Origin of the sequence: Nocardia beijingensis NBRC 16342 (assembly GCF_001612785.1) — a bacterium.
Lineage (GTDB): Bacteria > Actinomycetota > Actinomycetes > Mycobacteriales > Mycobacteriaceae > Nocardia > Nocardia beijingensis.
This window is the reverse complement of the sequence record NZ_BDBC01000016.1, coordinates 1-55263: the sequence shown is the minus strand read 5'-3', so window position 1 is coordinate 55263 and position 55263 is coordinate 1. Positions and strand designations below refer to the sequence as shown.

At 70.9% G+C, this 55263-nt stretch carries 48 protein-coding genes and 1 riboswitch; of the genes, 21 read left to right on the top strand and 27 right to left on the bottom strand.

Translation table 11 applies throughout. The features are described from left to right. Positions 1-353 precede the first annotated feature (353 nt). The 3 genes from NB3_RS11135 to NB3_RS11125 all read right to left on the bottom strand — a co-directional run bounded on the left by NB3_RS11135 (position 354) and on the right by NB3_RS11125 (position 3320). Positions 354-1355 carry a hypothetical protein gene (locus tag NB3_RS11135; protein WP_067800607.1) on the bottom strand — a complete coding sequence of 334 codons (1002 nt, stop codon included), beginning with the start codon at positions 1353-1355 and terminating at the stop codon, positions 354-356. Between the two features lie 141 nt (positions 1356-1496). Next, positions 1497-2522, bottom strand: a complete 1026-nt coding sequence (locus NB3_RS11130) for an NlpC/P60 family protein (protein ID WP_067800604.1) — start codon at positions 2520-2522, stop codon at positions 1497-1499. A gap of 228 nt (positions 2523-2750) precedes the next feature. After that, entirely contained in the window at positions 2751-3320 is a 570-nt protein-coding gene (locus NB3_RS11125) for a C40 family peptidase (protein ID WP_067800637.1), read from the bottom strand. A gap of 595 nt (positions 3321-3915) precedes the next feature. Between NB3_RS11125 and NB3_RS11120 the strand changes: the two genes are divergently transcribed. Both NB3_RS11120 and NB3_RS11115 read left to right on the top strand, forming a co-directional pair. Next, positions 3916-5724, top strand: a complete 1809-nt coding sequence (locus NB3_RS11120) for a DEDD exonuclease domain-containing protein (protein ID WP_067800634.1) — start codon at positions 3916-3918, stop codon at positions 5722-5724. 5 nt (positions 5725-5729) lie between these two features. Next, on the top strand, positions 5730-6005 hold the full coding sequence (locus NB3_RS11115) for an Lrp/AsnC family transcriptional regulator (RefSeq protein WP_067800602.1): 276 nt from the start codon (positions 5730-5732) through the stop codon (positions 6003-6005). Positions 6006-6030: 25 nt separating this feature from the next. On the opposite strand, the gene trpD is transcribed toward NB3_RS11115, so the two are convergent. Together trpD and NB3_RS11105 are read right to left on the bottom strand one after the other, a co-directional pair. Next, complete coding sequence (gene trpD, locus NB3_RS11110; RefSeq protein ID WP_067800599.1) at positions 6031-7092, bottom strand: anthranilate phosphoribosyltransferase; 1062 nt, start codon at positions 7090-7092, stop codon at positions 6031-6033. A 91-nt stretch (positions 7093-7183) separates the two neighbouring features. Next, complete coding sequence (locus NB3_RS11105) at positions 7184-7618, bottom strand: hypothetical protein (RefSeq protein WP_067800597.1); 435 nt, start codon at positions 7616-7618, stop codon at positions 7184-7186. 176 nt (positions 7619-7794) lie between these two features. Between NB3_RS11105 and ctaE the strand changes: the two genes are divergently transcribed. The 4 genes from ctaE to qcrB all read left to right on the top strand — a co-directional run bounded on the left by ctaE (position 7795) and on the right by qcrB (position 12173). Beyond that, entirely contained in the window at positions 7795-8406 is a 612-nt protein-coding gene (gene ctaE / locus NB3_RS11100) for an aa3-type cytochrome oxidase subunit III (RefSeq protein ID WP_067800594.1), read from the top strand. Positions 8407-8491: 85 nt separating this feature from the next. Further along, the gene (gene qcrC, locus NB3_RS11095; RefSeq protein ID WP_084486138.1) at positions 8492-9355 is read left to right on the top strand and encodes a cytochrome bc1 complex diheme cytochrome c subunit; all 864 of its coding nucleotides are present in this window, start codon (positions 8492-8494) and stop codon (positions 9353-9355) included. A gap of 26 nt (positions 9356-9381) precedes the next feature. After that, entirely contained in the window at positions 9382-10557 is a 1176-nt protein-coding gene (gene qcrA / locus NB3_RS11090; protein WP_067800633.1) for a cytochrome bc1 complex Rieske iron-sulfur subunit, read from the top strand. Continuing rightward, positions 10554-12173: a cytochrome bc1 complex cytochrome b subunit gene (gene qcrB, locus NB3_RS11085; protein WP_067800589.1), complete on the top strand. Its 1620-nt coding sequence runs from the start codon at positions 10554-10556 to the stop codon at positions 12171-12173. The genes qcrA and qcrB overlap by 4 nt, the downstream gene beginning before the upstream one ends. Positions 12174-12240: 67 nt before the next feature. Here the strand turns inward: qcrB and NB3_RS11080 are convergent, their stop codons facing one another. Next, on the bottom strand, positions 12241-12741 hold the full coding sequence (locus NB3_RS11080) for a polyadenylate-specific 3'-exoribonuclease AS (RefSeq protein ID WP_067800586.1): 501 nt from the start codon (positions 12739-12741) through the stop codon (positions 12241-12243). 203 nt (positions 12742-12944) lie between these two features. Between NB3_RS11080 and NB3_RS11075 the strand changes: the two genes are divergently transcribed. Continuing rightward, positions 12945-14330: a class II 3-deoxy-7-phosphoheptulonate synthase gene (locus NB3_RS11075; RefSeq protein ID WP_067800585.1), complete on the top strand. Its 1386-nt coding sequence runs from the start codon at positions 12945-12947 to the stop codon at positions 14328-14330. A 63-nt stretch (positions 14331-14393) separates the two neighbouring features. On the opposite strand, the gene pknB is transcribed toward NB3_RS11075, so the two are convergent. Then, positions 14394-16367 carry a Stk1 family PASTA domain-containing Ser/Thr kinase gene (gene pknB, locus NB3_RS11070; protein ID WP_067800584.1) on the bottom strand — a complete coding sequence of 658 codons (1974 nt, stop codon included), beginning with the start codon at positions 16365-16367 and terminating at the stop codon, positions 14394-14396. A 97-nt stretch (positions 16368-16464) separates the two neighbouring features. Between pknB and NB3_RS11065 the strand changes: the two genes are divergently transcribed. Beyond that, positions 16465-16833 carry an Rv2175c family DNA-binding protein gene (locus NB3_RS11065; protein ID WP_067800581.1) on the top strand — a complete coding sequence of 123 codons (369 nt, stop codon included), beginning with the start codon at positions 16465-16467 and terminating at the stop codon, positions 16831-16833. A gap of 565 nt (positions 16834-17398) precedes the next feature. Here the strand turns inward: NB3_RS11065 and NB3_RS11060 are convergent. From NB3_RS11060 to NB3_RS11045, 4 genes are all read right to left on the bottom strand, one after another. After that, positions 17399-18391 (bottom strand): phytoene/squalene synthase family protein, encoded by a 993-nt coding sequence (locus NB3_RS11060; protein ID WP_067800578.1) that lies wholly within the window; start codon positions 18389-18391, stop codon positions 17399-17401. Continuing rightward, entirely contained in the window at positions 18388-20106 is a 1719-nt protein-coding gene (locus tag NB3_RS11055) for an alpha-(1->6)-mannopyranosyltransferase A (protein WP_067800575.1), read from the bottom strand. Before NB3_RS11055 ends, NB3_RS11060 begins: the two co-directional genes overlap by 4 nt. 63 nt (positions 20107-20169) lie before the next feature. Further along, the gene (gene crtI / locus NB3_RS11050; RefSeq protein WP_067800571.1) at positions 20170-21753 is read right to left on the bottom strand and encodes a phytoene desaturase family protein; all 1584 of its coding nucleotides are present in this window, start codon (positions 21751-21753) and stop codon (positions 20170-20172) included. A gap of 14 nt (positions 21754-21767) precedes the next feature. After that, positions 21768-22901: a polyprenyl synthetase family protein gene (locus NB3_RS11045; RefSeq protein WP_067800627.1), complete on the bottom strand. Its 1134-nt coding sequence runs from the start codon at positions 22899-22901 to the stop codon at positions 21768-21770. 185 nt (positions 22902-23086) lie between these two features. Here NB3_RS11045 and NB3_RS11040 point away from each other — a divergent pair, with 185 nt between their 5' ends. Beyond that, positions 23087-24088, top strand: a complete 1002-nt coding sequence (locus NB3_RS11040; protein WP_067800569.1) for a methylenetetrahydrofolate reductase — start codon at positions 23087-23089, stop codon at positions 24086-24088. Between the two features lie 317 nt (positions 24089-24405). Here NB3_RS11040 and NB3_RS11035 read toward each other — a convergent pair whose 3' ends face one another. From NB3_RS11035 to NB3_RS10985, 11 genes are all read right to left on the bottom strand, one after another. After that, positions 24406-25563, bottom strand: coding sequence for an LLM class flavin-dependent oxidoreductase (locus tag NB3_RS11035; protein ID WP_067800567.1), 1158 nt, complete (start codon positions 25561-25563; stop codon positions 24406-24408). Beyond that, entirely contained in the window at positions 25560-26366 is an 807-nt protein-coding gene (locus tag NB3_RS11030; protein ID WP_067800564.1) for a DUF1684 domain-containing protein, read from the bottom strand. The genes NB3_RS11035 and NB3_RS11030 overlap by 4 nt, the downstream gene beginning before the upstream one ends. A 61-nt stretch (positions 26367-26427) precedes the next feature. Next, positions 26428-26760, bottom strand: coding sequence for a hypothetical protein (locus NB3_RS11025; RefSeq protein WP_067800561.1), 333 nt, complete (start codon positions 26758-26760; stop codon positions 26428-26430). A 173-nt stretch (positions 26761-26933) separates the two neighbouring features. Then, positions 26934-28556, bottom strand: a complete 1623-nt coding sequence (locus NB3_RS11020; RefSeq protein WP_067800558.1) for a dipeptide ABC transporter ATP-binding protein — start codon at positions 28554-28556, stop codon at positions 26934-26936. Then, positions 28553-29365 (bottom strand): ABC transporter permease, encoded by an 813-nt coding sequence (locus NB3_RS11015; protein WP_371855895.1) that lies wholly within the window; start codon positions 29363-29365, stop codon positions 28553-28555. Before NB3_RS11015 ends, NB3_RS11020 begins: the two co-directional genes overlap by 4 nt. 128 nt (positions 29366-29493) lie before the next feature. Then, on the bottom strand, positions 29494-30498 hold the full coding sequence (locus tag NB3_RS11010) for an ABC transporter permease (RefSeq protein ID WP_067800553.1): 1005 nt from the start codon (positions 30496-30498) through the stop codon (positions 29494-29496). A 2-nt stretch (positions 30499-30500) separates the two neighbouring features. After that, complete coding sequence (locus tag NB3_RS11005; protein ID WP_067800550.1) at positions 30501-32120, bottom strand: ABC transporter substrate-binding protein; 1620 nt, start codon at positions 32118-32120, stop codon at positions 30501-30503. Beyond that, positions 32117-32767 (bottom strand): GNAT family N-acetyltransferase, encoded by a 651-nt coding sequence (locus tag NB3_RS11000; protein ID WP_067800547.1) that lies wholly within the window; start codon positions 32765-32767, stop codon positions 32117-32119. Before NB3_RS11000 ends, NB3_RS11005 begins: the two co-directional genes overlap by 4 nt. 4 nt (positions 32768-32771) lie before the next feature. Next, complete coding sequence (locus NB3_RS10995) at positions 32772-33731, bottom strand: ABC transporter substrate-binding protein (RefSeq protein ID WP_067800542.1); 960 nt, start codon at positions 33729-33731, stop codon at positions 32772-32774. 14 nt (positions 33732-33745) lie between these two features. After that, positions 33746-34513: an amino acid ABC transporter ATP-binding protein gene (locus tag NB3_RS10990; RefSeq protein WP_067800539.1), complete on the bottom strand. Its 768-nt coding sequence runs from the start codon at positions 34511-34513 to the stop codon at positions 33746-33748. Beyond that, the gene (locus NB3_RS10985; RefSeq protein WP_084486137.1) at positions 34510-35517 is read right to left on the bottom strand and encodes an amino acid ABC transporter permease; all 1008 of its coding nucleotides are present in this window, start codon (positions 35515-35517) and stop codon (positions 34510-34512) included. The genes NB3_RS10990 and NB3_RS10985 overlap by 4 nt, the downstream gene beginning before the upstream one ends. Positions 35518-35544: 27 nt before the next feature. Further along, positions 35545-35638: riboswitch (SAM riboswitch) on the bottom strand. A 375-nt stretch (positions 35639-36013) separates the two neighbouring features. Between NB3_RS10985 and NB3_RS10980 the strand changes: the two genes are divergently transcribed. Continuing rightward, on the top strand, positions 36014-36721 hold the full coding sequence (locus tag NB3_RS10980; protein ID WP_067800536.1) for a hypothetical protein: 708 nt from the start codon (positions 36014-36016) through the stop codon (positions 36719-36721). 27 nt (positions 36722-36748) lie between these two features. On the opposite strand, the gene NB3_RS10975 is transcribed toward NB3_RS10980, so the two are convergent. The 5 genes from NB3_RS10975 to NB3_RS10955 form a co-directional block, all read right to left on the bottom strand. Continuing rightward, on the bottom strand, positions 36749-37882 hold the full coding sequence (locus tag NB3_RS10975) for a glycosyltransferase family 2 protein (RefSeq protein ID WP_067800533.1): 1134 nt from the start codon (positions 37880-37882) through the stop codon (positions 36749-36751). 35 nt (positions 37883-37917) lie between these two features. After that, on the bottom strand, positions 37918-38700 hold the full coding sequence (locus NB3_RS10970; RefSeq protein WP_157111718.1) for an LppM family (lipo)protein: 783 nt from the start codon (positions 38698-38700) through the stop codon (positions 37918-37920). Positions 38701-38761: 61 nt separating this feature from the next. Then, on the bottom strand, positions 38762-39601 hold the full coding sequence (locus tag NB3_RS10965; protein WP_084486140.1) for a carotenoid biosynthesis protein: 840 nt from the start codon (positions 39599-39601) through the stop codon (positions 38762-38764). Next, positions 39598-41163, bottom strand: coding sequence for a phytoene desaturase family protein (locus NB3_RS10960; protein WP_067800528.1), 1566 nt, complete (start codon positions 41161-41163; stop codon positions 39598-39600). Before NB3_RS10960 ends, NB3_RS10965 begins: the two co-directional genes overlap by 4 nt. Before the next feature lie 7 nt (positions 41164-41170). Then, positions 41171-41782, bottom strand: a complete 612-nt coding sequence (locus tag NB3_RS10955) for a GNAT family N-acetyltransferase (protein WP_067800527.1) — start codon at positions 41780-41782, stop codon at positions 41171-41173. Positions 41783-41950: 168 nt separating this feature from the next. On the opposite strand from NB3_RS10955, the gene NB3_RS10950 reads away from it, so the two are divergent. The 11 genes from NB3_RS10950 to ftsW all read left to right on the top strand — a co-directional run. Next, the gene (locus NB3_RS10950) at positions 41951-42391 is read left to right on the top strand and encodes an SAV_6107 family HEPN domain-containing protein (RefSeq protein ID WP_067800524.1); all 441 of its coding nucleotides are present in this window, start codon (positions 41951-41953) and stop codon (positions 42389-42391) included. A 247-nt stretch (positions 42392-42638) separates the two neighbouring features. Continuing rightward, entirely contained in the window at positions 42639-43046 is a 408-nt protein-coding gene (locus NB3_RS10945) for an SCO2097 family morphological protein (protein ID WP_067800521.1), read from the top strand. A gap of 403 nt (positions 43047-43449) precedes the next feature. Beyond that, positions 43450-43881, top strand: coding sequence for a division/cell wall cluster transcriptional repressor MraZ (gene mraZ / locus NB3_RS10940; RefSeq protein WP_039797118.1), 432 nt, complete (start codon positions 43450-43452; stop codon positions 43879-43881). Positions 43882-44064: 183 nt separating this feature from the next. Further along, positions 44065-45039 (top strand): 16S rRNA (cytosine(1402)-N(4))-methyltransferase RsmH, encoded by a 975-nt coding sequence (gene rsmH / locus NB3_RS10935; RefSeq protein WP_067800518.1) that lies wholly within the window; start codon positions 44065-44067, stop codon positions 45037-45039. 121 nt (positions 45040-45160) lie between these two features. Continuing rightward, positions 45161-45940, top strand: a complete 780-nt coding sequence (ftsL, locus tag NB3_RS10930) for a cell division protein FtsL (RefSeq protein ID WP_084486136.1) — start codon at positions 45161-45163, stop codon at positions 45938-45940. Next, positions 45937-47832: a peptidoglycan D,D-transpeptidase FtsI family protein gene (locus NB3_RS10925; RefSeq protein ID WP_067800512.1), complete on the top strand. Its 1896-nt coding sequence runs from the start codon at positions 45937-45939 to the stop codon at positions 47830-47832. Before ftsL ends, NB3_RS10925 begins: the two co-directional genes overlap by 4 nt. A 293-nt stretch (positions 47833-48125) precedes the next feature. Then, the gene (locus tag NB3_RS10920; RefSeq protein WP_157111716.1) at positions 48126-49709 is read left to right on the top strand and encodes a UDP-N-acetylmuramoyl-L-alanyl-D-glutamate--2,6-diaminopimelate ligase; all 1584 of its coding nucleotides are present in this window, start codon (positions 48126-48128) and stop codon (positions 49707-49709) included. After that, the gene (locus tag NB3_RS10915; RefSeq protein WP_067800510.1) at positions 49706-51244 is read left to right on the top strand and encodes a UDP-N-acetylmuramoyl-tripeptide--D-alanyl-D-alanine ligase; all 1539 of its coding nucleotides are present in this window, start codon (positions 49706-49708) and stop codon (positions 51242-51244) included. Before NB3_RS10920 ends, NB3_RS10915 begins: the two co-directional genes overlap by 4 nt. Continuing rightward, entirely contained in the window at positions 51241-52317 is a 1077-nt protein-coding gene (gene mraY, locus NB3_RS10910; protein ID WP_039797126.1) for a phospho-N-acetylmuramoyl-pentapeptide-transferase, read from the top strand. Before NB3_RS10915 ends, mraY begins: the two co-directional genes overlap by 4 nt. Before the next feature lie 47 nt (positions 52318-52364). After that, positions 52365-53822, top strand: a complete 1458-nt coding sequence (gene murD / locus NB3_RS10905; protein WP_067800506.1) for a UDP-N-acetylmuramoyl-L-alanine--D-glutamate ligase — start codon at positions 52365-52367, stop codon at positions 53820-53822. A gap of 214 nt (positions 53823-54036) precedes the next feature. Then, a partial coding sequence (gene ftsW / locus NB3_RS10900) for a putative lipid II flippase FtsW (protein WP_067800505.1) occupies positions 54037-55263 on the top strand: 1227 nt, incomplete at its 3' end.

Here is a 55263-nt window from a genome sequence, read left to right as displayed (position 1 = left end):
GTGGCTCGCGTCCGAGTGGCCGCCGCTTGCTCCTTCGTCGCCTACGCGGCGGCCACTCGGACGCGAGCCGGGCCGCGAACGGCGGATGCTCGGTCTCGCTTCGCTCGAAAGTCGTGGTTGTGGTGCGCTGGGCGCGTCGCAAGCCGACAGCTCAGGCTGTGGTGCATGGCGAAAGCTCCGCCTGTGATGAGGAATGGTCGGGCCGATTCGGGGCGCCGGATCGCCGCGGGTGGTGTCTCGATTGTGTCAGGTGTCCCACTCGGTGTGCGGGCCGAGCAGCAGCGTCAGACCGAAGGATGGGCTCGCCGCTCGAGGGAGCAGGGCGGGGCCGCGCGCTGACGATCGGTGCGGGGTCAAGCGGTTCGGGTCCGCAACCATTCGCGCCAGTCGCCGACGAAGTCGGTGCGGGTGGCGCCGAGGACTTCGCGGAGGACGGCGTCTTCGGTGGCGGGGGTCTGTTTGCTCGCGGCGATGCGGCGGTAGAGCTCGACGAGATGCGTTCGGTCGTACTTCTCGGCGACGAAGGCGCAGATGGACCAGGCCTTCTCGTAGGTGAAGGCGGCGTCGGGGCCGGAGAAGTCGGTGTCGGGCGGCAGGTCGTCGGGGATGCGGCCGGCGTGGGCGTGCGCGGTGAGCGTGGGAGCGATGTCGGCGAACCGCTGGCCGTCGCGATGGTGCGCGGTGTAGTCGGCGAAGCCTTCCAGCATCCACAGCGGGGCGCCGTCGACGGTGTCGGCGCGAGCGGCGATGTGGGTGAGTTCGTGCCGCAGCAGCGTGGCCATGCCCTCGGGATCGAGGCGGCGCCCGGTGTCGGGACCGAAGACGACGCGCTGGCCGGTCGGCCTGCTGCCCGGCGTGAACGGGTCGGCGACCGAGGCGGCGGCGACCTCGGCGGGCAGCAGATCGGGCGCGCGCAGCAGGGCGGCGAATTCGGAGGGCGAGGAGGCGACGACGACGAGCGCGGATTGCGCCCAGCCCGGCCCCCAGACGTCGGTCACCGCGGCGGTGGCGTCGGCGAGTTCACGTTCCAGCACGTCGATCTCGATCCGCTGATCGGGGTGGCCGACGACCAGCGATCGCCGCCCGTCTCCGGTCGGCACCTGCCGAGCGACGATCGATCCGAACGGCTCGACGATGCGCCGCACCTCCGCCAGCCTGGGATCGGCGGCCGCCGCCTGGCCCACCGCCTCCGTCGCCCCCGGCTCCGCGGCGCGCAGGTCGGGAAGCACCGTGCTCGGCAACATGATCAGCCCGACGCACACGCCGGTGAGCGCCACCACCATCGCGACGGTGAGACAGAACTCGAATCGCCGCCGCGCCGACCACCACGCGCGCAATCGCCGCATGCCGGTCATCGGCGGGCCCCGGCCGGGGACACGGCGGCGCTGTTCGTCGCGGCGGTGCCGCGCGGACCGCGCGGGTGGCTCACCGTCGCCCGTCGCGGGTCGGTCGGGTGGTGGGTAACGCGGTGCCGCTGGTTGGCTCGCTCACGGCCTCTAGTATCGCCGAGCCGAATGGAACGGCGTCGAGCCCATGGGTGCGACCGCGACGGGCACGCCGAAGGTGGAGGCGTGCAGCATGAGCCCGTTGCCCGCGTAGATGCCGACGTGCGAGATGTCGGAGTAGAAGAACACCACGTCGCCGGGCTGCAGATCCTCCTTGGCCACGGGTGTGCCGTAGGTGGCCTGCTGCGAACTCGTCCTCGGCACGTTCTTGCCGACCTGCTTGAACGCCCACTGCACGAGACCGGAGCAGTCGAACTTGTCCGGACCGGTGGCGCCCCACACGTAGGGGTCGCCGACCCGCGTGAGCCCGGCCGCCAGCGCGCTGGTGCCGCTGCCGGGGACGAGGCCCTGTAAGAGGCTGTCGCGGTCGAAGCCGGGCGGGAACGGCGATCCGGCGAGGGCGGACTTGTCCTTGGCCGACAGCGTGCCCCAGGCCTGCACCACCTCGGCGATGGCGCCGCCGAGGTCGCTGCGCTTGTGTTCCAGATCGATGCGCACCGCATCGGCTTTCTGCGCGGCCGAACGGGCGGCGTCGGCGGCGGTGCGGGCCTCCGATTCGGCCGCGGTCGCGGCGTCGGTGGCCTTCTTGTAGTGCTCGAGTTGCGCCGAGGTCTGCGCGGACACCACGTCCAGCGTGGACATCTGATCGAGCAGCTGCTGCGGTGAATCGCTGACCAGCACGGCGAACAGGCGATTGGTGCGGGCGCCTTGATAGGCGGCGATCGCGGTGCGGTCGATGACCGGCTGATACCGGCGGACCTCGTCCTTGGCCTGGTTCACCAGGTCGGTGCTCGCGGCCAGCCGGGCGTCGGCGTCACGCTGGACGGCGAGTTTCGCCTCCAGCTCGGCTTCCGCGCCGAGTGCCTGCTGGTTGAGCTGCTCGGACTGACGAGACAGATCGATCATCCGCTGCACGGCTTCGCTCGCGGTCGAGGGAAGCGCCACCGGATCCGCTCCGGCCGGTCCGCCGCCGTAGAGACAAGCGGCGAGGAATCCGGCTGCTAGCGTCCCTGCCACCAGACGTTTGCTCTGCTGTCCCCGGTGATGTACAGCCACAGCCCGCGGTGCCCCGTTCTCCTCGTGAAGCTTTCGGCGAACCCCGAGGTTTGCTCCGGGCGAACCGGGGTAATCGGTCGAAGGTCTCGGTTAGGTTACGGAACGGCCCGCATCGATGTCCAGTAGAGAACGAATTGATCACAGGGCCGTGGTGCGGTCGGGCCGCGCTCGCGCGGCCCGACCAGCTGCTCAGAAGCGGCGAGCGCCCGCGATCGGCATGGAGGAGATCGGCGCCACCTTCACCGGCTGGCCCGAGGTGGACGCGTGCACGACGTTGCCGTCACCGGCGTAGAGGCCGGAGTGGCTGCCGCCGTAGAACGACACGAGGTCACCGGGCCGCAGGTCGTCCAGCGACACGGGGGTGCCCGCGGACAGCTGGGCGCCGCTGGTGCGGGGAAGTTCGACACCCGCCTGGCGGTAGGACCACTGGACCAGGCCGGAGCAGTCGAAGGCGTCCGGGCCCGCCGCGCCGTAGACGTACGGCGAACCGACCTTGCTGAGCGCCGCGTCCAGCGCGACGTCGCCGGAAGACTTGGGTGCCACGAAGGGCAGGGGGGCGGGGCCGGGCAGCTCGAGGCCGGGCACGCCCGGGGGAACCGGCAGCTCGTTCGGGACGTCGAAGGTGCCCACGCCGGGGATGGTCACCGGCTGGGCCGACGCGGGGGCTGCGGGCAGCAGGAACGCGCCGATGGTGGCAGCGCCGACGGCCCCGGCGGCAACAGCGCGCTTCGCCTGACGCTTGGCGGCGTTTGTCGTCATGATGCGGTACTCCCAATCTGCCTCACGACGCCGCACCCGGTGGTGCCGCGGACTTCGTCGGCGCCGCACCGATCGGCGCGGCGGACTCCGTGAGGTCTCGAGAAGGTTACGAACACATCACGGTCGTTTGTAAAGCGTCGGCGAAGCGAAAAGGGCTTGCTCAACAATTTCGGCGGCGAATGGGTGTGAGATACATCCCAGCGAATCACGAAAAGATAACGACGTGAAATACGCACGAGCGCGCACGTGCGCGAGGGGTGGTGGGACGAGGTGGGCCGGTCGGTCACCTCGGGGAGGTATGCCTGGTGTTTTCGCAGGTGGAAGCGCCTACTTCACCGTAGGAGCCGGTATGGTCCCGAGTTCGTACACCGTAGAGCCGGGTGTCGGCGACACGCCCGGCCTCGCCCACTCGCGTTCCACCGGACACGCGGCAATGTTTGATACAGTTTTCTACCTTTTGTGATCTGGGTCTCTTTTCCGAATTTCTAGATCATTTTCCGGGTATCGCCCCGGAATCCGCACGGTGTTATTCGGACAATGCGTGGCGTATCCGCGCGCCCGGTTCCTGTCGGACCGTGGCTCTACGCTGCTGGCCGTGTCCCGACCCGTGCCGCGCCCGGCCGCCGAGCAGCTGGCCTTCGACGAGCTCGACACCCCCTTGTACGACACGACTTTCGTCGTCGTGGATCTGGAGACCACCGGGACCAGTCCGGGAGCCGACGGCATCACCGAGATCGGAGCGGTGAAGGTGCGCGGCGGGGAGGTGCTCGGCGAGTTCGCGACGCTGGTCAACCCGGGACGGGCGATTCCGCCCGCGGTCGTGCACGTCACGGGCATCACCACCGCGATGGTGTACGCCGCGCCGCGCATCGAGGCGGTGCTGCCGGGCTTCCTGGAATTCGCCGCCGGCGCGGTGCTGGTCGCGCACAACGCCAGGTTCGACATGGCGTTCCTACGCGCCGCGGCGGCGCAGTGCGATACGCCGTGGCCGCCCGCGCAGGTGCTGTGCACCGTGAAGCTGGCGCGCCGGGTGCTCGGACGCGACGAGGCGCCCTCGGTGCGGCTGGCTTCGCTGGCCCGGCTGCTCGGCGCCACCACCCAGCCGACGCACCGGGCGCTGGAAGACGCCCGCGCGACTGTCGACGTGCTGCACGCCCTGATCGCCCGGGTCGGGAACCAAGGCGTCCACAGTCTCACCGAGCTGCTCGACTACCTGCCCGGCGTCACACCCCGGCAGCGCTCCAAACGCGTCCTGGCGGCCGATCTCCCCGCCGCTCCGGGTGTGTATCTGTTCCGAGGCCCTTCCGACGAAGTCCTCTATATAGGCACGGCCGTGAACTTGCGCCGCCGCGTCCGCAATTACTTCACCGGTTCGGAGACCCGGGGGCGGATGAAAGAGATGGTGTCACTGGCCCTTCGGGTCGACCATGTGGTGTGCGCGCACGCGCTCGAGGCAGGGGTGCGCGAACTGCGGCTGCTGGTGGCGCACACCCCGCCCTACAACCGCCGGTCGAAATTTCCCAAGCGCGCCTGGTGGCTCACCCTCACCGACGAGCCGTTCCCACGGTTCTCGGTGGTGCGCGAGCCCGGCCGCGCCGCGCTGGGACCGTTCCACTCCCGCAACGACGCCGCCGATCTGGGCGTGATCATCGCCGAATTCACCGGTTTGCGCACCTGCACGGCGCGGTTGTCCCGAAAGGCGGTGCACGAGTGCCCGCCCGCTCTGGTCGGCGGGTGTCCGGCGGGCTCCGGCGGGAAGCGGTTGGACATGACGCAGTACGCCGCGGCGCCCGCGCTGGTGCGCGCGTTGTTCGCCGGGCACAGCGACGCGCCGATCCGCCGCATGCTCGATCGCATCGAAAACCATGCGCGCGCCGAGCATTTCGAGGCGGCCGCGCGGCTGCGTGATCGCGCGGCGCGCGTGGTGCGCGCGCTGCGGCGCACCCAGCGCCTGGCCGCGGTGGCGCGCATCGCCGAGCTGATCGCCGCGCATCCCGACGGCGACGGCGGGTGGGAGTTCGCGGTCATCCGGTACGGCCGCCTCGCCGGTGCCGGCACCGCCGCGCGCGGTGTGCCGCCGATGCCCGTCGTGGAGCAGATCGTCGCCGCCGCCGAGACCGTGATTCCGGCCGCGGTGCCGAACTCCGCCGCGCTGCCGACCCTCGCGCCGGACTCCACGTGGACTCCGGTCGAGGACGCCCCGCCGTTGCGCGGCGCGTCCCCGGAAGAAGTGGCGCTGGTCGCCCGCTGGCTGGCCCGGCCGGGGGTGCGGATCGTGCGGACCACGGACGGCTACCACGAACCGATGTCCGGCGCGGCGCGCTGGCTGGGCTGGGCGGAACTGGCCGACGCCGCGGTCCGCGCTCAACCGACCGAGCAGGCCTATCTGGACCGCTTAGGCTGAGCGTCATGATTACCGCGATCGTCTTGATCCACGCCGACAACGGCCGCATCCCGGAGACCGCGCAGGCGGTCGCGGACACCGACGGCGTCGCCGAGGTCTATTCCTGCGCGGGCGACGTGGACCTGATCGCGATCGTGCGGGTACGCGACCACGAACAGATCGCCGATGTGGTGACCGGGCGGATCGACAAGACACCCGGTGTCCTGCGCACCACGACGCACATCGCGTTCAAGTCGTATTCCCGCGCCGAAGTGGAGGCCGCTTTCTCGCTCGGCGAGTAGTCCCGCTGCCTTCGCCGGGCCTGCGTCAGCGGTCGCCGAGCGTCTGCGTCAGCTTCGCCCAGCGTTCCAGTAGCGCGGTGGCGGCGCCCGTGTCGATCGCCTCGGCGGCGCGCTCGACGCCCGCCGCGAGCGCCGCGTGCAGATCCGCGTCCGGATCGCCCACGCCGCGCGACCAGTCGTAGGCGACGATGGCGGCCGCCGAATTCACCAGCACCGCGTCCCGCGCCGCGCCACCGCGACCGGCGAACACGTCACGGGCCACGCCCGCGTTCACCTCGGCGTCACCGCCGCGCAGCGCGTCCAGATCGACCCGGGGGATGCCGATGCGGGTCGGATCGATGGTGGTCCGGCGCGTTCGTCCGCCCGACACGATCCACGCCTCGGTGGTGTCGGAGGTGGTGATCTCGTCCAAGCCGTCGTTGCCGCGCACCACCAGTGCGCTCGCGCCGCGGTCGGCGAACACGCCCGCGATCACGGGCAGCAGGTCGGTGAAGGCGCAGCCGACCAGACCGGCGCGCGGCTGCGCGGGGTTGGTCAACGGACCCAGCACGTTGAAGACGGTGGGGATGCCGATCTGGCTGCGCGCCGCACCCGCGTACCTCAGGGCGGGATGGAACACGGCCGCGAAGCAGAAACCGATGCCCGCCTCCCGCACACAGCGCGCCACCGACTCGGGACCGAGCGCGAGCTTCACGCCGAGCGCCTCCAGCACATCGGCGCCGCCGCTCTTGGACGACGCGGCCCGATTGCCGTGCTTGACCACCGGCACCCCGGCCGCGGCCACCACGATCGAGGACATGGTGGAGATGTTCACCGAACCCGACCGGTCACCGCCGGTGCCGACGATGTCGACCGCGTCGCCATCGATCCGCACCAGCCGCGCGTGCTCCAGCATGCCGGTGGCCAGGCCGGTCAGTTCGGCGGGGGTGGGGCCCTTGATCTTCATGGCGACGCCGAAGGCGGCGATCTGCGCGGGGGTGGCGTTGTCGGACATGATCTCGCTCATCGCCCACGCCGTGTCGTCCGCTGCCAGGTCGCCACCGTCGGCGAGGGTTCCCAGCACCTGGGGCCAGCTGCGCACGCTCATTCCACACTTCTCCCGTCACACTGGTCGCGACTCGTCCCGGCACACCGGTCCGCGCACCAGTTCGTCCACCCGCAGCCTAATGCGCGACCGGTTATGCCGGAGTGTGCGGTGCGACGCCTGGTTGCAGGGCGTCCCAGCCGTCGGCGACGCCGTCGTGGCGCTGGGCCAGGCCGGCCATCCGGGAGCGCTCCTGGGAGCAGTGCAGGGCGTCGAGTACCTGGACGCGTTGCAGGATCACCGTCTCGAACTCGTCGGCGCCGGGGCCGCCGACCCGCGGCGCGGGGGAGTAGCCGTCCTGTGCGGCTATCGCGCAGACGGCCTGCACGTGCCCGGGCGGGATACGCAGGTGATGCCGCAGCACCGCGGGCGCGTCCGGCGTCAGAGCGGTCGCGCGCGCCAGCGCGGCCGAACACGCCTCCGCGTCGTCGAAGCCGGACGCGACCACGACCAGATCCGCCCGGTCCGGGTCGAGCGCGGCAGGCCGGTCCCGCCGCAGCAGCCGCCGCAGTCGCGATGTCACCTTCATCTCAGCTTCTCCTTACCCTCGCCTGTCATGCTGGCCTCGCTCCCCGGGTCGCCTACTCGCTCGTAACCGCCCTCCGCCTGGTCGAGAGCCTGTCCTCGCCTGCGTTTTCCGACACGGAGGAACGAGTTTCGTACCCGGCTACTGCCGTCGTACTACGACGAGTCATACTTACCCCCGTGACGACCGCAGTAGGGACCCCAGGATCGGCCATTACCCAGCGTGTGCATTCGCTGAACCGGCCCAACATGGTCAGCGTCGGTACCATCATCTGGCTGTCGAGCGAGCTGATGTTCTTCGCCGGCCTGTTCGCGATGTACTTCGTCGCCCGCGCCCAGGCGCACGGTAACTGGCCGCCGGAGCCGACCGAGCTGAATCTGAAGCTCGCAGTACCGGTCACGACCGTGCTGGTCGCGTCGTCGTTCACCTGCCAGATGGGCGTGTTCGCCGCGGAGAAGGGCGACGTGTTCGGCCTGCGCCGCTGGTACGTCGTCACGCTGATCATGGGCGCCTTCTTCGTCGGCGGCCAGGGCTACGAGTACATGAACCTCGTGCACGAGGGCACCTCGATCTCCAGCAGCTCCTACGGCTCGGTGTTCTACATCACCACCGGCTTCCACGGTCTGCACGTCATCGGTGGTCTGATCGCGTTCGTGTTCCTGCTGGCGCGCACCAAGGTCAGCAAGTTCACCCCGGCGCAGGCCACCGCGGCGATCGTCGTCTCCTACTACTGGCACTTCGTCGACATCGTGTGGATCGGGTTGTTCGCCACGATCTACTTCGTCCGCTGATCGTGGACGCCGCGCCGCCCATCGGGCGCGGTGCGACCCGAGATCTTTCGCACAAGTCGGTTCCGTCTACTCCAAAGGGACACAGATGAGTTCATCGCCCCCGTCAGCGCCAGAGCCCGCCAGCCCCGGGAACGGCCAGGCCAGCAAGACGCGCAGGCAGCGCCGCGTTCGCCGTCGCATCGCGGGCGGGCTTGCGCTGCTGGTGGGCCTCGTCGGAGCAGGCTTCCTGGCATCGGCCCTCACGCCGGACCCGCAGCGCGCCACCGCGCACGAGGACCAGTCCGCGCTCATCCGCGAAGGCCAGCAGCTCTACGAAACCTCCTGCATCACCTGCCACGGCGCGAACCTGCAGGGTGTCGCCGACCGCGGTCCCAGCCTGATCGGCGTCGGTGAGGCCGCGGTCTATTTCCAGGTGTCCTCCGGCCGCATGCCGATGGCCCGCAACGAGGCCCAGGCGCAGCGCAAGCCGCCGAAGTTCGACGCCCACCAGACCGACGCGCTGAGCGCGTACGTCGCCGCCAACGGCGGCGGTCCGACCGTCGTGCGCGACGCCAACGGCGAGGTCGCCCAGGAGTCGATGCGCGGCGACGACATCGCCCGCGGCTCGGAGCTGTTCCGGATGAACTGCGCCTCCTGCCACAACTTCACCGGACGCGGCGGCGCGCTGTCCTCCGGTAAGTTCGCGCCGCCGCTGGAACCGGCGAGCGAGCAGCAGATCTACGCGGCGATGCTCACCGGCCCGCAGAACATGCCGAAGTTCTCCGATCGCCAGCTGAGCGCGGAGGAGAAGCGCGACATCATCGCCTACGTCAAGAACGCGACCGAGGAGCACAGCCCCGGCGGCTGGGATCTCGGCGGGTTCGGTCCCGCGACCGAGGGCCTGGCCATCTGGGTGGTCGGCATCACGCTCGTCGTCGGCGCCGCGATGTGGATCGGATCCAGGTCATGAGCAATAGCGAGAAGGAGCGAGACGACATGGGTCGGCCGGATGAGGGCCACGACGCGCAACTGTCGAAGGAGCAGTCGGTGCACGCCACCCCGGCGGAGCCCACCGAGGCGGACCTCGACAAGATGTCGCGCGACGAACTGGTCAAGCTCGGAACCGAGCGCGACGACGTCGACGTCGCCTACCGCCGCGAGCGCTTCCCGATTCCCGGCACCCGGGCGGAGAAGCGGGCCGAACGGGCGGTCACCTTCTGGTTCGCCGTATCCGGCATCGCGGCCGCGGCGCTGGTCGGCGTGTTCCTGTTCTGGCCGTGGGAGTTCAAGGGCAAGGACGAGGAGGGCCACGGGCTCTACTCGCTGTTCACCCCGCTGGTCGGCCTGACCTTCGGCATCTCGGTGCTGGTCATCGGCATCGCGGTGGTGCTGATCCGCAAGCTGTTCATCCCCGCCGAGCTCTCCATCCAGCAGCGGCACGACGGGCCTTCGCCCGAGGTCGAGCGCCGCACCCTGGTCGCCGAGCTGCAGGACGCGTTGGAGACCTCCACGCTCGGCCGCCGCAAGATGATCACCCGCACCGCGGGCGCCGGCGTCGGCGTGCTCGGCATCGGCGCGCTGCTGGTGTTCGTCGGCGGTCTGATCAAGAACCCGTGGGCCAAGGGCGACAAGTCGCCGCTGTGGGTCTCCGGCTGGACTCCTGACTTCCCCGGCGAGACCATCTACATCCGCCGCGACACCGGTCGCCCGGAGGACGTGGTGCTGGTGCGTCCGGAGGACCTGGACGCGGGCGCCATGGAGACGGTGTTCCCGTGGAAGGAGAAGTGGCGCGGTGACGAGCACGCGACCTTGCAGTCGCTGCGCGGCATCCGCAACGCCGTCATGCTGATCCGCCTGCGCACCGAGGACGCGCAGAAGGCGATCAAGCGCAAGGGTCAGGAGAGCTTCAACTACGGCGACTACTTCGCCTACTCGAAGATCTGCACCCACCTCGGCTGCCCGACCTCGCTGTTCGAGCAGCAGACCAACCGGATCCTGTGCCCCTGCCACCAGTCGCAGTTCTCCGCGACCGAGTGGGGCAAGCCGGTCTTCGGTCCCGCCGCTCGCGCGCTGCCGCAGCTGCCGATCACCGTCAACGCTGAGGGCTTCCTGGTCGCCAACGGCGACTTCATCGAGCCGCTCGGCCCGGCCTACTGGGAGCGCCGTTCATGAGTCCTTCAGTCGCAGCCCAAGCCAGCGAGGCGGACGAGCGCTACCGCGCCGCCGCGTTCGTGAAGCGGTCGATCAACAAGGTCTTCCCGACGCATTGGTCGTTCCTGCTCGGCGAGATCGCGCTCTACAGCTTCATCATCCTGCTGCTGTCGGGTGTCTACCTGACCTTGTTCTTCGATCCGTCGATGAGCGAGGTCGTCTACAACGGCGCCTATCAGCCGCTGCGCGGCGTGACCATGTCGCGCGCCTACGAGACCGCGCTGAACATCACCTTCGAGGTCCGCGGCGGCCTGTTCGTGCGGCAGGTGCACCACTGGGCGGCGCTGCTGTTCGCCGCGTCGATCATCATCCACCTGTTCCGCATCTTCTTCACCGGCGCGTTCCGCAAGCCGCGTGAGGCGAACTGGGTGATCGGCTCGCTTCTGCTGATCCTGGCGATGTTCGAGGGCTTCTTCGGCTACTCGCTGCCCGACGACCTGCTGTCGGGCACCGGCCTGCGGGCCGCGTTCGGCGGTATCACGATGAGCATCCCGATCGTCGGCACCTGGATGCACTGGCTGATCTTCGGCGGTGACTTCCCCGGCGACATCATCATTCCGCGGCTCTACATCGCGCACGTGCTGTTGTTCCCCGGCATCATCCTGGCGCTGATCGCGGCGCACGTGGCGCTGGTGTGGTACCAGAAGCACACCCAGTTCCCCGGCCCTGGCCGCACCGAGAACAACGTGGTCGGCGCCCGCATCGTGCCGGTGTTCGCCGCCGACCAGGGCGCGTTCTTCGCCTTCACCCTCGGCATCGTGGGCATCATGGGCGGCGTGTTCCAGATCAACCCGATCTGGAACCTGGGTCCGTACAACCCGTCGCAGGTCTCGGCGGGTTCGCAGCCGGACTTCTACATGATGTGGACCGACGGCATGGCCCGGTTGATGCCGCCGTGGGAGCTGTACCTGGGTCGCTACACCGTGCCCGCGGTGTTCTGGGTCGCGCTGATCATGGGTCTGGTGTTCGCGGTGCTGATCGCCTACCCGTGGATCGAGAAGCGGCTCACCGGCGACACCAGCGCGCATCACAACCTGTTGCAGCGTCCGCGTGACGTACCGGTCCGTACCGCGATCGGCGCGATGGCCATCGCGTTCTACCTGGTGCTCACGCTGTCGTGCGTCAACGACATCCTCGCGCTGAAGTTCGACATCTCGCTGAACGCCACCACCTGGATCGGTCGCATCGGCCTGCTCGTCGCCCCGCCGGTGGCGTACTACCTCACCTACCGGTTCTGCATCGGCCTGCAGCGCAGCGACCGGGCGGTGCTCGAGCACGGCATCGAGACCGGTGTGATCAAGCGCCTGCCGCACGGCGAGTACATCGAGGTGCACCAGCCGCTGGGCCCGGTCGACGACCACGGCCACCCGATCCCGCTGGAGTACCAGGGCGCGCCCGTTCCGAAGAAGATGAGCAAGCTGGGTTCGGCCGGCAAGCCCGGCACCGGCAGCTTCCTGCGGCCCGACCCGCAGGAGGAGAGCGATCGGCACTTCGAGATCGAGCACGCCGAGGAGCACAAGCAGCTGAAGGTGCTGCAGCAGGCGCAGAACGCGGCGAACGGCAAGCACGGCCACTGACGCCGACCGCGCGAACGGCCCCGAGTCGACCGACGACTCGGGGCCGTCGCGCGTCATGGCGCCGCTGTCACAGGCGTGGCGCCGCGCGGCGTGCGGCCTCGATGGCCTCGAATTTGGCGAGATTGTGCCTGGCATCGGCGAGCGCGTCGTGCGCGTCCGGCGGGATCGGCGGCAGTTCGGGACGGCCGTGCGCCTCCCAATGCTGGCGCAACTCGTTGGTGTAGCGCGGCAGCGCGTTGGGCAGATCGACCATCGAACCCCACAACTGGCACAGGGCGACGTGGTCGTAGGCCGACACCCAGGCCCACAGCTCCGGCTGCACGGTCGGCCGCGGCACCAGGAACGCGTACAGCTCGTCCCGGATCCGGTCGCGGCTGCGCCACAGCGGCGAAGAAGGCGAAGGCAATTGGGGCAGCACGAATTTGCGCACCCATGGCCCCGCACGCCTGGCGTCGAACTCGGTGGACACCGCGTAGTACTCCCGGCCGTCCTCGCAGACGACGCCGATGGAGACCAGATCGATGGTCACTCCGTCTTCGATGAATTCGCAGTCATAAAAATATCTCAAGCACTGTGCCTCTCTGATATCTCCGTCGGCAGGAGATTCGACAGCAATGGGACGGCGTTTCCGATGTTCTCGATCGCACTCGAACCATACGGGTCGCGCCAGGTGGCGCCACCTACCGGGCAGAACCCATTCACCCTGGGTGGAGCGATTCCACCCCTGGGACTGGGTGTCCCCACAGGGTGTGCGGTCCGTAAGCTGAAGTCGTGAACTGGACCGTCGACGTACCCATCGATCGCCTGCCGGAACTGCCGCCGCTGCCCGTCGAGCTGCGCAGGCGGTTGGACGACGCGCTGGCGCGACCCGCGCTGCAGCAGCCGTCCTGGGACCCGGAGCAGGCGGCCAAAATGCGCACCGTGCTGGAGAGCGTCCCGCCGATCTGCGTGCCCGCCGAAGTGGAAGAGCTGCGCGGGCAGCTGGCCGAGGTCGCCCGCGGTGAGGCTTTCCTCCTGCAGGGCGGCGACTGCGCGGAGACCTTCGCAGACAACACCGAGCCGCACATTCGCGGCAACATTCGCACGCTGCTGCAGATGGCGGTGGTGCTCACCTACGGCGCGAGCCTGCCGGTGGTGAAGGTCGCGCGGATCGCGGGCCAGTACGCCAAACCGCGCTCCTCGGACACCGATTCGCTCGGGCTGAAGTCCTACCGCGGCGACATGGTGAACTCGCTGGTCGCCGACGCGGCGCTGCGCGAGCACGACCCGTCGCGCCTGGTCCGGGCCTACGCCAACGCGAGCGCGGCGATGAACCTGGTGCGCGCGCTGACCGGCGCCGGCATGGCCGACCTGCACAAGGTGCACGACTGGAACCGCGACTTCGTGGCCAAGTCGCCCGCGGGCGCCCGCTACGAGGCGCTGGCCGAGGAGATCGACCGCGGCCTCGCGTTCATGACCGCGTGCCGGGTGAACGACCCGAGCCTGAAGTCGGCCCGCATCTACGCCAGCCACGAAGCGCTCGTGCTGGACTACGAGCGCGCCATGCTGCGCCTGAGCGAGAACGCGATCGGCGAGCCGGTGCTCTACAATCTGTCGGCGCACTTCCTGTGGATCGGCGAGCGCACCCGCCAGCTCGACGGCGCGCACATCGCCTTCGCGGAACTGCTCGCCAACCCGATCGGCCTGAAGATCGGCCCGTCCACCACGCCCGAGCAGGCCGTGGAGTACGTGGAGCGGCTCGACCCGAACAACGAGCCCGGCCGGCTGACCATTGTTTCGCGCATGGGCCACAGCAAGGTCCGCGACGTGCTGCCGCCCATCATCGAGAAGGTGCAGGCCACCGGTCACCAGGTGATCTGGCAGTGCGACCCGATGCACGGCAACACGCACGAGGCGTCCACCGGCTTCAAGACCCGCCACTTCGACCGCATCGTCGACGAGGTGCAGGGCTTCTTCGAGGTGCACCACGCGCTGGGCACGCATCCCGGTGGCATGCACATCGAACTCACCGGCGAGGACGTCACCGAATGCCTCGGCGGCGCACAGGACATCTCCGATCTCGATCTGTCCGGCCGCTACGAGACCGCCTGCGACCCGCGCCTGAACACCCAGCAGTCGCTGGAACTGGCGTTCCTCGTGGCGGAGATGCTCCGCTGAGTTCCGCACCGCGGTTGTCGAGAAGGTAGGCGTGTGGACGCCTGCCTTGCCGCGGCGATGGGATCAGGGCAGTGCGACGAGGGTGACGGTGTCGCCCGCCTCGAGGTTGACTCCGATCGCGGGGGTCTGCGACACCACCAGGGAGCTGTCCGCGCGCGCCAACTGCTTCACCTCGACCTGCAACCCGAGGCTCTCCAGCTTGGCGCGGGCGTTGGCCACGGTCCACCCGCGCACGTCGGGCATCTTCAGCGCGTTGGAGATCAGCAGGACGACGCCGTCACCTGACTGGATGGTGGCGCCCGCGCCCGGCTGGGTGCCGATGGCCTTGTCCGCCTCGACGCTGCGGTCGAACTGTGGTCTGGTCTCGCGGATCGCGATGCCGGCGGCGGCGAGGATCTTGGTGGCTTCCTCGGTCGGCTTGCCGCGGACGTCGGGAACCTTCACCGGCTGGGAGCCCTTGCTGCGGTAGACCTTCACCTGCGCGCCGAGAGGTAGCACGGTGCCCGGCTTCGGGTCCACCCTGGCCACCGATCCCTTGGGCGCGGTGCTGCCCTCCTCACCCGCGTCGACCGGTTGCAGGCCGTTGTCCCGGATCAGCTGGTTGACCTTCGACACCTGATCACCGGCTTTGACGTCCGGCACCTTGGGCTTGCCGTTGGAGACCAGGACGGCGACCGTCGACCCCTTGGTGATCTTGGAACCGGCCGAAGGGTCGCTGCCCACCACGCCGCCGACCGGGATCGTGTCCGACGCCTTCTGCCTGATCTCGGTCTCGAATCCGGCGTTCTGCAAGGTGACGACCGCCTTGTCGGTGTCGAGCCCGGCGATCGGCGGCACCGCCGAGTAGCGGCCGACCCCCAGCCACCAGCCGCCGACGCCGACCAGCAGGGTGAGAACCGCGACGACGGCCACCCACACCCACACCGTGCGCCGGGAGCGGTGGAGATCGTCGGCGTAGGGCGGATACGGCGCTGCGGGGTGCGCTTGACGCACCGGTTGCGGGTCGTAATCCTCCAGCGCGTTGTGCTCGAGACGCGGCCGCTGGGCGGTGACCACTTTGGTGTGCTGCACCGGCTGCGGTGGATGGGCCGACGCACCGGCCGAGCCGGGCCGGTCGTCCGGTGGAACGGCCCGGTAGCCGGCGCTGAGATGCTCGGCGGAGTCCTGCGGCGCGGGCACGCGGTAGGCGGGCAGCCGCAGCTCCGCGCCGATCAGCCGCAGCGCGGCCGCCATCTCGTTCGCGTCCGCGAACCGGTGGCCGGGTTCGCGCGCGGTCGCCTTCGCGACCAGTTCGTCGAACTCCGGCGGCACTCCGGCGATGAATCCGCTCGGGCTTGGCACATCGTTCTCGATGCGTTGATAGGCCACCGAGATCGACGTGTCGCCGGTGAACGGCACCCGGCCGGTGAGCATCTCGAAGATCAGCACGCCGAAGGAGTAGACGTCGCTGCGCGAGTCGGCGGAGCCGCTGGTCACCTGCTCGGGCGACAGATAGGCGGCCGTGCCGAGGATGACGCTCGCCGAGGTGGTGTTGGCCGCGGCCACCGCGCGCACCAGGCCGAAATCGGCGATCTTCACCTCGCCCGCGTCGGAGATCAGCACGTTCTCCGGTTTGATGTCGCGGTGCACCAGCCCGGCGGAGTGCGCGACGCCGATCGCCGCGAGCACCGGTTCGGCGACCGCGCGCACCGCGTGCGGCGGCATCGGGCCGCGCTCGCGCAGCAGCTCGCGCAGCGTGCCGCCCTCCACCAGCTCCATGATCAGGAAGGGGTGGTCGCCGTCGACGCCCTGGTCGTACACCGCGACCAGCGAAGGATGCTTCAGTTTGGCGACCGCGCGCGCCTCGAACTCGAACCGGGACAGGAACTGGGGATCGCCCGCGAACTTCGGGTCCATCACCTTGATGGCGACCGGCCGGTCCAGGCGGGTGTCGACCCCGCGGAAGACCATCGACATTCCGCCGCGGGCGATCGGCGCATCGATCCGATAGCGCCCTTCCAGCATCTGGCCGATCAAGAGAAGTCCTCCGGCTTTCATGAAGTCAGCCGCTCCGTGCGGCCCCCACGATGGTATCGACTCGCACCACCCCGGGTGTCTCACGACGTGCGGCGGGCGACCGTCTACCGTTGTCCGGGTGAGTGCATTTCCCTGCAGTGACGACGTCCTTCCGCAGTCGGTGCCCCTGGTGTCGCTGCCGGAGGTGGCCGAGCGACTCGGGCTGGTGGTGACCCGGGTGCACCAGATGCTGCGCGACCACCAACTGATCGCCGTCCGCAGAGCGGGCGTGGCCGGCGTCCCCGAGCGGTTCTTCGATGACACCGGCGCCGTCGTGAAGGCGCTGCCCGGCCTGATCACCGTGATGCGCGACGCCAAGTACACCGACGAGGAGATCCTGGAGTGGATCTTCACCGACGACGACAGCCTGCCCGGAAAGCCGATCGACGCCCTGCACGGACCACTCGCCCGCGAAGTCCTGCGCCGGGCAGCCGCCGAGCCGTTTTAGATTTCCAGCGCCTTCGGCGCTGGGTGTTCGCGGCCCCTTTATGGCTCGCGTGTGCGCGGCCGCCGCTTGCTCCTTCGTCGCGGACGCGGCGGCCGCGCACACGCGAGCCGGGCCGCGAACGGCGGATGCTCGGTCTCGCTTCGCTCGAAAGTCGTAGTTGCGGTGTGCTGGCGCGTTGGTAGCGGAACTCATCACTAGGCGCGCGCGGTGAAAATGGGCGGCGAGCGGCCTGCCATGGGCTGTCGCTTGCTCCTTCGTCGCGTGCGCGGGGGCCGCGCACACGCGAGCCGGGCCGTGAACGGCGGATGCTCGGTCTCGCTTCGCTCGAAGCTGGTAGTGGCGTCTGGTGCCTGGCTAGTACGGGTTTGCTGTTGCCGCTGGCCTGAAGTCGGTGCAGTCGGCGTCACTTCCGGCTGCGGTGCCGGTACTACCGGGTCTGGACCGCTTGCTCGGTCCCGCTCTGCTCGAAGCGGGGTTGAGGCGGAAAGCGGCGGCTGCGGGATTGTGTCGTGGGAATCACCCTTGATCTGGGGTGCGCATCCGGGCGGTGTCGCAGGGGCCGTGGTCAGCGGGTGAGGCGGTCGCGGAGGGTGGCGGTGGTGAATTCGGTGGCGGCTATGCGGAGGCGGTGGTGGCGGGGGACCACCGCGCGGTGGTCGAAGACGGCGTAGTCGCTGCGTTCGATGTGGCGCAGGATGTCGGCGTACAGGGTGGCCGCGGTGCGGATGGCGGGGCGTACGCGTGGTTCGAGCAGGTCGATGCCGGGTTCGGCGCGGCGGTAGAGGTCGCGGTTGACCGCGATGAGGTGGGCGAGGGCGCGGCGGACGCGCGGATCGGTGCGGCCGGTGCGGCGGCACTCGAACAGCAGCTCCTCGTCGACGCCGAACGCGGCGATGGCGTCGGCGGGCAGGTAGACGCGGTCGCGGTCGAGATCTTCAGCGACGTCGCGCAGGAAGTTGGTCAGCTGGAACGCCTCGCCCAGCGCGGCGGCGGCGGGTTCGGCCGCGGACACCGGGACGACCGTGCCGAGCACCGGCAGCAGCTGCAAACCGATCGCGGCCGCCGAGCCGCGCATGTATTCGCGCAGCTGCGCCATGGTGGCATAGCGGTTACGGAACGCGGGTGCGCCCGGCGCGTCCATCCGCATGGAATCCAGGAACGTCCAGAAGTGCTCGGTGGCGATGCCGTAACGGTGGATGGTGTGGGTGACGGCGGCCAAGACGAGGTCGCGCGGTCGTGGAACCGATGTCCAACTGTCGGACCGCGCGTGCTGCTCGACGACGCCGGGGTGCGACGCCAGCGCGGCCCGCAGGTCTCGCTCGATCAGGTCGAGTTCCGCGGCCGGATCACGCTCGTGCGCGGCGGGACGGGCCGCCCGGTCCACGACGTCGTCCACCATGCGCGCGAACGCGTACAGCGCGTGCACGGCGGGCCGTCGTTCGGCCGACAGCAGCCGGGTCGCCAGGAAATAGGTGCGGCCGTGGGTGGCGGCGATCTGCCTGCACTCGCGGTAGGCCAGCGGGAGCAGCGCGGAACCGGATAGGCGCGCCTCGGTCATGGGGTGGCGTGCGACGGGGTGGCCTCGCCGGGCGTGGCAGCGACGGCGTCCGGCGGCGTGGCGCGCAGCCGCAGCGGGTCCACCGTGCGCAGCGACAACGCCGCCACGACGGCGGCGAAAGTCGCGGCGGCGACGTGCCAGAAGTTGTACAGGCCGATCGACCCGTCCGGCTGGAAGACCAGCATGAGCCACGTGCACACGCCGACCAGCGCCATCAGTGTCGTGGTGGACAGCGCGAACCCGGCGGCCAGCGCCAGCGGCCACGAGTAGTACCAGGGCAGCGCGGCGGGGGAGAGGATGACGATCGCGACGAACGCGATCAGGATGCCCGCCACCGCCTCCCGCTCACTGTGCCGGAACCGCCACCAGGTCAACGCGAGCACCGCCACCAAGGCCAGCGCGCACATCGCGCGGGTCACCTCGAGCACCGATTCCAGCCGCAGCGGGGTGATCCAGGTGACCGCGTGCGCCATCACGGTCGGCAGCGACAGCCAGTTGATGATCTTCTTCGACCCGGACAAGGCGGTCAGCCAGCCGATGCCGACACCGGCGATGGCCGAGGCGGCGACGAAGACGACCGCGAACACACTCAGACCGAGGCCGGCGATCTTGCCGAACACGAGCGCGGGATGCGGCATGTCCTCGGTGGGCTCCGCGGCGTCGCCGGGTTGCTCGCTCGCGGGCAGGTGCGCCGGATCGCGCCCGACCCGCTGCGCGGCGCGGCGTTCGCGTTCGTGCAGCATCCATATCCATACCAGGAACGGCAGCGCCACACCCGCGGTCGCCTTGATGGCCACGCCGATGGCGACAACGACGATGCCTGCCACGTGATGGCGTTCCAGCACCAGCGCGATGCCCGCGCACATCAGGCCGACCATGAGCATCTCGTTGTGCACGCCGCCGATCAGGTGGATGAGCACCAGCGGATTGAGCACCGCCAGCCACAGCGCGACTGTCGGCTTGCCGCCGAGGTGCTTGGTCAGATACGGCACCGCCCACATCATCAGCGCGAGGCCGGGCAGCATGACCAGCCGCATCGCGATGGTTCCCGCCACCACGTTGTCGCCGGTGACGGCGGTGATCGCCCGCCCGAGCAGCAGGAAGACCGGACCGTACGGCGCGGTGGTGGTGGTCCACACGGGACTCACGTTGTCCAGCAGCACACCGGGATTCGCCACCGGGCCGACCTGGTAGGGGTCGAAGCCGTCGCGCAGCAGCGCGCCCTGCGCGAGATAGGAGTAGGCGTCGCGGCTGAACATCGGCACGGCGAACAGCAGCGGCGCGATCCAGATGCCGACGATGGCGCGCAGCTCGTTGAGCGTCACCTCGGCGCCGGTGCGGTCGGCCGTGCCGATCGTCGCGCGCCCGAGCCGGACCCACGCGGTGATCATGAGCAGTACGCCGATCCAGATGCAGATGGTCGACAGCGCGTAGCCGTGCCCGAATCGCAGCCAGGACAGGTGCATGGCCTCGAGCAGCGGGTCGCGCTTGCGGACGCTGCCCGCGCCGAAGCCGCCGAACATGATCATGATCGCGCCGAAGAAGCCCAGCAGGGCGGCATGCCCCTCCGGACTCCTGGCGAAGTCGGCGCAGGTGCGGACCCACCACAGGAAACCACGGGGGGCGGCCGATTCGCGACCTGCGGAGGCGGGCGACGAGGAGCGGATGTCACCGGCGGAGGCGGCCTCTGCGGTGCGCGTTTCGGGGGATGCCATCTGGTGTCGGTCCCCCCGAATGGTCGGCGGTCGCAACCGCGAGCGAATAGGTCGGCGCTTAGTTTACGGCGTCGCCTCGAACACTATCCGGCTGGTGCGCGGGCTTCCAGGCGAAGTGGGGCCCAGCTTCCCCGCGATGCGGTTTGCCGCCAGTTTCCCGGAGAGCAGCGCGGTCGGCACTCCCACACCGGGCGTGGTGCCGCAACCAGCGATAACCACGTTGTCGCTGGAGCGTGGGAAATTGCTCGGCCTGAATGGACCGGTCTGACGGAAGAGATGAGCCGCGGAGAACGGTGTGCCCGCGAGCATGCCGTAGTCGAGCCAGGTCCGCGGCGTGTCGAGCCGATCGACGGCGAAGTGCTCGGCGATGCCACGGTAGCCGCGCGTTTCCAGCACGGCGAGCAGTTCGCGGAGATAGGCGGGTCCGAGGCGCGGCCAGTCCAGCGGCGCGGCCGTGAGATTCGGGCACGGCGCCAGCAGCGAGAACGGTTCGTGGCGGCCGTCGGCGCGCTCGATGAACAGGCTCGGGTCGGTCAGAGCGGGCCGGGTCAGCAGCAACGAGGGATCGCTCATCAGCTTGCCGCGACCCCTGCGGGCGGTGATCTCGGCGAACGTCCGGTCCCAGGCCTGCCCGAACTCGATGGTGTGATGCGCCTGCACCGGCCAGCCCGCCGCGACGGCGGCGGGGACGGTGCCGTGTGCGACGACCGCAGACGGCGAGGCGCGTAACCCGCGCCTGGGCCGCACGCCCAACCGGTCGAGCGAGCCGAGGTCGGCGGTGAGCACCAGCGCGTCGCAGTCGAACGAGCGTCCGTCGGCGGTGCGCACGCGCCGGGCCCTGCGGCCCGCGTAGTCGACCCCGGCCACGTCGGTGTTCAGTTCGAGGGCGCCGCCCGCCTCGGTGAACGCTTGCGCCAGCGCCGCGGCGATCGCCCGCATGCCGCCTTCGGGGAAGTACACGCCCAGCGAGGTGTCCATATGCGGGATCGCGCCGTAGACGGCGAGCGCCCGAGCGGGCGGCATGCCCGCGTAGAGCGCCTGGAAGGTGAACAGCCGCGCCAGCCGCTTGTCGCGCAGGAACCCGCGCACCCGGGGGCCGAGCCTGCCGAAGCCGCCGAGACGCACCAGTTCGGCCAGGGCACGGCGCTTTTCGGGGAGGCGAACCATATCCAGCGGCGAGTCGAAGTTCGTGTCCATGAACTCGGTGAACTCGGCCGCGTAGATCCGCGCCAGCCAGGCGCGCAGGCGCCGGTATCCCCGCGCCTCGGCCGGGCCGCAGCTGCGCTCGACTTCCGCGGCCATCACGTCGGGATCGGCGAAGACCCTGATCTCGGCGCCGTCGGCGAACCGGGCGTGATAGCCGGGCGCCAGCCGGTGGATGCGCAGCGGAGGCACGCAGGTCTCCGGGGTACGGCCGACGGCGGCGAGCGCGTCGGTGATCAGCTCGGGCAGCGTCAGGACGGTGGCGCCGGAGTCGATCTCGTAGTCGGCGCCCAGGTAGCGACCGACCCGGCCACCGGGATGGTCGGCGCGCTCGAGCAGCGTCACCCGATGACCCGCGCCGGTCAGATACAGGGCGGCCGACAGTCCGGCCAGTCCGGCGCCGACCACAACGACGCGCTCGGTCGGTCCCGTGACGGTTCTCATCCGAGTCTCCCTGGTCAGGCGGCGCGCTTGGTGGCGGCCAGCGCCATCGCGCGCAGGCGTTCCTTGGCCGCGATCGTCGCCGAGCTGGCCTCGATGGCCGCGAGGCCGGTGTCGGTGAGTTCGGCGATCCGGTGCTCCACCTCGTCGACCGCTCCGAGTTCGACCAGCAGCGCGCGCAGCCGCTGCACCTGCTCGGCGCTCAGATCGGTGCCGATGCTCGCGCGCAGCAGCGCGGCCGCGGCGGGATCGCTGTCGTCGGCGCGCCGCAGCGCCTCGGCCAGCAGCACGGTGCGCTTGCCCTCGCGCAGGTCGTCACCGGACGGCTTGCCGGTGACCGCGGGATCGCCGAACACGCCGAGCAGATCGTCGCGCAGCTGGAAGGCGATCCCGATGGCGGTGCCGAATTCGCGGTAGGCCTCGATCAGCTCCTGGTCGGCGGCGGCGATGGCGGCGCCGAGGTGCAGCGGGCGTTCGACGGTGTAGGCGGCGGTCTTGTAGCGGTTGATCCGCAGCGCGGCCTCGACCGACTCGTCGCCGCCCGCCTCGCCGTTGATGTCGAGCAGCTGGCCGCCGAGCACCTCGGTGCGCATGTCGGCCCACACCGGCGCGAACCGGGCGATCGCCGCTGGCGCGAGGCCGGACGCGTGCACCATGTCATCGGCCCAGGACAGCGCCAGATCGCCGACCAGAATGGCCACGCTGGCGCCGAAGTGCGCCGAATCGCCCGACCACCCGCGGTCGCGGTGGCGCTGCTCGAAGTCGACGTGCACGGTGGGGAAGCGGCGGCGGGTGCGGGAGGAATCGATGATGTCGTCGTGGATCAGGGCGCACGCCTGGACGAGCTCGAGCGCGGAGCAGGCGGTGAGCACCGCGGCGGCGTCGGTGGCCTGCGGATCGCCGCCCGCGCCGAGCCACCCCGTCCACGCGAACGCGGGCCTGGTGCGTTTTCCGCCGCGTAGCACGAACTGCTCGAGCGCGTCGGTGGCCTCGACGAAGACCGGGCCGAGTCGCTCGGTCACCGGGCGGCGCGTGGCGAAGAAACGGGTCAGGGCGTCTTCCACGGCGGTGACGAAGGCGGGGGTGCCCGGCTGCGGCACCGCGGGGCGCGGCTTCTGAGTACCGGTTGCGGCGGACAGGGGAGCCTCCAAGGTCGTGCGGATGGTGGACGCACGGGGTCGCGGAGGGTGCCCCGGCGCTGCGGATGATTCGGGGCCGAGCGGGAGGCGGTCGCGCGTGTCGCTCGGCGTGGCGAACAACTCGCCCGTTGCGAACAATACGCGGGGCGTGCGAGCGACCCGACAGGGCCGCCACCGGCCACCTCTACACTGAACCGGTGACTTTCGACAACGTGCGGGGCAGCTCGACCCCTGGCCGGCCGTCCCGGACGCACCCGAACGTCTCCGCCACACCGTCGGTCGTACAGAGTCTGCGGGCGCACACGGGGCACGCGGTGCCGTTCTCCGTGGAGTTCAATCCGCCCCGCGACGCCGCCGCCGAGGCGCGGCTGTGGCGTGCGGTGCGGCAGTTCGAGTGCATGCACCCCGCGTTCGTGTCGATGACCTACGGCGCGGGCGGTTCCACCCGCGACCGCACCGTCCGGGTGACCGGGCAACTGGCGCAGGAGACCACGCTGCTGCCGGTGGCGCACCTGACCGCGGTGGAGCACAGCGTCGCGGAGCTGCGCTCGCTGGTCGGCGCGTACGCCGACTCCGGCATCCGCAACATCCTGGTGCTGCGCGGCGACCCGCCCGGTGATCCGCTCGGCGAATGGCACAAGCATCCCGAGGGCGTCTCCTACGCCGAGGAACTGGTGCGCATCGTGCGCGACCTCGGTGATTTCCACGTCGGCGTGGCCTCCTTCCCGCAAGGCCATCACCGTTCGCCGGACCTGGCGACCGACACGGCGTTCCTGGCCGCGAAACTGCGTGCGGGAGCGGAATACTCGATCACCCAGATGTTCTTCGACGTCGAGCACTACCTGCGGCTGCGCGATCGCCTCGTCGCGCTCGACCCGATCGAGGGCGCCAAGCCGATCATCCCGGAGCTGATGCCCATCACGTCGCTGCGCACGGTGCAGCGCGCCGAGCAGCTGTGCGGCAGGCCGTTGCCCGCCGCCGTGCTGAACCGGCTGCGCAAGGCGGCGGGCGACGGCGGCGAGGAGAACGCCGCCGCGGTGCGCGCGGCGGGCATCGAGATCGCCACCGAGATCGCTCAGCGGCTGATCGACGAGGGCGCGCCCTGCCTGCACTTCATCACGCTCAATTTCGCCAAGGCGACCAGCGAGGTGCTGACCAACCTCGGTTACGGCGTCACGGCCACTCCGGTCAGCGCCTGACGCGAACGGCTGTCCGGAGGAACGGGCGCCTGAACAAACCGGCTGTCAGAGCTCACACACGGGCGGTCCGCCAGAACGCGCCCGCAGAAGCGAACCGGCGTGCACGGTCGGTCCGCCGGAACGCACCCGTCGAGCCGAACCGGCGTTCAGCAGTCGTGCACGAACGCTCCTCAGAGCGCGCGCCGACTGAACCGCCGATCGCCGGTCCGCAGGCCCCGTGTCGGCGCGACAGGGCCGGACGCCGATCGACGGAACGTGGGCGACGTGGTGACCCGGCGTCCGCCGGTGCGCGCCAAGGCGCACCGGCAGACCGGGAGTCAGGCCGCGACGGCGGCGCGCAGCCCCCATGCCTCGGCGAGCAGCCGATACGATTCCAGCCGGTCGGCGTGCCGATGGGTGATCGTGGTAACCAGCAATTCGTCCGCCCCGCTGACGCGTCGCAGCGCGTCGAGCCGTTCCACGACGGTGCCGGGTGAGCCGACGAACTGGGTGGCCAGGCGGTCGTCCACCAGCCGCCGCTGCTCCGCGGTGAGCGGGCCGATGGCCGCGGGGTCGGGATATTCGGCCGCCCCCGCGCCGCTGCGGATGCTGTAGACCCAGTGGCCGTAGCTGGCGGCCAGCCGCTGCGCGGTCGCGTCGTCCGGCGCCACCACCGCGTCCGCGGAGATCACCACATACGGCTCGGCCAGGTCGGCGGACGGGCGGAACGCCGCCCGATACGCCTCGATCGCGTCCAGCGCGGTGCCCGGCGAGACGTGGTAGGCCGCGGCGAACGGCAGTCCCAGCCGTCCGGCCAGCTCCGCGCTCTCGCCCGCGGTGCTCCCGAACAGCCACAGCCGCACCTGGGCGTGCTCGCCTGGAACGGCGTGCAGCGCGACGCCCTCCGGGCTGACGAAGCTGCCCGCCAGCAGGGCGCGCACCTCACCGATCTGCTCGGCGAAGTCGAGCGGCTGCGCGCCGCGCTGCTGCAGCGCGCCCACCGAGGCGATGAACTTGGACCGGTCCAGGATGCGGCCGGGGTCGAACGGCGGCGGGACGACCACGCCGTCGCGGATCTCGGTGCGCCCGGTGATTATGTCCACCACCGGTTTACCGCCCTTGTGCCGCCCGGCTTCGGCCCCGAACTGGCTGCGCCGATGACCCGACCGGCCCAGTCCGAGGTCGAGGCGGCCGGGGTACAGCGCGTCGATCGTGCCGAAGGCCTCCACGATCGACGCCGAGGTGTGATGACCCACCTGCACGGCCCCCGAACCCACCCGGATGCGCTCGGTGGCCGCGGCGACCAACCCGATCAGGGTGATGGAGGAGGAACTGGCCACCGAGACGAAGTGATGTTCGGCCAGCCAGTACCGGTGGTAACCCCACTGTTCGGCGTGCTGGGCCAGATCGACGGTGTTGCGCAGCGCCTGCTGCGCGGTGGAACCCGCGCTGATCGGGGACAGATCGAGGATCGATAGGGGAACGTGCCCGCTCATGCCGCACGCCCCTGCCGCGGATCCTGCTCGCCCGCTTCGATGGCCACGCGCAGCCGGTTCTGCGCGGGCGCCACCGGGCAGGTCGCGAAATCGGTGAAGGCGCAGGGCAGGTTCGCCGCGCGGTTGAAGTCGAGCACCACCGTGCCGTCCGGGCCGGGGGCGCCGACGGTCAGCGAACGCGCGGCCGGGTAGGTGGTCACACCGCTCGTGGCGTCGGTGAACAGCACGCGCAGATCATCGCGGTCGCCGAACGCGACGACCCGTTCGGTCACCGCGCCGATGCGGAATTCGATGGTGCCCGCCGCGCTGTGCTGGTGCTCGAGGCCCTCGACCACCGCGCCGGTGACCACGGTCCGCGGTTCCTCGAACGGGGTGAATCGCCCGGAGACCACCCAGCGCGGATCCGGTCGATACGACGGGATGCCGTCGAAGGTCAGCAAGGCGGGCGCGGCCGGGTCGTGCACCCGGACCGCGTAGCGACCCGTGCGGCGGATCACCTCGAGCACCCGCCGCTCCTGGCGGATGTGCAGGCCGGGCGCGCCTTCCGCGGGCGTGATGATCTGCACGCCCGCGATGCCGGTCCCGTCGTACTCCAGCCGGTCGGCCGGCTGGGCGGTGATGAACACCTTCTCGTCGGTGACCCACCAGGTGCCGGGGACGTCCGGCAACCGCTCGGGACGGTCGGTGAGCCAGTGCAGCCCGGTCAGGCTGAGGAAGCCGAGCGGGTCGCGCAGCCGGTCTTCGCGCGCGTGGTGCCAGCGCGCCCACTCGGTCTCGAAAACGCTGGTGATGCTGGTGGTCATGACGCGGTGACTCCTTCGTGGGCGGTGGGGCGATGGGGATGGCGCGGGACGCGGCGGGTCATCAGGCCGTGCCCTCCGTATCGATCTGCTGCCGCAGCGCCGGGTGCGTTCCGGCTCCGGCGACATCGGGAGCAAGGAACAACGCCTGCTGCCACAGTGCGGCGGGCACAGGGGGTGCGGACCGGACATCGCGTCGGTCCCGCGCGGCGCGGACCGGTGCGACCGCGTGCACCCGCCCGTTGCCGAAGGTGTCGGCGGCACGCGGGGCGCGCATCCGGGTGCGCCACCAGCGAGCCGGGTCGGCTTCGGAAACGGCGGCGTCGGCTGGAACGTTCGGCGCGGCAACCGGGTCGGCGTCGGCGTCGGGTTTCCGGTTGAAGGCGTAGTACACCATCAGGGCGATCCTTTTCGGTCGGTGCCACCAGGCGCTCGGCTTGTGGCCGGTGGTGGGATCCGGTGAGCAGGGAGGGGTAATCGCTTGGTACGGGGCGGGTTCCGGGCGGCCGCGGCACGCAGCCCAGCGGGGCCGGTGCAGCACGCGGCTGTGGCGGTAGGCCGGACGCGGCATCAGGGCACGCCTTTCGCCACCGCGGGCGCCGGGATGGCCGACAACAGCTCGCGGGTGTACTCGTGCCGTGGATCGCCGAAGATCTCCGCGGTGCGGCCGGATTCGACGATGCGACCGTGCCGCATGACCGCCACGTGATCGCTGATGCGGCGCACCACCGCCAGGTCGTGCGAGATGAACAGGTAGCTCAGGGACAACTCGGCCTGCAGGCGGTCGAGCAGTTCGAGGATCTGCGCCTGCACCGAGGCGTCCAGCGCGGAGACCGGTTCGTCGAGCACCAGCAGTTCCGGATGCAGCGCGAGCGCTCGCGCGATGGCGACGCGCTGGCGCTGCCCTCCGGACAGTTCGGCGGGCCTGCGCTGGGCGAACCCGGCCGGGAGCGCGACTTGCGCGAGGAGCTCCGCGACGCGGTCACGACGCTGCGCGCGGTCGCCGACCCCGAACGCGCGCAACGGTTCCTCGATGATCGCGCCCACTCGCCAGCGCGGATCCAAGGAGGCGTACGGATTCTGATACACCACCTGGAACCGTTTGCGCAGCGCGCGCAGCCGCGACCCGCGGGCCCGCGACAGCGGTTGCCCGTCGAAGGTGACCTCGCCACGGTCGGGTTCGGTGAGCCGCAACGCGATCCGCGCGGTGGTGGACTTGCCCGATCCGGATTCCCCGACCAGCGAAAGGGTTTCGCCGCGACCGAGTTCGAAGCCGACTCCCGCCACCGCGGTCACGCTGTCGCCCCCGTGCGCCCGGAAGGTCTTGTGCACGTCGCGCAAGACCAGCAGCGGCTCGCCGTCGCGCGGCTCCGGTTCGCGGTAGCCGCCGGCCGGAGCGAGACTGGGCGAGGCGGCGAGCAGGCGCTTGGTGTACGGGTGGCGCGGTGCGGCCAGCAGTTCGGCGGTGGCGCCGCTCTCCACCACCTCGCCGCCGTTGAGCACCACCAGCCGGTCCGCGCGTTCGGCGGCGACGGCAAGGTCGTGGGTGATCAGCAGCACCGCGGTGCCGCGCTGCGCGATCTGCTCGGCGAGCCGATCCAGCACCCGGCGCGCGACGGTCGCGTCGAGCGCGCTGGTCGGCTCGTCGGCGATGACCAGGTCCGGTGCGCAGGCCAGCGCCGCGGCGATCAGCACTCGCTGGCGTTGCCCGCCGGACAGCTCGTGCGGATACTGGGTGGCGCGCAGTTCCGGCCGGTCCAATCCGGCGTCGGCCAGCAGTTCGATCGCCCGCGCCCGCGCCGCCTTGCGGTCGGCGAGCCGGTGCACCAGCAGCGATTCGGCCACCTGATCGCCGACCCGCCGGACCGGGTTGAGCGACAGCCCCGGGTCCTGCGGGACGAAGCCGACCCGCGCTCCCCGCAGCCGCCGCAGCGCCCGTTCGGAGCCGGTGTCGACCACGGCGCCGTCGAAGGTCACGGTTCCCCCGGCGAACTCGGCGTTCGGGCCGAGCAAGCCGATCACGGCGTGGGCGAGGGTGGACTTGCCGGAGCCCGACTCGCCGACCAGCGCCACCACCTCGCCGCGGGCAACGGTGAGCGACACACCGTCCAGCGCGGTGACCGGCCCGGTGCCGGAGCGGTAACGAACCCGCAGGTCCTCGACGTGCAGCAGCGGAGATGCCGGGGCGCTCACGCGGATTCCCCTTTCCCGATCGCGCGTCCGAGCCGCTGGGCGGCGAGCACGACGGCGATGATGACGAAGCCGGGCAGGGTGGTCATCCACCACGCGGTCGCCAGATAGTTGCGGCCCTCGGAGATCAGCGTGCCCCACTCGGGTGTCGGCGGCTTCGCGCCGTAGCCGAGGAAACTCAGCGCCGACACCGCCAGCACCGCCATGCCGAACTCCACCGCGGCCAACGCGAGTACGGGCTGGTAGGAGTTGGGCAGCACGTGCCTGGCCAGCACCGTGTACCAGCGCACCCCCGCGGCGTGGGCGGCCTCCACGAACACCGCCCGGCGCACCCGCAGCACTTCCGATCGCATCACGCGGGCGAAGTTGGCCACCAGCGAGATGCCGACGGCGACGGCCACATTGCGGGTGCCGAAGCCGAGCGCGGTGACCAGCGCGAGCGACAGCAGCAGCGACGGCACCGACAGCAGCACATCGACCACCCGCATGACGACGGCGTCCACCACGCCGCCGATCGCACCGGCCAGCAGTCCGAGCAGCGACCCGGCGATCAGGGCGATGCCCACCGCGGCCAGGGTCGCGGTCAGCGACAGACCGGCTCCGTGCACCATCCGGGTGTAGAGATCGCGCCCGAGATTGTCGGTGCCGAACCAGTGCTGGGCACTGGGGCTCTGCAACTTCTGCGCGGGCACGCCGGTCAGCGGGTCGCCACCGGCGAAGACCGACGGCGCCAGCGCCCACCCGACGGCGAGCAGGGCGACGGCGCCCGCCACCAGCAGTCCGGCATTGCCGCGCAACGTCTTCCATCGCACGACCGGTCGCCGCAGGCCGGGCAGCACCGCTCTGCGCTGTTCCTCGGTGACGTCAACCACGAGTCCACACCCCCTCGGCGAGCGGCGCGCCGGGCACGAGTCCGGCGGTGGAAAGGACGGGAGCAGGGTCAGGCACGAACGATCGCCTCCTCGGCGGTGTCGGCGGCGGTCTGCTCGGACTCGCCGCGCACTGTGCGGGAGCGAGCGGCGATGCGCGGATCGAGCAGCGGATACAGCAGGTCCACCGCCAGATTCACGCTGACGAACACCACCGAGGTGAGCAGTACGATGCCCTGCACCACCGGGATGTCCTGCGCCAGCACCGCGGTCTGGGTCAGCCGCCCGACACCCTGGCGGGCGAAGACCGTTTCCACCACCACCGATCCGGCGAGCATGTTGCCGACCAGGACCCCGGCGATGGTGAACGCGGGCACGCTGGCCGGGCGCAGCACGTGCGTGCGCCGCACCCACCAGCGCGAACCGCCTTTGGCCAGGGCCACGTCGACGAACGGCTGACGCCAGGTCGTCTCCAGCCCTGCGGTGAGCACCTGCGCGATGACCGCGCCGATCGGCAGGGCCAAGGTGATCGCGGGCAGCACCGTGCCGGCGAAACCGTGCCCGCCGAACGCGGGCGCCAGCCGCAATTGGAACGAGAACACCTGCAACAGCAGCAATCCGGTCCAGAACGTCGGCACCGAGACGCCGAGCGACGGCAGTGCGGCCAGGGCGTTGCGCAGCCAAGGCCGCTGCGTCTGCGTCGCCGCGAACGCCAGCGCGACGCCGCCTGCGACCGCGAAGAGCAGCGCCGTTCCGGCCAATTCCAGCGTGGCGGGCAGCGCGTCACCGATCGCGCCGGTGACCGGCTGCCCGGTCGCGATGGAATGCCCGAGATCGCCCCGCACCGCGTGCCCGAGCGCGGTCCAATATTGTTCCCACAGCGGCCGATCCAGCCCGTAGCGAGCCTGCAGTTCGGCGATGGCGGCCTTGTCCACCGGCGTGCCGGCGCCGCCGCCGTCGGCCGCGATCGAGACCGGGTCGGCGGGCAGCAGATACAGCACCACGAACGACAGCGTGAACGCCGCCCACAGCACCCAGACCGCCTGCAATGCCCGCAGGGCCAGATAGCGCGCCATGCCTATCGTCCGCTCAGCCAGGTGTCGAAGAACTGCAATCGGGCCGAGGCTTCGAACTTCAGGTCCCGCGTGTTCCCGCTCGCGCCGATGGCCTGGGACAGCTCGACGGTCGGCAGTTGCAGTCCGGCGTCGAGCACCTGTTCCTGCGCGGCGCGGATGAGCCCGTTGCGTGTCGCGGTGTCGACGGTGCTGACCTGTCCGTTCAGCACGTCGTCCAACGCGGGGATAGGACCGCGCGCGTTGAGGTTGCGCCCGTCGAGTCCGAAGGTGGTGCGCAGGATGTCGCCGTCGGCGCGGGTGGTGTTGCCGTAGAAGGCGTCGAAGTCCTTGCTGCCCTGCCGAGCGGTGGCCTCCGCCGTGGACACCAGATCCAGCTTCAGCTCGACGCCGACCTGCCGCAGCTGCTGCTGGACCAGTTCGAGGATCGCCTGGTTGCCCGCGAACACCTGGCTGAACAGCACCGAGAAGGACAACCGCTCGCCGTTCTTCGCCCGGACGCCGTCCGCCCCTGGCAGCCACCCGGTCTGATCCAGGAGGGTGCGCGTCTTCGCCGGGTCGTAGGCCAGGCGCGCGGACAGGTCGGTGTAGCCGGGCGTGGTGCTGGCGAGCGTGCTGGTGGCGGGCTTGAACTTCGGGCCGAGCACGGTGTCGACCAATTGCTTGCGATCGATGGCGGGCAGCAGGGCGGTGCGCACCGCCGGATCGCGCAGCGGCCCCCGGGTGACGTTGAGCTGCAACCCGAACGGCACGCCCGGGTTGGCGGTGCTGAGCACCCGTCCGCCCGCCGCCTCGATCTGCGGAGCGTCCTGCGGCAGCGCGTCGCTGATCGCGTCCAGCTGCCCGGAGGCGAGACTGCCGGTGCGGACGCCGGATTCGGGCACCACGGTGAACTCGATCTTGTCCAGGTAGGCCTCGCCGCGATGGGCGAACACCGCCGAACCCCAGTGGTAGCCGGTTCGTTTGGCCAGCGTCACCGCGGCGTCCTGGCGGTAGGCCGCGTAGGTGAACGGCCCGCTGCCGACGTTGTCGCCGAGGCAGCGCTGCTCGGCGGGCTTGGCCGTGGTCACGTCGGCCAGGATGCCGAGCGCGGCGGTCGAGGACGCCTGCAGGAACGGCGCGTTCGGCTTGCTGAACTCGACTCGGGCGGTGAGCCGGTCCACGACCGTGGTGCCGACGTAGCCGGTGAGGTAGCTGCTGCCCAGCGGCGCCTTGCCCGAGCCCAGCTTCACGACCGAATCGAACGTGTTGCGCACCGATTCCGCGGTCAGCGGCGTGCCGTCGCTGAAGGTGACGCCGTCGACGAGATGGAAGGTGAAGACCTTCGCGTCGGGGGCGACCTCCCAGCTCTGCGCCAGCCACGGCTTCAGCTCGCCGGTGGCCGGGTCCTGGTCGGTCAGCGAATCCACGATCTGCCGGGCGACGTACAGCGTCTGGTTGGTGCCGGCCTGGGCGGGATCCGAGCAGGTCGGCGCCTGCGACAGGCCGTAGCGCAGGGTTCCGCCCGGCTGGGGCGGGCCCGCGTCGCCGCCGGGCGCGGCCGAATCACTGCCGCAGGCGGCCACGGTGGTGGCCGCGGCGAGCGCGCCGGCCAGCGCGACGATTCGGTGACGGGTTCGGATCACGGGGCAACTCCAGATACTTCGGGGCGGGCGAGTTCCTCGCCCTGGTCGGGGTAGGTGTCGGCGGTCGCCGACGGTCGGCTGGGCACGCCACGGCGCGATTCGGGCGCGACCTCCGCCCGGAAGAGCTCGGAGCCGTCCGGATACCGGCACCCGGGCAGCTGCTTCTCGAACGGGTGCGGCCCGATCTGTTCCGCGGGCAGGTCAGGGTCGTAGAGCGCGCGGTAACCGGTGGCGAGATAGAGGCCGACCGCTTCGGGCTGCCGGGGTCCGGTGGTCAGGTAGATCCGCCGGTAGCCGCGGCGCGCGATCTCGGCTTCCAACTGCTCGAGCACGAACCGGCCCAGCCCTTCCCTGCGGTGCTCGCGCGAGGTCCAGATCCGCTTCAGCTCCGCGGTGTGCGCGTCGTAGCGCTGGAACGCGCCGCCCGCCACCGCCTCGCCGTCGCGGGTGACCACCAGCAGAACCCCGTGCGGCGGCGCGAACGCCGTGGCCGGGTGCTCGCGCAAGGAAGCGTGCACCTCGCCGGGCGTGCGGCCGTAACGGCTGCTGTACTCGAGGGCGAGTTCGGCCAGCAGCGGCGCGGCCAGCGGGTCGTCCTGGGCGACCTGGTGCACGCGCAGCGTCCCGGTCGAAAGCGACTGTGTCATCGGCTCATCGCTTCTTCGGCAAGCCGGGCGGGTTGATCCGCGATTCGGTGACCGTCTCGCTCTGCAGGCCCCACCGGTCGATCACCTGCTGATAGGTGCCGTGCTCGATGGCGTAGGCCAGCGCGTGCTGCACGGCGGTGATCAGCTTGTTGTCTTTTTTGGTGAGCACCGCGATCTCGCCTTGCAGCGCCTCGCCCGCGCCGGAGAAGGTGCCGACGATCCTGGTCTGTTTCGCGGTGGCCGCGTGGTAGATCGCCGTCGGGTTCGGCCCGAGGTAGCCGTCGAGCCGCTGCGAGGCCAGCGCCAGGTAGTAGTCGGTGACCTGCTGGAAGTAGGCGATGTCGATCGGCGCCAGCCCCTCGGCGCGGTTCTGCTCGTTCCACTTGACCAGCAGCTGCTCCTGGTTGGTGCCGCTGCCGACGCCGATCCGCTTGCCCGCCAGGCTCGTGCGGTCCTTGTAGTCGAGTTTGCTCTGGATCGGCACCTCCAGCGCGACGTTGTCCTTGCGGTAGGTCGCGAAGTCGTACTTCTCCTTGCGTTCCTCGGTGACGGTGACGTTGGAGATGAACGCGTCCACCTCGCCGGAGTCCACCCGCACGAAGTTCTGCGACCAATCGGCCACCTGCGCTTCGAGTTTCAGGCCGAGGATGTCGGCGATCAGCGAGGCGAAGTCGACCTCCGAGCCGACCACCGTCTTGTCGTCGGTGGCGTAGAACCGCAGCGGCGGCGCCGCGCCGGACGCGCCGGTCACCACCAGCGTGCCGCGGTCGCGGATGGCCTTCGGCACCTCGGCGGCGATGGCGTCGACCTTGGCCGCCCTGACCCGGCCGGATTGGGCGGGGGAGAGGTCGAAGGTGATCGAACCGGCGGGCTGCACGGCGTTGTCCGCCTCGGGTTCGGTGCAGCCGGTGGCCAGCAGCGCGACCGTGGTGGCGGCGACGGTGACCAGGGCGGAGAACTTCATCGGAAACCTGTTCGTCAACGGACTCGGGAAAGGAACGCGCGGGTGCGCGGGTGTTCGGGATGGTCGAGGACGGCCGAGGGCGGACCCTGCTCGACGATGACGCCCTCGTCGAGGAACACCACGGTGTCGGCGACCTCACGGGCGAAACCGATCTCGTGGGTGACGATCACCAGCGCGGTGCCGCCGTGCGCCAGATCGCGGATCACGTCGAGCACCTCGCCGACCAGTTCCGGGTCCAGCGCGGAGGTCGGCTCGTCGAACAGGATCACGCGCGGGCGCAGCGCCAGCGCGCGGGCGATCGCCACTCGCTGCTGCTGCCCGCCCGACAGCCTGCGCGGATACGCGTCGGCCAGGTGTCCGATGCCGACCCGGTCCAGCAGCAGGCGCGCCTCGCGCTCCACCTCGGTCCGGTCGCGCCGCTGTGCCGACAGCGGCGCCAGCGTGACGTTGTCGAGCACGGTCAGGTGCGGGAACAGGTTGAACTGCTGGAAGACGAAGCCGATGCGGGAGCGCTGCTTGCGCACCGCGTGGTCGGGCAGGGCGTGCAGGCGATCGCGGCGCAGCCGGTATCCGATCAGCTCGCCGTCGATGTGCACGGTGCCCGCGTCCAGCGTCTCCAGATGGTTGACCACGCGCAGCAGGGTGGACTTGCCGGACCCGGACGGACCGATCACGGCCACCACCTCGCCGGAGCGCACGGTGAGATCGATGCCGCGCAGCACCTCGTGCGCGCCGAAGGATTTCCGCACGCCGCGGACCTGCACGGCGGGTGCGGCGCTCATCGGGTCGCTCCGCGCGGTGCGACGGGACCGTCCTCGGCGACCTCGCGCAGCTTCCGCCACGCGCGTTGCAGCGGCGTCGGCGGTGGCGTGCGGTGCGCGCCCTTGGCGTAATGGCGTTCGATGTAGTACTGCGCCACCGAGAGCACGGTGGTGAGCACGATGTACCAGACAGTCGCGACCATCAGCAGCGGCACCACCCGCCCGTTGCGCCCGTAGATGACCTGGACCTGGTAGAACAGCTCGGCGATCGCCATCACCGATACGATCGAGGTGCCCTTGAACAGGCTGATCACCTCGTTGGTCGCGTTCGGCAGGATCGAGCGCATCGCCTGCGGCGCCACGACCGTGCGGAACTGCCGCAGCCGCGGAATCCCCAGTGCGGCCGCGGCTTCCAGCTGCCCCGCGTCCACCGAGATGAAACCGGCCCGGATGATCTCGGCCGAGTAGGCCGCCTGATGCAGCGCCAAGCCGATCACGGCGGCGGTGAATCCGCTGATCACCCCGTTCACCTCGAAGGTGAACAGCGCGGGCCCGAACGGGACGCCGACCGAGAGGGTCTGGTACAGGTAGGCGATGTTGAACCAGAACAGCAGCTGCACGATCAGCGGGATCGAGCGGAACGCCCAGATGTAGACCCACGAGATCACCCGCAGCACCGGGTTGTTCGACAGCCGGGCGATCGCGAGCGCGGTGCCGAGCAGAAAGCCGAGCGCGGTGCCCCATGCGGTCAGCTCCAGGGTGACCCGCAGCGCCGACAGCACCGACTTCGCCGTGATGTACTGCGCGAACGTCGGCCAGTCCCAGCCGGGGTTGGTGGCCAGGCCGTGCACGAACTGGGCGAGCACGAGCAGGGCGACGGCGCTGACCACCCAGCGCCATGGATGCCGGGTCTTCGCCACGGTGGGCGTCGCGGCGCTCGCGGCGGGGGCGGGCGTGCGGGTCGGGTCCGGTTCGCTCGGCGCGGCGGCCTCGGGGGCGGCGTCCGGCGCGGTGGACGCGCTCATGACGGGTCCTCGATGATCACTTCGGTTCCTCCATCGGTCCCGGCGGAAGCACCCGCACCCGATGACCGGGGGGTTGCTGCGACGTCGACGAGCCAGGTCTCTCGGTCGCTCTGGATGGTTGGCGCCGACCCCCTGTCAACGGCTGTCAGGGGCGAGCCGAATCATGATGCCCAGCAAGGGAAGCATGGAACAAGAGAAGTAATCACCGTGAGCGTAGACCTTGTCCACGCGCGTGCATCGGATCCTTGTAGTAACCAGGCGTGCGCTGCTCGATCGAGGCGCGCGGAGTGCTCCGGGCCGGGGCGGGCGTTGCGGGGCGACGCCGGTCCGATGCAGCATACGGCTATCGCCGACGCTGGGGAACGCCGATGCGCCGCGCCGAGGTTTGTTCCGGGCAAACAGGACTCGCCACGAAATTGCTGTGCGGAATCCCGGCTGTTGGACGCGTTAGCCGGAGTACTGTCCCCCTCGATCGTTCCGCCGATGAGGAGGTTTCGTGACCATATTGCGCCGTCTGACCCAGTTGTCCGCTGTCGCGACAAGTTCGATCGCCCTCGTGTTCGCCGGACCCGCCGCCGCGTTCGCGGCTCCGGATACCCCGCTTCCCGCGTCCGCCGAGGATTCCGTGCCGATCGCCGCCCCCGGTGACCTGTTCGGCGCGTATCAAGCCGCGCTCGACGCGCTGCGCGCGCTCGGCATCCAGCCGTTCGCCTACCCGAGCGCGTCGGCGTTCTGCCTCGACAACACCACGGCCGGTCTCGCGCCCGCCGTGGCAGGCGCCATTCCGGGGCCGTGGCCGAAGAACACGGTCCAGATTCCCGGCCAGGACCTCAGCGCCGTCAAGGCCGGGCAGGCCATGTTCACCTTCGTGCCCTACGGACTCGGGCCGGACGGTCCGAATACCGGGGGCATGCAAGTGGCCTGGCTCAACCTGAGCACCGGCCGCGGCGGCACGGCCGCCATGGGACCGTTGCCGGAGGTCGCCCGCTCGATGATCCCCGCGGCGGTTCCCTCCGACCTGCGCCCCGCCGCCGAGCAGGCGATCCGGGACTTCCTCGTCGCGTCCCTCCCGATGGGCGGGGTGCGTGCCGTTCCGGTGGACACCGGCAAGGGCACCGTGCTCGCCGCGGTGTTCGGATCGGTGCAGAACGGCGCCAAGTCCTGCGTCTTCCTGCCGACCGTCGGAATCACGCCGGTGCCATGAGGTCGCGGCCGCCGCGGCTCGGCGCGATCAGGGAAGGGCGCGACCCTTCCAGCGGGCCGTGCCGCGGCGGCGGGCCCGGTGCGACCGCGCCCACAGCAGCAGATACGCCGCCACCGACACCGGATGCGCGATCGCGGCCAGCAGATCCGAAGGTCGCAGCGGGCCGCCGGTCTCGGTGGAACGGGCCAGCAGTCGCCCGGCGACGGCGGCGAACCAGCCGATCGAACCCGTCCTGCGGGTCGCCCCGCGGCCGAACACCGCCATCGCGGGCGGCGCCCAATAGGCAAGGGCGGCAACCAGTCCCACCGCCGCCCCGCCCGCTATCGTGCCGTCGTAGGCCGACCAGAGCCAGCGGGTGTAGCCCGCGTCCAATTCCGCGGCGCCGCGATACATCCTGGTGCGGGCCGACGCTCCCGCGGCCACCAGAACCGTCGAGTGACCGGCTCGCCGCAGCGCACGGGCGATATCGAGGTCCTCGGTGACGCTTCCGGCCACCGCCGTGTGACCGCCCACCGACCGGTAGGCGGCGTTGTCGAACACGAGGAACTGGCCGCAGGCCACCGCCGTGGCGGGCCGCAAGCTCCGGTCGGCCGCGGAGATCGGCAGCGTCGAGGCCCACGACCAGCACAGCAGGGGCTGCACCACGGCCTCCGCCGCCGAACCGGCGACTTGCAGGGGCCACGGCGAGACCAGCGCGGCGCCCCGGCCGCGCAGCGCCCCGACCGCCGCCGCGAGCGCCGTCGGGGCCAAGCGCACATCGGCGTCCAAGAAGATCAGCACCGGCGTCGACACGTCCTCGGCCAGCCGGACACAGGCGGCGGCCTTTCCCGTCCATCCGGGGACCGGGCCGGAATCGCCGCGCAGCAGCGTGAAACGGCGGTCGCCGTCGATGGCCGCGCGGGCGGCGGCGCCGGTGTCGTCGGTGGACGCGTCGTCAAGGATGCGTACCGCCATGCGCGGCACGCCGATCTGGGCGCGCAGGTCGCCGATCAGCTCGGGTAGCCGGTCGGCCTCGTCGCGCGCCGGGATACAGACGGTGACCGGTTCGATCACCGTCGTCGGGGTGGTCGTCAACCGCCGCACGGTGACCCGGTTGTACAGCGCGATGCCCGCGCCGAGCGCCGCCACCGCGGCGGAGCAGGAAGGCAGGATCCTCACCATGCGGGCCACGCTATCCCGGCGCACCGACCGATCGCTCAGCGATTCTGCGTCACCGAGCGCCACCAGCGGCTCAGGGAGAAGCCGACTTCCGGCGCTCCGGGGGCGGCCGGGTTGCGGTCCATGTACGCCATGGCGGCGACGATGGCGGCCACCGCGAGCGTGATACCGCCCGCGATGCCCGCCCAGCCCGCGAACGAGCGGGTGTTCGGGTCGGCGTAGCTGACCTCGGCGCGCAGCGTGGAGACATCGCCGGGCGGCAGCTTCCAGGACACGACGTTGTCGCCCTCGCGGCTGCCGTTGGTCTTGGCGACACGGGCCGGGAACGCGATGGTGAACTGCACGTCGGAGCCGTGCGGCGGCACCGATTTCAGATCGACCCGCCCGGTCAGGCTGACCAGGTCGCCGGTGCGCTGGAACTGCAACTGGAACATGCCCTGGGTCTGCTCGGACAGCTGACCGAGCTGCTGCACCTCGCCGAAGGACAGATCCTCGAAGAAGACCTGGCTGCCCGAGTACCCGTCCTGGGTGTACGGCTCCACCCGCACTTTGGCGGCCAGCGTTTCGGGCGCCTTCAGCTGCGGGCCCTTGTCCCCGGCGTCGGCGGGCACCACGGCGGCGACGATCCGTCCGGACACCCGGTCGTTGGACGAGACGCCCATCGACACCTGGACCCGCAGGCAGCCGGCCAGCAGCGGGACAAGCATCGCCGCGAGCAGGACGACCGAAGCGGCGCGCACGCCGCGGCGTGGGACCCGTCGCTGCGGGCGATCCGGGGTATCGAGCTTCGTGGTGACGGGACTCGGCTGCACGGGTGACATCGTGCCAGGCCATCCGCCCGGAATGAAACGCGCCAGTCGCAGCGCGCGTCGGCGCGCCGGGTCAGCGACGCGCGCGAGCCAGCGCGACGAGCAGGGGAACGCCGAGCAGCCCCATGCCGGCGAAACCGTATCCGGCGGACGGCGCCAGATCGAGGAACACCGCGTGCGCCAGCGCCGACCCGAGCCAGGTCCACAGGAAGAAGGCCACCGGGACGGCGACCGCGCGGCCACCCGGCAGCCGCACCGGATCCGGCGCCGCTCGCTCCCAGACCGCCAGCAGACAGCCCATCACCAGTGCGACGCCGAACCAGCCCAGATAGTTGGTGACCGGGATCAGATCGAGTCCCGGCAGTCCCGACCGGGTGTCGCACCAGGTCCACTGCCCGTCGGCCACCATCTGCGGATCCAGGAACAAATCCCAGCCCACGGCACCCGCCGCCGTCGCCGCGACCAGCACCGCCGTCCGCCGCGACAGCAACCCGGCCACCACCCATACCGGATAGATGCCGCCGGTCCAGGCCAGCGGGACCAGCAGCGGCACTTCGAGCAGGGCGGGCCCGAGCCGGTCGGTCGCGTACTCGTAGCAGCCGAACGGCACGCCGGTCGCGGTACCGATCACCTCGGCGGCGAGCCCGATGCCGGAGACCACGACGAGGAAACCGACGGCGTAGCGCAACCCCCTGGTCGCGGTCGCGTGCGCCAGCGCGGCGGCGGCGGAGAGCAGCACGACCGCGACGGTGACGCGGTCGCGCGCGGCACCCGCCGTCAGCGGGTAACCGATCTGCGCGACGATCGTCCCGACGACCAAGGCGAGTGGCAGCACGAAGCTCGCCGACCGAGCCGTCGGGTCTTCCCGCGTGGGCGCCGACGCCGCGGGCGACGGGTCGCCCGAATCCGTCATCGCCGCAGCCACCGCGGCAACCGGGGACGGTTCAGGTCGCGCAGCGCGAGGGCGGCGGCCGTGCGCCCGCTGGCGCCGGAGACACCGCCGCCGGGATGGGTCGACGCGCCCGTCAGATACAGCCCCGGCGCGCCGGGCACCCGCTGCCCCGCGAGTTCGGGCAGCGGACGCCACAGCATCATCTGGTCCAGCGACATCTCCACGTGCATCACGTTGCCGCCGACGAGCCCGAGTTCCCGCTCCAGGTCCACCGGCGTCTGCACGTGGGTGCGCAGCACGGTCGCCGCGAAACCGGGCGCGTAGGAGTCGACTTCCGCGATGATCCGGTCGCCTTCCCGCTGCGCGAGATCGGCCCAGTCCGCCCCGGAGGCAGGCCGGTACGGATGCCATTGCGCCCACAGCGACAACTGGTGCTCGCCGGGCGGCACGATCGTCGGGTCGAGGGCGCTGAAGCTCATCGCGAGCACGACCGGCCGCGGCGGAAGGTCACCCGCCAGCGCCGCGCCGTGCGCACGACGCAACTGCGCGCGATCGGACACCAGGAATTGCAGGCCGCGGGCCGAGTGGTCGATCGGGCTGCCCGGGTAGCGGGGCAGCGCCGAGGTGGCGGCCCGCACCACCATCCCGATCCCGGGACCGACGCGGATGCGGCCGCGCCAGTCGTCGAGCACCGCGCCGTCGAAGCCACCGGCGCGCAGCAGATCCAAGGTGGCCAGCACGTGGCAACCGGCGATCACGATGCCCGCGCGCACCTCTCGGCCCGACGCGGTGCGCACCCGCCAGCGGTCCCCGTCACGGCGCAGGGCGGTCACCGCGTCGCCCGAGGTCACCACCCCGCCGTCGGAGCGCAGCCGCGCCACCAGCGCGGTGGTCAGCGCTCCGCTGCCGCCGACCGCGCGACCCGGCGGCAAGGTGTGCATGAGCGCGGCGAAGCCAGCCATCGGCGCCGTGCCCGGCTCCGACATCGGCGGCCCCGACTGCGCGCCGAACCAGGCCAGCGACGCCTTCAGCCGTTCGTCCTCGAAGAACGAGTCCAGCAGGGCGTCGCCGGATTGCAGGAACTCCCGCGAGAGCGCGCTGCCGCCGTCCTTCGCGTCCAGCCCCCAGAACGCCCGCACCAGCCTGCCCGGCGTCGGCGCGCCGCCGAACGCCCGCATCACCCTGGCACTGCGCGGACTCCACACGCGGACGAACCGGCGGTAGGCGTCCGCGTCCCGCCCGCCGCAGGCCGCCGCGATGGAGGCGCAGGTCGCATCCAGGTCGCGATGGAACACGATGGCGGGGCGGTCGGCGTGGGCGGGGGTGAAACCCCATGGGTCGCAGTCGATGTACCGCAGGCCGAAACGGCCCAGCTCCAGGTCCTCGACGATGCCGGTGTGGCGGATCATGATGTGCGCCGACGAGCCGCGATCGACCCGATGGCCGGGGAACCGCTCGACCGTCGACACCGCTCCGCCGAGGACGTCGTCCCGCTCGAGCACTTCGACCTCGTGCCCGGCGCGGGCGAGGTAGCAGGCGGCCACCAAGGCGTTGTGGCCGGAGCCGACGACGACAGCCGTCACGTGATCCTCACAGCGGCAGCCGCCTGCCGAGGATCGCGAACGGCCGGGTGTCGCCCGCGAAGACGAAATTGCGGACCACGTCGGTGAATCCCTGCCTGCGATACAACCGCCAGGCCCGGTTGTCCTCCTCGGCGACCTCCGGCGTCGACAGCAGCACCGCTCGTTCGGTGCGGTCGCGCAGCAGCCGTTCCAGCAGCGTGCCGCCGATGCCGCGGCCCTGCGCGGCCGGATGCACGTGCAGTTCGGTGAGCTCGAAGTAGTCCGAGAGCAGTTCGCGCGTGGAATGTTCCGGCCAGCCCGAGCGCCGCATGCCGCTGTGCACCTGCTGGTGCCACCACTGGTGCGCGGCGCCGCGATAGCCGTAGGCGATCGCCACGATCGGCGCGCGGCGCAGATCGATCCGGCCGGAGTCGTCGGGCAGCACCGCGGCGACCGCCTGCCAGCCGGGCCGGGTGGTGTGCTCGGTCCACATCGGCGCGCGATGGTTCTCGGTCCCGCGCGGGTAGTCCATGGCGGCCACGTAGACCGACAGCGCGTCGTGCAGCCGGGAGCGCAGCGCCGCCACCGAGAGATCGACGATGGCGGGTGCGGGAGTGTGATTGGGCTTGACGGCGGTCATGGCTCTCGTCGGTCGCGCGGACGCGGAAGTTTGTCGGTGGGCGTCTCTATATTGAAGCTCAATTCAAACGTTCGAATACCTGTTCGGTCCGGGCGGTGCTGGAAAGCGGTGGGGCACGCCGCCTCCTGCGCCCTATGGGCCAAGGTACGCGAGGGTGGAGGAACGGCGATGTCTGGTCGAGTGGAACATCCGGGCGGGCCCGGCCGGGCCGGCAAGCTGCTGGAGCGCGCCGACGGGTTGCTCATGCAGGCGGCGGGGGAACGTGATCCGCGGGAGCGGTTCCGCACCGCCTACCTGGCGGCGCTGCGCGGCGCGGGCGCGGTGATCGCGCTCACGGGCGCCGATGCCGCGCCGAGGGCGCGCTCGCGCAACGCGTGGGTGCTGATGCAGCGCGCCGCGCCGGAATTCGTGATGTGGGCGGACTACTTCAGCGCCCGCTCCGAGATCCGCGCGGCACTGGAGGCGGGGCTGGACCGCAATGTCGACGAACACGAGGCCGACGAGTTCTCTTCCCGGGTGGCGGCATTCCTCCACGACGTGGAAGACCTCCTCGCGACATCGGCCCGGTTGCGCCCGGCCCCCGGAGTGACGGGCGGTATGACGGCCTAGGCGTACCTCCGCCTTCGCTGCGGCCGTGCGCGGACTGACGACGGACTACGTCCGACTGTGTGCATTAGGCGTACCTCCGCCTTCGCTGCGGCCATGCGCGGATTGGGGACGGACTGCGTCCGACTGCGCCCATTAGGTGGTCTGGCCCTGATCGAACTCGTATCATTGGTGGCAGATGGCCGCCAAGGTCGGCTATCTGTCGTCTACCCGGAGGCGACAGCCACGTCCTAGTGCCGGGGGAGGTACCGTGCCACTCTCCGAGCACGAGCAGCGCATGCTCGAACAGATCGAGAGCGCTCTCTATGCTGAGGATCCCAAGTTCGCCTCGTCCGTCCGCGGCGGACGGCTACGTTCGACCTCGAGTCGTCGCAGACTCCAGGCCGCGGCGTTGTTCGTCCTCGGCCTCTTCCTCCTCGTCGCGGGCATCGCCGCGCCCGTGAAGCCCGGCGGCTTCCCGATCATCAGCCTGATCGGTTTCATCGTGATGTTCGGCGCCGGCGTGCTCCTGCTGCTGGGCACCTCCAAGAGCATCGCCAAGAACGACCGGCCCGGCGGGCAGGCGTCCTCCGGCGGCGGGCGAGGGCGCCAGCGCAAGTCCGGCGGGTTCTCCGAGCGTATGGAGGATCGCTTCCGGCGGCGGTTCGAGCAGGAATAGCTGGCCCGTAGCCTGACAACTTCAGCACGACCGGCGACGCCGCACCGTGATGGTGCGGCGTCGCCGGTTCGCGTGTGTGTCCGATCACGTAGCGGATGATCTTCGGGAAGGGCTTCCCCCTTCCCCCACACCGCCCCACGAAGTTCCCCCACTTCGCCCCGTCCCGCATCGCACCAGGGCGTTTGCTGGGTGTTTTCGGGCGTTTGTCACCTGGGTCGGCGCGTGTCGGCAGAACTCGTGAAAGTTCTCCACGCCGGTGATAGCTGACATGACCTGCGGAATCGTCTGAGTCGGGAGCCAGATCACCGCCTGTTTCGATTGAAAGTGGGGGAAAGTGGGGTAATGTGGAGCGCGCAGTACCGAAGGGCCGACCATCGAGGTGATCGACTAGGGAGGTATCGGGATGTTTCTCGGTACCTACACACCTCGCTTGGACGACAAGGGGCGACTCACGTTGCCTGCGAAGTTTCGAGACGATCTGGCGGGAGGGTTGATGGTCACGAAGGGGCAGGACCACAGCCTTGCCGTGTACCCGAAAGAGGAGTTCACCGCGCTCGCCCGGCGAGCGGCGGCCGCGTCTCGAAGCAATCCGCAGGCCCGTGCGTTCGTCCGGGCACTCGCGGCCGGAACGGACGAACAACGTCCGGACGCGCAGGGCCGGATCGTGTTGTCCGCCGACCATCGTCGCTACGCCAACCTGCAAAGGGATTGCGTGGTGATCGGTTCGGTCGACTTCCTGGAGATATGGGACAAGCAGGCGTGGGAGTCCTACCTCGCCGAGCACGAGGAGGACTTTTCGCAAGCCAGAGACGAGTCGCTGGGCGGAATCTTCTAGCCGCGGGCGCACGAGTGCCACGCGGTCTCTGCCCGGACGCGGACCCTGACGTACTTCCCCGACGCCAGGTGCCGAAGTTCGGTCAGAGACCACGGGGCATTCGTATCCGTATAGAAAGCACTGTGTAGCAAGGCGACCCGTGTGCGGTGCGCGACGACGCGAGGCAGACTCCGGGAGGTCTAGGTGAACCGTGAACAGCGCGGTCCCCGCCATGTTCCGGTTCTGCTGGAGCGAGCCGACGCGCTACTCGGTCCGGCCCTGGCCGAGCCGGGCGCGGTCTACGTGGACGCGACGCTCGGCCTCGGTGGTCACGCCGAGCATTTCCTGAGTACTTACCCCGGCGTCCGTCTCGTCGGGCTCGACCGCGACACCACCGCGCTGAAGCTGGCCGGTGAGCGGCTCGCGCCGTTCGCGGATCGAATCACGTTGGTGCACACCCGCTATGACGGCATCGTCGACGCGCTGGCGGAGGCGGGCCTGCCCGCCACCGGTTCGGTCTCGGCGATCCTGATGGATCTCGGCGTCTCCTCCATGCAGTTGGACGAGGCCGACCGCGGCTTCGCCTATTCCGTCGACGCCCCGCTGGACATGCGGATGGACCCGACCACAGGGCCCACCGCCGCCGATGTGCTCAACACCTACAGCCACGGTGACCTGACCAGGGTGCTGCGGACCTATGGCGAGGAACGCTTCGCGAGCCGGATCGCCGCCGAGGTGATCCGCCGTCGCCAGAGCAAGCCGTTCCGCACCAGCGCCGAGCTGGTGGAGCTGCTGTACGCCACGATCCCCGCGGCAACGCGCCGCACCGGCGGGCACCCGGCCAAGCGCACGTTCCAAGCGCTGCGGGTGGAGGTCAACGGGGAGCTCGACTCCCTGCGGGCCGCGCTGCCCGCCGCGCTCGCCGCGCTGCGTGTGGGCGGCCGCATCGTCGTCATGTCCTACCAATCGCTGGAGGACAAGGTGGTCAAGCACGAACTCACCGCCCATACCGCGTCCAGGACGCCGGTGGACCTGCCGGTCGAGCTCCCCGGCATGGGACCGGAGTTCCGGATGCTGACCCGTGGCGCGGAGAAAGCGACCGAGCAGGAGATCGAAGACAACCCGCGGGCGGCTCCGGTGCGCATGCGCGCCGCCGAGCGGATCCAGGAGGCGCGGTGAGCGAGCAGTGCCCGCGGCGCGCCGACCGGATGCGGATGTCCCGCAGTGGTGGCGGAAGCCGGATGAGACAGCGCAGCGCTGTGCCCGCCCGGCGTCCCCGGAGGACGGAGGAGGGGAATTCATGAGCGTGCGGACGCGGACCGTCGAAGCGCCGGGCCGGGTCGCCCGGCGGGTCCAGGACGCCGAGCGGGTGAAGTCGGGCGCGGCGCAGCGCGCCTACGCGCGGCGGCGCATGCGCGAGAGCGGGTCGGACGGCGCTTTCCTGCCCGCCGTGCGGCGCTCGGCGATGGCGGCGCGCATCCCGTTCGTCACGGCGATCATCGCCCTGCTGGGTTGCGGTCTCGCGCTGACTTTGCTGCTGACCACCAGGGCCGCCGAGGACAGCTACCAGCTCGGCGACGCGCGGGCGACGAACCGGCGGCTGGCCGACGAGCGCGCGGCCCTGCAGCGTGAGGTCGAGGTCGCCGATTCGGCGCCCGAGCTGGCCCTGCGGGCGCGGGAGCTGGGCATGATCCCCGCCAAGGACCCGGCTCGCCTGCTGGTCGGCCCGGATGGCTCGGTCACGGTGATCGGCAAGCCCGCCCCGGCGGAAGGCACTCCTGTGCCGCCGCTGAACGCCTCGCCTTCCGCGCGGTCGCCGCGCGGGGAGCGGGTGGTGCCGGTCACCACCACGCCCGGTGCTCCGGCGCCGGGTCAGCCGAACCAGGCAGCACAGAACAACGCGCAGGTCAACGCGGTACCCACGCCGGCGAGCCCGAGCCCGACCCCGGCGATCAATCCGCCGCTGCCAGGACCGTCGGCCGCGCCGCGGGCCGCCGCGCCGCAGCCGCCGACGGAACCGGCGCCACAGCAGGAAGCCGCGCAGGCGCCGGAGGCGGCGCCCGACGGAGTGCCGCAGTGACCCATCCCAGGCCCGCGCCGCGTCCGCGGCGCGGGTCGTCGGCGCCCCGCACGGCGGGCGCGCGGGCTCCCCGTTCCGCTGTCCCGGACGGTCCGCTGCGGTTGCGCCTCGGCGTCGGACGAGTGGTGATGTTCGTCGCGCTCGCCGTCGTCGCGCTGCAACTGCTGTGGGTGCAGAGCATCGCCGCGCCGGGACTGTCGGCGCAGGCGGCCAGCCAGCGCACCACCCATCAGCCCGATCCGGCCACTCGCGGGCCGATCACCGACCGCTACGGCAAGGCGCTCGCCTTCACCGTGTCGGCGAAGAAACTGCATTTCCGGCCGGTCGCCGTCCGCAAGGAGCTGGCCGACGCCAAGGCCAAGAACGACAAGGCGCCCGATCCGGACCAGCGGCTGCGCGACATCGCGCGCACCATCCACGAGAAGCTCGGCAAGGACGCGCCCGCGGAAGCGGACCTGCTCGCCAAGCTGAACAGTGACGAGCAATTCGTGTTCCTGGCCCAGAACGTGGATCCCCGCGTCGCGGACGAGATCACCGAGAAGTACCCGCAAGTGGGCAGCGATCAGCAGTTTCCCCGGGTGTATCCCGGCGGGTCGCTGGCGGCGAATGTCGTCGGCGCCGTCGGCTGGGACGGCCACGGGCAGATCGGGCTGGAGTCGTCGCTGGACTCGGTGCTGGCCGGTACCGACGGATCGCACACCTACGATCGCGGTTCCGACGGCGCGGTGATCCCCGGCAGCTGGCGCGACGAACAGCCGGCCGTCAACGGATCGACGGTGGAGCTCACCCTGGATTCCGATCTGCAGTACTACGTACAGCAGCAGGTGCAGCAGGCCAAAGACGTCTCCGGTGCCGGTTCCGCCTCGGCCGTCGTCCTGGACGCCAAGACCGGGCAGGTCTTGGCGATGGCCAACGACAACACGTTCAATCCCGACCTGGGACCGCAGAAATGGGCCAATGCCCAGCTGAGCAATCCTTCGGTCACGGACGTGTTCGAGCCCGGCTCGGTGAACAAGATCGTCACGGCGGCGGCGTCCATCGAGTACGGCCTGACCGATCCGGACGAGGTGCATCAGGTGCCCGGCGCGATCCAGATGGCCGGGGTCACGGTGCACGACGCGTGGTCGCACGGCGTCGAGCCCTACACGACCACCGGAATTTTCGGCAGGTCCTCCAATGTGGGCACGCTGATGCTCGCGCAGCGCGTGGGCGAGGACCGCTTCGCCGACATGGCGCACCGGTTCGGGCTCGGGCAGCGCACGGGCATCGGCTTGCCGGGCGAGAGCGCGGGCCTGATGCCGGACCGTGATCAGTGGTCCGGCGGCACCTTCGCCAATCTCCCCATCGGCCAGGGCCTTTCGATGACGACGCTGCAGATGGCCGGGATGTACCAGGCCATCGCGAACGACGGCGTCCGCATCCCGCCCCGGATCGTCCGGGCGAAGATCGCCCCGGACGGCACCCGCACCGAGGAGACCCAGCCCGACGGCGTGCGGGTGGTGAGCAAGCAGACCGCCGCCACCTTGCGCACGATGTTCCAGGCGGTGGTGCAGCGTGACCCGATGAACGCCAATCAGAACGGCACCGGATGGCCTGCGGCCATCACGGGTTACCAGGTGGCGGGCAAGACCGGTACCGCGCAGAAGGTCGATCGCAATTGCCGGTGCTACTCCACGTCGTCCTTCTGGATCACGTTCGCGGGCATGGTTCCTGCGGAGAATCCGCGGTACGTGATCGGGCTCATGCTCGACGCGCCCGTCCGCAGTTCCGACGGCTCCGGGGGCGGGTCGGTGGCGCCGCTGTTCCACAACATCGCGTCCTGGGCGCTGCAACGCGACCGCATCCCGCCGTCGGCCCAGCCGTCCAGGCAATTCGTCTTGCAGGCAGGGTGATCGGACCCCTCCCGGGGTGGGCGAGCGGTAGCGGCGAGAACGGATGTATGCGGAGGAAACAGCAGGTGAGTGCGGTGTTCGAGGGCCGGAGACGCGTGGCGGCCCCCGGTACGCGCCGCGTCGTCGACCGATGGCGTCCGGGTGCCGCGTGGCGCGGTCAGGGCCGGGCGGGCGAACCCGTAGGGTGCGGTGGGCGACTTCCCCGGCTTTGCGACGGGGCGCATGGTCCCGCCGTGACCGGTCGCCGGTAACCTGACACGTCGATCGCCGCCCCCGAAAGGAGCCTGGTTTCTGTGCAGTCCGGTCAACCGCGCGCATTGCGGCCAGAGCATTCGCCGTCGACGCCGCTGGCGTCGCTGGCCGCTGTCATCGGGGCCGCGACGAGCCCCGGATCGGCTGCGCGTGACGTGCCGGTCACCGGCATCGAGCAGCGCTCGGACGCCGTGTTGCCCGGTGACCTGTTCGCCGCACTGCCCGGAGCCCGCGCGCACGGAGCGCGTTTCGCGCGCGACGCCGTCGCCCGCGGCGCGGTGGCGGTGCTGACCGACGCGGCGGGCGCGGAGCTGGCCGGTCCGCTCGAGGTGCCCGTGCTGGTGCGGGAGAACCCGAGAGCGGTGCTCGGCGAGCTGTCGGCCACGATCTATGGCAACCCCTCGGAGCGACTGCGCATCGTCGGGATCACCGGCACCTCGGGCAAGACCACGACCTCCTATCTGGTCGAGGCGGGACTGGCCGCCGCGGGGCTGTCCACCGCGCTGATCGGCACCATCGAGACCAGGATCGGCGGCAGGCGGGTGCCGAGCGCGCTGACCACTCCGGAGGCGCCGCAGTTGCACGCGATGTTCGCGCTGATGGTCGAGCAGGGCGTGGACGCGGTGGTGATGGAGGTGTCCAGCCACGCGCTGACGCTGGGCCGGGTGGACGGGGTGCGGTTCGCGGTGGGCGCGTTCACCAACCTGTCCCAGGACCACCTCGACTTCCACGCCGACTTCGAGGACTACTTCGCCGCCAAACGCAAGCTGTTCGAACCGGATTCGCCGGTCGCGGCGCGCACCAGCGTGGTCTGCGTCGACGACGAGTGGGGGCGGCGGCTGGCCGCGGGCCTGCCCGATCCGGTCACCGTGTCGACCACCGGGACCGCCGCCTGGAGTGTCGCGGGGGCGGTGTCGGCGCACGGCGGCGAACAGGACTTCACCGCGGCCGGTCCGCGCGGCGAGATTCCCGTGCGGCTGCGGCTTCCCGGCCATTACAACGTCGCCAACGGCCTGCTGGCGGTGGCGGTGTGCGCCGCGGCGGGCGTCGAGCCGTCGGTCGCGGCACCGGCGCTGGCGACCGTGGACGTGCCGGGCCGCATGCAGCGGGTGGAGCGCGGACAGGACTTCCTGGCGATCGTCGACTACGCGCACAAGCCCGCTGCGCTGGAGTCCGTGATCGCCACGCTGCGAGGGCATCTCGCGGCGGACACCGCGGGACGGCTCGCGGTGGTGGTCGGCGCGGGCGGCGATCGGGACGCGGCGAAGCGGCCGCTGATGGGCGCGGTGGGCGCGCGGGGCGCCGACCTGCTGATCATCACCGACGACAACCCGCGCACCGAGGACCCGGCGGCCATCCGCGCCGCCATGCGCTCCGGTGCGCTGGAGGTCGCCGAGGCCGAACGCGGTGAGGTGCGGGAGATCGGTGACCGAGCCGAAGCCATCGCCGCCGCGGTGGCCTGGGCGCGCCCCGGCGACGTGGTGCTGATCGCGGGCAAGGGACATGAGGCAGGGCAGGAGATCCAGGGCGTGAAGCACCCCTTCGACGACCGCGACGTACTCGCGGCCGCATTGGAAAGACGCAGTCCGCAAGGTAACCACGCGGAGGACTTGACGGTTTCATGATCGAGATGACACTGCGGGAGATCGCGGACGTCGTCGGCGGCACGCTGCACGACGTCGCCGACCCGGAGGTGCGAGTGACCGGCGCGGTGGAATTCGATTCGCGCCGAATCGGTTCCGGCGATCTGTTCCTGGCGCTGCCGGGCGAGCGCTCCGACGGCCACGACTACGCGGGCGCGGCGATCGCCGCGGGCGCGGTGGCGGTGCTGGCCGCGCGGCCGGTCGGCGTGCCCGCCATCGTCGTCGCGCCGAACCGCGGCGGCGTGCCGTCGACTTCGGTCGCGCTCAGCCATGACGCGGACGGTTCCGGCGCCGCCGTGCTGGCCGCGCTCGCCGCGCTCGCCCGCGCCAGCGTGTCGCGTCTCGTCGCCGCGGGCGGGCTGACCGTCGTCGGCGTCACCGGCTCCTCCGGCAAGACCTCCACCAAGGATCTGCTGGCCGCCGTCCTCGCGCCGCTGGGCACGGTGGTGGCGCCGCCGGGGTCGTTCAACAACGAACTCGGCCACCCGTGGACGGCGTTGCGCGCCGACGCGGGCACCCGTTTCCTGGTGCTGGAGATGTCCGCGCGCGGGCCGGGCCACATCGCGGCGCTGGCCGAAGTGGCGCCGCCGGGCATCGGCGTGGTGCTCAACGTGGGCACCGCGCATCTCGGCGAGTTCGGCAGCCGCGAGGCCATCGCCAAGACCAAGGGCGAGCTGGTCGAGGCGCTGCCGCCCACCGGGCTCGCCGTGCTCAACGCCGACGATCCCCAGGTCGCCGCGATGGCCACGCGCACGTCGGCGCGGGTGGTGACGGTCGGCCAGGCCGCGACCGCGGACGTGCGTGCCACCGACATCAGGCTCGACGACCAGGCCAGGGCCGAATTCACCGTGCACACGCCCGCGGGCAGCGCCAAGGTGCGTCTGGCCGTGCACGGCGAGCACCACGTGGGCAACGCGCTGTCGGCGATCGCGGTCGCGCTGGAATGCGGCGCCGACCTCGACACCGTCGTCGCGGCGCTGTCCGGCGCGCGCGCCGCCTCCGCCCGCCGGATGGACGTGCGCACCACCGCGGACGGCATCACCGTCGTCAACGACTCCTACAACGCCAATCCGGACTCGGTCCGCGCCGCGCTCAAAGCGCTGGTGAGCATGGCGCGCGCGGCCGAGACGCCGCGGCGCAGCTGGGCGGTGCTCGGCGAGATGGGCGAGCTCGGCGAGGAATCCGTCATCGAGCACGACGCCATCGGGCGGCTCGCGGTGCGGCTGGACGTCAGCCGGGTGGTCGTGGTCGGCACGGGGCGGCCCGCTCGCGCGCTGCACCAGGGCGCGGTGATGGAGGGGTCGTGGGGCGAGGAATCGGTGATCGTGCCGGACATCGCGGCGGCGATCGCGCTGCTCGAACAGGAAGTGGCCCCCGGTGACGTGGTGCTGGTCAAGGCATCGAAGTCGGTCGGTCTGTGGGAGGTCGCCGAGCATCTGACCGACCCGAGCGCCGTGGCCGCACGCGGCGGCGCGGTGAACAACGGGGTGGGACAGGACACGGAGGCAGCAGGATGAGACAGATTCTCTTCGCCGCGGCGATCGCGCTGACGGTCTCGATCCTGCTCACCCCGCTGCTGATCCGGTTGTTCGCCAAGCAGGGCTTCGGGCAGGAGATCCGGGTCGACGGTCCCGCCAGCCACCAGGCCAAGCGCGGCACCCCGACGATGGGCGGCGTCGCCATCCTGGTCGGCATGTGGGCCGGTTACCTGGGTTCGCACCTGATCGGCATCGGTTACGACGCCGACGGCCCGTCGGCGTCGGCGTTGCTCGTGCTCGGACTGGCCACGGCGCTGGGCGCGGTGGGCTTCGTCGACGACTTCATCAAGATCCGCAAGCAGCGCAACCTCGGCCTGACCGCGGCGGGCAAGTATCTCGGCCAGCTGTCATCGGCCGTGATCTTCGGCATCCTCGCCTTGCAGTTCCGCGGCGGCAGCGGGCTGACGCCCGCCAGCAGGCACCTGTCCTACGTGCGCGACATCAGCACGGTGACCATGGGCGTGGTCGTGTTCCTGGTGTTCGTCTGCTTCGTTGTCGTGGCCTGGTCGAACGCGGTGAACCTCACCGACGGGCTCGACGGACTGGCCGCCGGATCGATGAGCCTGGTGCTGGGCGGCTACGTGATCATCACGTTCTGGCAGTACTACCACGCCTGCGAGACCAAGCCGGAGACCGGCTGCTACAACGTGCGCGATCCACTGGATCTCGCCCTGGTCTGCGCCGCCGGCGCGGCGGCCTGCGTCGGGTTCCTGTGGTGGAACGCCGCACCGGCCAAGATCTTCATGGGCGACACCGGTTCGCTCGCGCTCGGCGGCCTGCTGGCGGGCCTGTCCATCACCACCCGCACCGAACTGCTGATGATCGTCATCGGCGCGCTGTTCGTCGCCGAGACGGCGTCGGTGGTGCTGCAGGTCGCGGTCTTCCGCACCACGCGCAACCGGTTGTTCAAGATGGCGCCGTTCCACCATCACTTCGAGCTCAGCAAATGGGCCGAGACGACGGTGATCATCAGATTCTGGCTCCTGGCCGCGATGGCCTCCGCCGTCGGGCTCGGGCTGTTCTACAGCGAATACCTCTCCGCGGTCGGGTGAGCGAGATGGTCGAACATTCTCCGCGCGCTCTGCGCACACCGGGGCCCATGCTGGAATTCCTGCGCGGACGCGACGTCCTGGTCGCGGGCTGGGGCGTGTCGGGACGCTCGCTGGTGGAACCGCTGCGCGACATCGGCGCGCGTCCGGTGGTGACCGACGGCGGGGCCTCGGCCCTGGCCGAGGCGGCCGGGCTGGGGCTGGACGTGGCCACCACCGCGGAACTGGAGAGTGCGGACTGGAGCCGGTTCGCGCTGGTGATCACCAGCCCGGGGTGGCGGCCGGACTCGCCGGTGCTGGCGTCCGCGGTCGCGGAGGGCACGCCGGTGTGGGGCGACGTGGAGTTCTCCTGGTGGGTCGATCAGGCCAGGATCTACGGTCCGGTCCGCAAGTGGCTGGTCGTCACCGGCACCAACGGCAAGACCACCACCACCCAGATGACGCACTCGATCCTGCGCGCGGCCGGCATCGCCAGCGTCGCGTGCGGCAACATCGGCCTGCCCATCCTGGACGCGCTGCGGCGCAATCCGGGTCCGCAGGTGCTCGCGGTGGAGCTGTCGTCGTTCCAGCTGCATTGGGCGCCGTCGGTGCGCCCGGAAGCGGGCGTCGTCCTGAACGTGGCCGAGGATCACCTGGATTGGCACGGCGGCCTCGACGCCTACGCCGCGGCCAAGGCCAGGGCGCTGGTCGGCCGGGTCGGCGTGGTCGGCTTGGACGATCCGGTCGCGGCCTCGCTGGCCCGCAAGTCCAAGGCGCGCCGGACCGTCGGCTTCCGGGTGGGCGTGCCCGCCGACGGTGAACTCGGCGTGGTGGACGGCAAGTTGCTCGACCGCGCGTTCACCAAGGCCGCGATCCTCGCCGAGGTGGGCGACATCAGCCCGCCCGGTCCGGCCGGCGTCGCCGACGCGCTCGCCGCCTCCGCGCTGACCAGGGCGATCGACGTCGCGCCGCAGTTCGTCCGGGAAGGCTTGATCGAGCACAAGGTCGGGCCGCACCGCGCCGCGTTCGTGCGCGAGCTGTCCGGCGTCGAGTTCGTCGACGACTCCAAGGCCACCAATCCGCACGCGGCGCGCTCGTCGATCCTGGCGCATCCGCAGGTGGTCTGGGTGGCAGGCGGCCAGCTCAAGGGCGCGCACGTCGACGACCTCGTGGAGGAGGTCGCCGACCGGCTGGTCGCGGCGGTGCTGATCGGCGTCGACGCGCCGGTGCTTGCGGCCGCGTTGGCGCGACACGCGCCCGAGGTCCCCGTCGTCGAGCTGGTCGCGGGAGACGATGCAGGGATGGGTGACGAAGCGTCGAGGACCGCCGCCGCCGACGCCGTCATGGCGCGGGCCGTGCGCGCGGCCGCCGGTTTCGCCCGCCGCGGCGACACCGTGCTGCTGGCTCCCGCCGCCGCGTCGCTGGACATGTTCGCCGACTACACCCACCGCGGCCGCAGTTTCGCCGCGGCGGTGCACGCCTTGGAAGACCGTGATCTAGGCACCACCGATATCGGGGGTTTGCGATGACCGCCGACCGGGGCGGGCGGGGTACGTACACCCGCTCCGGTCGGTCGAGTCGTTTTCACGCGCGAGCGGTCCGCTCGTCCGTCGCCTCAGTGGTCGCACCGGCGTCGAGCGCGGGTGCCTCGTGACTTCGGGCAACGGCAGGCGTTGGACCGGCAGGGCGGCGCGGACCGCGGGCGCGCGAGAAGCCGCCGGGCCGCCACGGCGTGGCCGCGGCATGGCGGCCGGTCCCGCTTCGTGGCTGGCACGGCCGCTGGCGTCGTTCCATCTCGTCGTCACGATCGCCACGCTGCTGACCGCGCTGGGACTCGTCATGGTTCTGTCCGCGTCCGGAGTCGTGGAGTATGCCGAGGGCGGGTCGGCGTACTCCTTGTTCATCCAGCAGACGTTGTTCGCCGCGATCGGCGCTGTGCTGTTCTACCTGGCTCTGCGCGTTCCGCTGCGCCTGCTGCGCCAGGCGTCGTTCCCGCTGTTCGCGCTCTCGGTGCTGGCGCTGGCGCTTGTGCTCATCCCCGGTATCGGCACCAGTGTGCAGGGCGCGCGGCGCTGGCTGGTGCTCGGCCCGGTGTCGGTGCAGCCGTCCGAAGTCGTGAAGGTCACGCTGATCGTCTGGGGGGCGCACCTGCTGGTTTCCCGGCGGGCGATGGGGTCGAGTCTGCGCGACATCCTGGTGCCGCTGGTCCCGGCGGGTGTGCTGGTCTGTCTGTTGATCGTGGTCCAGCCGAATCTCAGCACCACGGTCGCGGTGGGCATCATCCTCGGCGCGCTGCTGTGGTTCGGCGGCCTTCCGATCCGGCTGTTCGTGACGATCGCGGTGTCCGGTGTGGTCGCCGCGGGCGTGCTCGCCATGTCCGCGGGTTACCGGTCCAATCGGGTGCGGTCCTTCTTCAACCCGGGTTCGGACCCGCAGGGCGACAACTATCAGGCTCGGCAGGCGCTGTACTCCCTCGCCGACGGTGGGATCTGGGGTCGAGGGCTCGGACAGAGCCGGGCCAAGTGGAGTTACCTGCCGAACGCGCACAACGACTTCATCTTCGCGATCATCGGAGAGGAGCTGGGCTTCCTCGGCTGCGCGCTGGTGCTCGGGCTTTTCGCGTTGTTCGTCTACACCGGCCTGCGCATCGCCACCCGGTCGGCGGATCCGTTCCTGCAATTGCTGACCGCGTCGGCGACCACGTGGATCGCCGGGCAGGCCATGATCAACATCGGGTATGTCGTCGGTCTGCTGCCGGTCACCGGGTTGCAGCTGCCGCTGGTGTCCGCCGGTGGCTCGTCGCTGGCGATCACCCTGCTGATGTTCGGGCTGATCGCCAACGCGGCCAGACACGAGCCGGAGGCCGTCGCGGCGCTGCACGCCGGACAGGACGGTCGCTTCAGTAGGCTGTTGCGGTTGCCCAAACCCGAGGTGTACGCACCGGCGCGGGCGAGCGCCCGCCGTGGCCGG

What these genes read in the sequence shown, in the direction of transcription:
- NB3_RS11135 (WP_067800607.1), bottom strand. Translation starts at nt 1,355, where the DNA reads ATGACCGGCATGCGGCGATTGCGCGCGTGGTGGTCGGCGCGGCGGCGA.
- NB3_RS11125 (WP_067800637.1), bottom strand. Translation starts at nt 3,320, where the DNA reads ATGACGACAAACGCCGCCAAGCGTCAGGCGAAGCGCGCTGTTGCCGCC.
- NB3_RS11115 (WP_067800602.1), top strand. Translation starts at nt 5,730, where the DNA reads ATGATTACCGCGATCGTCTTGATCCACGCCGACAACGGCCGCATCCCG.
- trpD (WP_067800599.1), bottom strand. Translation starts at nt 7,092, where the DNA reads ATGAGCGTGCGCAGCTGGCCCCAGGTGCTGGGAACCCTCGCCGACGGT.
- NB3_RS11105 (WP_067800597.1), bottom strand. Translation starts at nt 7,618, where the DNA reads ATGAAGGTGACATCGCGACTGCGGCGGCTGCTGCGGCGGGACCGGCCT.
- qcrC (WP_084486138.1), top strand. Translation starts at nt 8,492, where the DNA reads ATGAGTTCATCGCCCCCGTCAGCGCCAGAGCCCGCCAGCCCCGGGAAC.
- qcrA (WP_067800633.1), top strand. Translation starts at nt 9,382, where the DNA reads ATGGGTCGGCCGGATGAGGGCCACGACGCGCAACTGTCGAAGGAGCAG.
- qcrB (WP_067800589.1), top strand. Translation starts at nt 10,554, where the DNA reads ATGAGTCCTTCAGTCGCAGCCCAAGCCAGCGAGGCGGACGAGCGCTAC.
- pknB (WP_067800584.1), bottom strand. Translation starts at nt 16,367, where the DNA reads ATGAAAGCCGGAGGACTTCTCTTGATCGGCCAGATGCTGGAAGGGCGC.
- NB3_RS11060 (WP_067800578.1), bottom strand. Translation starts at nt 18,391, where the DNA reads ATGACCGAGGCGCGCCTATCCGGTTCCGCGCTGCTCCCGCTGGCCTAC.
- NB3_RS11055 (WP_067800575.1), bottom strand. Translation starts at nt 20,106, where the DNA reads ATGGCATCCCCCGAAACGCGCACCGCAGAGGCCGCCTCCGCCGGTGAC.
- crtI (WP_067800571.1), bottom strand. Translation starts at nt 21,753, where the DNA reads ATGAGAACCGTCACGGGACCGACCGAGCGCGTCGTTGTGGTCGGCGCC.
- NB3_RS11035 (WP_067800567.1), bottom strand. Translation starts at nt 25,563, where the DNA reads ATGAGCGGGCACGTTCCCCTATCGATCCTCGATCTGTCCCCGATCAGC.
- NB3_RS11030 (WP_067800564.1), bottom strand. Translation starts at nt 26,366, where the DNA reads ATGACCACCAGCATCACCAGCGTTTTCGAGACCGAGTGGGCGCGCTGG.
- NB3_RS11025 (WP_067800561.1), bottom strand. Translation starts at nt 26,760, where the DNA reads ATGGTGTACTACGCCTTCAACCGGAAACCCGACGCCGACGCCGACCCG.
- NB3_RS11010 (WP_067800553.1), bottom strand. Translation starts at nt 30,498, where the DNA reads ATGGCGCGCTATCTGGCCCTGCGGGCATTGCAGGCGGTCTGGGTGCTG.
- NB3_RS11000 (WP_067800547.1), bottom strand. Translation starts at nt 32,767, where the DNA reads ATGACACAGTCGCTTTCGACCGGGACGCTGCGCGTGCACCAGGTCGCC.
- NB3_RS10995 (WP_067800542.1), bottom strand. Translation starts at nt 33,731, where the DNA reads ATGAAGTTCTCCGCCCTGGTCACCGTCGCCGCCACCACGGTCGCGCTG.
- NB3_RS10990 (WP_067800539.1), bottom strand. Translation starts at nt 34,513, where the DNA reads ATGAGCGCCGCACCCGCCGTGCAGGTCCGCGGCGTGCGGAAATCCTTC.
- NB3_RS10985 (WP_084486137.1), bottom strand. Translation starts at nt 35,517, where the DNA reads ATGAGCGCGTCCACCGCGCCGGACGCCGCCCCCGAGGCCGCCGCGCCG.
- NB3_RS10975 (WP_067800533.1), bottom strand. Translation starts at nt 37,882, where the DNA reads ATGGTGAGGATCCTGCCTTCCTGCTCCGCCGCGGTGGCGGCGCTCGGC.
- NB3_RS10970 (WP_157111718.1), bottom strand. Translation starts at nt 38,700, where the DNA reads ATGTCACCCGTGCAGCCGAGTCCCGTCACCACGAAGCTCGATACCCCG.
- NB3_RS10965 (WP_084486140.1), bottom strand. Translation starts at nt 39,601, where the DNA reads ATGACGGATTCGGGCGACCCGTCGCCCGCGGCGTCGGCGCCCACGCGG.
- NB3_RS10955 (WP_067800527.1), bottom strand. Translation starts at nt 41,782, where the DNA reads ATGACCGCCGTCAAGCCCAATCACACTCCCGCACCCGCCATCGTCGAT.
- NB3_RS10950 (WP_067800524.1), top strand. Translation starts at nt 41,951, where the DNA reads ATGTCTGGTCGAGTGGAACATCCGGGCGGGCCCGGCCGGGCCGGCAAG.
- mraZ (WP_039797118.1), top strand. Translation starts at nt 43,450, where the DNA reads ATGTTTCTCGGTACCTACACACCTCGCTTGGACGACAAGGGGCGACTC.
- ftsL (WP_084486136.1), top strand. Translation starts at nt 45,161, where the DNA reads ATGAGCGTGCGGACGCGGACCGTCGAAGCGCCGGGCCGGGTCGCCCGG.
- NB3_RS10915 (WP_067800510.1), top strand. Translation starts at nt 49,706, where the DNA reads ATGATCGAGATGACACTGCGGGAGATCGCGGACGTCGTCGGCGGCACG.
- mraY (WP_039797126.1), top strand. Translation starts at nt 51,241, where the DNA reads ATGAGACAGATTCTCTTCGCCGCGGCGATCGCGCTGACGGTCTCGATC.
- murD (WP_067800506.1), top strand. Translation starts at nt 52,365, where the DNA reads ATGCTGGAATTCCTGCGCGGACGCGACGTCCTGGTCGCGGGCTGGGGC.